Raw genomic sequence first — 57,671 nt, forward strand, 5'->3', positions numbered from 1 at the left:
CTTCTTCTAAGAGACGGACTCCGATATTTTCTGGATCAAAAGCCTCACCCCGGTCAAAGAAAATCTCTGTATCCGGCCCAGAAGGTCCTGCACCGATTTCCCAGAAATTATCCTCAATCGGAATCAAATGACTAGGCTCAACTCCCATAGCAATCCAGCGGTTGTAAGAGTCCTTGTCGTCTGGATAGTATGTCATGTAGAGCTTGTCTTTGGGGAAATCAAACCACTCAGGGCTAGTCAAAAGCTCGTAAGCCCACTCAATCGCTTCATCACGGAAATAATCACCGATAGAGAAGTTGCCCAGCATTTCAAACATAGTATGGTGGCGGGCAGTTTTTCCGACATTTTCAATATCATTGGTTCGAATGGCCTTTTGAGCATTGGTAATCCGAGGATTTTCCGGAATGATGGTTCCATCGAAGTATTTCTTGAGGGTTGCTACACCAGAGTTAATCCAGAGCAAGGTTGGATCGTTGACCGGCACCAAGCTGACAGATGGTTCTACTGCATGACCTTTAGTTGCCCAAAAATCCAGCCACATTTGACGAACCTGAGCACTTGACATTTGTTTCATTTCTTTTTCTCCTTAATTTTTTTCTAAAAATAATTGCATTATGACGACGAATTTTCCAGCATTTCAACATAATCAATAGCGACACAGAGGGAAATCACCAAATCTGAATAAGTCTCCTCATAGACACTCACCTGATAAGTAGAGGTTAGATGAAAGAGCTCCTTTGTAATCTCTGCAACGACTTGATTGCTGTCATCCAGCAGACGAAAGTTTAAATCCCAGATATTCCCTTCAACTCGAAGACCCAAATTATCAAATTTATATTTATCACGCAAAAAAGAGAATTTCTTACGGATATAAAAGCTATGCCCGCTGCTGAGTTTGATTTCAAACTGGGGCAGGAGGGTTATAAGGGTCTTGGTAATCTGACTGACGATTTGTCCTTGACTATCATAGATAGTAAAGGTCTTAGGAATCTGGAAGAAAGAGCCTTCCACTTGATAATCCACATTTCCTCGATCATCCTTGATATCAAAGCGTTCGCCGCCTAAGCGAAATTTCTGTTTGACAAGATAGGTTTTCATTATATTACCTCCACAGTCAACATAAAAGACAAGTTCCTTGTCCGAAGGGCGAAAAACCGCGGTACCACCTTCATTCAATGAACTTGTCATTCTCATTTCATATTCTATTTTTCAAGATGAGTAGCATGATTCTCCGTCTCAGATGGCTCGCAGCACCGCCAATTCTCTGAACTAAGAACTTGAAAAATCAATTCTCACCAGTCTTATTATACTTGCTTATTCTCTTTTCGTCAACCTTATTCTGCGGCTGAGGATGAAGCTTCTGTTGAACTGCTTTCAGCTGCTGAGCTAGACTCAGATGTCTTTGAGCTGCTGGCAGCACTTGATGAAGAAGTTGAAGAACCTGTCGTTTCGATATACTGAGCAAAGACAGATTGGAAAGCACTGTCCTTAACCTTGATGTTGGCATCTTTCAGCTCTTTCGCCACAACGCTTTGTATAAAGCTAGTATCTTTTTCTTTTTGCGCAATGATAATCTTTTTCAGCTTGTCTTTGTAGTCTTTCCAGTTAGAAGATTTCTCTGACTTCTTGACTAACTTAACAATATAGTAGCTTGCTGAGTACTGTGAATCTGGCACTGTCACAAGGTCTGAAACGCCATTTTCTTCCAAAGCAAAAGCAGCTTTTTTGACAGCATCTGGAACATCAGTAGAGCCAGAGTCAAACTTGATTTCTCCGCCTTTTTCCTTAGTGGCAGCATCGGTAGAGTTTTCCTTAGCGATTTGACTGAAGTCTGCTCCTTCTGCTTTAGCTTTTTCGAGAACTTCCTTACCTTTGTCTTCGCTGTCAACCTTGATGATTTGAGCCGTTACTTCTGGCGTGTAGTTTTCAAAGGCAGCCTTGTAGTTTTCGTCAGTCAGCTCTTTTTCAGCAGCCTTCTTAACGGCATGCTCTACCAGCATATTGGTGCGGATTTGCTCCTTGTAGGCATCTTCGGTCAATCCGTTTTGAGCCAAGACTTGGGCAAAAGCTGTACCGTAAGCAGTTTTAGACTTTTCGAAAGCATCCTTAACGTCCTTGTCTTTGACATCTTTGCCGTATTTTTCTTCAAAGATGTCTTTGATAGCCATCTGTAGCAAGACCTGCTGAGCTGCACCATTGTTTTTCACTTGATCGTAGAACTCATTGACAGTAATCGTGTTTCCTTTCATGGTCACGATGTCCTTGCCTTCTGAGTTAGAACATGCTGCTAATACAGCGACTGACAAGAGTGTCACAGCTCCTGCAAATATTTTTTTCTTCATTTTATATTGACTCCTTATTCTTAAAAGTTCATGTTTTCTATTGTAGCACAAATTTGAATTGATATCTTAAATTTTACTAAAAATTTTTGGAAATTAGGAAAAAATCATAGATGTCATTTTTTTCTAATCATAAGCAGCCCATCTCCTAACGGTAACAGACTCGCAGTCAAATCTGGATTGTCCAGAGTTGCGTCAAAAAGACTATGCAGTCCTCGGTAAATAGCCCGTTGGCCACGCTTAATGTCCTCAAAAGGCTTAGCAACATCTCCTCCTTGAAAGACATCATCAATGAGGACTAGGCCACCAGGATTAAGGCGCTTGAGGACTTGGGGCAGAAAGACTACATACTTGGACTTGGCAGAGTCCATAAAGACAAGGTCGTAAGAATCCTCCAGTGTCTCAAGTAAATCCACCGCATCGCCTTCCAGCAGGGTGATCTGCTGACGGCTGTCATACTTGGCAAAATTAGCCTTGGCAAGCTCAATCATCTCTGGATTGCGATCAATAGTCGTAATCTGGGCCTGAGGAGCATGTTCTGCCATCAAAAGGGCCGAAAATCCAATAGCCGTCCCGATTTCTAAAATCTTCTCAGGCTGCAGGCTTTCGACTAGCAGGCGGAAGTAAGCCACTGTCTCATGGGGAATCACGGGCACATTTTCAGCTCTGGCAAAATCCTCCAATTCCTTGAGGCCACCAGTGACCGGCTGGAGACGCTGTCTCATAAAGTCCACGACTTCTTCTTTGACCACTGGCCGGCGCATATTGGGATTAGAGTTTTGATTATAAGTCTCGACCATCTTATGCCAGTCCCAACTTTTCTACCAAGGCTTCGAATTCATCCAGACGACGCTCAAAGACAGCAAAGGCAGCATTTAGGTAGTCTTCCTTTTCCATATCCACACCTGCTTTTTTGATGACATTAAGTGGATAGTCAGAGTTCCCAGCTTTCAGATAGTCCAGATACTTGTCCTTGTCTTCCTGACTTCCATGGACAATCTTTTCAGCCAGGGCAGAAGCCGCTGAAAATCCTGTCGAATATTGGAAAACATAGTAATCATAGTAGAAATGCGGAATCCGAGCCCATTCGTACTGAATCTGTGGATTATCTTCTTTTTTCAGTCCATAGTATTTCTCGTTCAAGTCAGCATAGAGCTCATTGAGAAACTCGCTGGTCAAAACTTGACCTTCTTGGTCAGCCTCGTGGATAGCATGCTCAAACTCAGCAAACTGGGTTTGACGGAAGACCGTTCCTCGGAAGCCATCCAAGAAGTGATTGAGGATAGCAAAGCGGGTAGCATCATCTTCTACTTCTTCCAAGAGCTTCTCTGTCAGTATGTTTTCATTGGTCGTCGAAGCAATCTCAGCTAGGAAGATAGAGTAGTCTCCATAGACATAAGGCTGGGTCTCACGAGTATAGCTGGAGTGCATACTGTGGCCTGTCTCGTGCACTAAGGTAAAGAGATTGTCCAGCGTGTCCTGCCAGTTGAGCAACATAAAAGCATTGGTATCATAAGAACCGCCTGAGTATGCTCCTGAGCGTTTGCCTTGATTTTCATGAACATCAATCCAGCGCTCTGAAAAAGCTGTCTTCACTCGGCTCAAATAATCCTCACCCAGAATAGCCAAAACTTCCTCAGACTTAGCCAAGGCTTCCTCATAAGTGAACTTGTAGTCTGTCTCTGACAAAGGTGTGTACATATCATACATCTTCAAATCAGAAATGCCTAAAATCTTCGCTCGCAAAGCAATATAACGCTGCAAGAGAGGCAAATGCTTATTGACAGCTGAAACTAGGCTGTCATAAACACTTTCTGGAATAAAGTCAGCTGACAAGGCCGCTTCACGGGCAGATGAGAACTTGCGGACTTTCGCATTGTAGTTGTGAACCTTGACATTGGTCTGCAGAGTCTTAGCATAGGTATGCTGATACTGCTCGTAGACGCTGTAGAGAGCCTCGTAAGCTTCCTTGCGGACCTCTCGGTTCTTAGACTCGACCAGGGTGATATAGTTACCGTGGCTGAGCTGAACTTCATTTCCATCTTCATCATGCACCATCGGAAAGACAATATCCGCATTATCCAAGATAGCAAAGGTTTCGCCCGCTGCACCAAAAATTTCACCAGCACCGGCCAATAGCTCCTCTTCGCGCTGTGTCAGGATGTGGGCTTTCTTTTTCAAAAGCTTGTCAAAATAATGCTGATACAGCCGTAAACCTGGCTGCTCAGCCAAGAAAGCTTGGTATTGCTCTTCTGTAATCGCCATAAATTCTGGCTCATAGAAAGCAAAGCTTTGACCAAAGTCGCTGTAAAGAGTCATACCTTTAGCCTGATACTCTTGGTACTTAGCTACACGTGTATCCTGATCATTCTTCATGTGAGCATAAGAATAAAGCTTTTCAATACGACGCATCAAGTCCAACTGGATTTCAGTCGTTGTTAAGAGACTGTCCGCTGAATCCAGCAAATGTCCAGCCAGATCAGCTGCTTTCTTCACTTCTTCTGAAACCTGCGCCAACTCCGCTTCAAAGGCTTCATCTGTTGGGAAAATTGTACTCAAATCCCAAGTATATTTTTCTTCAATTTCATTTCTTTGTTTTGCCATAAAAAATCCTCCGACTCCCCTATTCTATCACAAATCAACGTAAAATCCTTGTATAAAAAGCCGGTGAATAAACAATTTGCAGATTTTTTTGCTGAAGATTGGCGTAATAATTCTCAAACTGCTGGTAATAGCCAGTCAAATCAGTAGTTATCTGACAGAAGGAGGCAGCTTGTATTGGGCGAACCTGTGGATAGAAATCCTCTGCAGTCTTAGTCAAGAGATTATCGCCATTCTGGTAGAGCTGGGCCTGCAGCCTCATCCATCTAGGCTGCTGGTAATAAAGCTGACGGCGGATATAATTGCAGATCTGCGGATCTTGCTGGGTCAGAAAGCTGTTCATCTCCTGCTTTTGAAAGGGCAAACGCAAAATATCCAAAAGCCGGCCGTGACCAAAGGGAAAGTTCTTGGTCTTGTGCTGGACCTTTCCATGCAGATCTTCGTGAATCAGGTATTTGAGACGTAAAACTCGCTTTTCTTGATCCAGCTCCCAGAGATGAAAGCCCATATTTTTACTAAAATAGAGAAAATCCTTTTGTAGACGGGTTAGAGAATCCTTGAGCCAAAGTTTTCTCCCCAAGAGCCAGAGAACCTGATAGCCATGCTGGCGGTAAGAAAGCGTCCGTTCCTGTAGCCGTTCTATACTTAGAGGACTGCACTGGACTTCTAGCGCCAGTTTTTTATCGACCAGCAAATCAGCAATCTGCTGCAGAGCAGGCAAAAAAGTCTCCACCTCAACTTCTTCTGTCTGTACAGCCCAGCGGAAAAGCTCCGCCTTGAGGTTGAGGTGCTCAGCGCTCTCATTTTCCCTGTAAAAGCTACACTGCTCTAGCGAAACATGCGCAAAATGCGGCTGCATAACCTTCCCTTTTTTAAAACGGACTGCCCCTGAACAAGCGGGGCAGACGAAATCAGCTCCCTTCTCAATCTTCTCCTCCAGAGCATTACACAAAAGCCCCTTATGATTTCGCGCCACAAACATATTCTAACCCCTCTAAAATTTCTCTCATTTACTAAAATATTCGCAAAAGAAAAGAGAAAGTATCTACACCATCAAAAAAACGATTCGGAGAACATCTCTCCGAATCGTTTTTCATTATCCAAATAATTGATTTCCTTTTCGTTCTGGCAATTTTAAAAAGAGGGCCAGCAGACAGACTAGGCAGACAACAGCTGCTAGAAAGAGGTTCATTCCTTCGTAACCCCAACTGTCCAGAAAATGGCCGGCCAGATTTTGAATGAGAATGGTTCCTAGACTGCGGGCTGTCTGGACCAGAGCAATGGCTGTAACTAGGTATTTTTCATCGACCAAGCTAGCTACGATTTTCAAGGTCACCATAATCAAAACCATGCCTGTCACGTGCTTGGAAAGGAGAGTCATCCCGATTTTCGAAATCAAACCTAGGTCTAAAGCATAGACGCTGTACTGGAGAAAGATGATTCCCAGACAGATATATAGAAGCTTTTTCATCGAAATCTTGTCCATAAAGAGATAGGAATAAAAGATAAAAGGCGCTTCAACCAGAACTGATAAGGCAACGACAGTCGAAGCCATATCCACCTCTAAGCCACTATGCTGTAGCATGGCAGGGATATAGGTATGACCAGTATTCCCCACCCCAGAGTAGAGGGCGACCAAAAGCAGGTAAAAGAGATAGGTTTTGTTGGTCAAGATCTTCCCCAGACCTGTCTGCTTGCGGGTATTCCTGCTTTCTAGGGCTGCTCGGTCGTGCTTGGGCTGGATTCCCAAAAGCCCTATGCTGCTGATAAGCATCATGCCAATAAAGACTGGGAAAATAGCTTGTGGTGCGACTCTTTGATAAATCAATCCTGCCAGCTGAGAGCCTAGTGCATAGCCAATGGTTCCCCAAATCCGAATCTTACCATAAGTATAAGGACTTTGAGCTGCCAGAACATCCATGACTGGATTGACCCCGTTAACCAGCATGAGGACCAGACTATACCAGACCAGTAACTGCCAAAGCTGAGTCGCTTTCATGAAAAATACAGCCCCAACCATCATAACTAGAAAGCTAAAAAGGAAGATCTTTTTAATCCCCAAAGCATCGCTGAGAATCCCAAACAGCGGCTGAGCCAACATGGAAGCAAAGAAGGAAGCTGACACTACCATAGATACTTGGGCATTAGAATAGCCTAAGTCCTGCATATAGACTGATATCAGAGTCGAAAAAAGAGAGTAGGCTAAGAAGAAAAAATTAAAGAGTAAAAAATGAGCTAGATAGCTGTTATGAAACTTTTTTTGCATGAAAATCTCCTTAAGACAGAAAGAAAACTCAGCAAAAGAACTGAGTTTTAGTTTGGAAAGTCATTCCGTTCGTATGTGACAGAGGACATTCCCTTTATTCAACATCTGTATTTCTACGACGTTCCTGCTTTGCAGCCTTGCGTTTTTGGCGACTGCGGTATTCAAAGTACAGAATGATTAGCAGGATGCCAACAGGCAGCATAATTAACATCTTATCGCTGAAGAACACACCATACCAAGGCTTGCTTTCCGACTTGCTGCCAGTCACATTTTCAATAGCCTGAGCAACTGGATTCTCAACTTTCTCGACTTTCATTTCATCAGAGATCTTGCTAGACAAGGTCTTCAAGCCATTTTCAGCCTTGAGAACATTGTTTTCAACCTTGACTTTAGGCTCGGTTCCCTTTTTAACAGTAGCGTAGAAATCCTCAGGCAGCTTATATTTCTGTCCATCAATCTCCTGCTCACCCTTGGATAAGAGTTTTTTGTACTCGTAGTCCGCATAAGCCTTCTCAATCAAAGCATTACCAAAAGGATGGCGGTAATACTCACCGTCTTGGTCAGACCAGTCACCGACTCCCATAATCACAGCAATCATGCGCTGATCTCCACGCTTAATGGTCGCGATATAGTTGAAAGCACCGTTAGGACTAGAGCCTGTCTTCATACCATCTACGCCCTTGAGTGCGTATTTAGCACCCGGCAGGGAGTAATTATAGGTTTCAAAGGTCTCCTCGTAAGGAGTTCCAGCTTTAACCGTAACCTTGGCTTTATTAGTATAGTTTAGAATCTCAGGATGGTGATTGACAAAATTGTAAGCCAGAATCGCCAAATCACGGGCTGTTGTCTGATTGCTAGCATAATTATCGTAGTTTTGAGGGTTATAATAGCCCTTAAAAGAAACCGCCGCTGCACCGCTGGCATTGAACCACTTGGTATTCGTCATGCCCAGCTCTTGAGCCTTGGCATTCATCCGATCCAAGAAAGCATCTGGATCATTGTCCGATAGATAATTGGCTAGCATAACGGTTGTCGCATTGGATGAAGGCACGATTGTCATGGTAATTAGCTCAGATACGGTATAGTCCACACCAGCGACAATTTTATTATTAGAAATTTCATAAATATTTGCAGTGGCTTGATCCTGAGGTGTGGCTGTAATGACCGTCTTTTCGCTGATTTTTCCTTCTTTAATCGCTTCAAAGACCAAGTAAAGCGTCATAAGCTTACTCATACTGGCTGGATCACGCACCTCATCAACATTATCCTCCCAGACAACATCACCTGTACTGCCGTCAATAACGAGAGAAGACTTGGGACGATTAATCGCCTGAACATTATCATGCGGATACATCTTTTTAGCCATATCCACCAATTCATCAGCCCTAGCAGCTAGTGGCGCTAAAGAGGTCAGGAACGCAATTCCCAATAACAAAAGCTTTTTCTTCACAGGATCCTCCAAAGAACAATTATACCTATCTAGTATATCATATTTTACGCAAAGTTAACCATAAATCTAAAAATCCTACCTAAAAAATAGATAGGAAATTAAGAGACTTTTATCTGGCAAAACCAGTTTTATAGCAATAGCATTAAAATCTTAGTGATTTAACAAGCTAAGCGCTTCCTTATCAGCGATAATCACAACATCTGGATGCTTCTGGAGAGCACTGCCAGGCAGCTCCTCCGTCACCTCACCCTCAACAGTCCCTGCTATAGCCTTGGCCTTAGCTGAACCGTAAGCAAAGAGAATGATGGACTTAGCATTGAGAATGTTGCCAATCCCCATGGAAATAGCCTGAGTCGGAACATCTTCCATCTTGTCGAAGAATCGAGCATTGGACTGAATGGTGGACGGTGTCAAATTCACTAAGTGAGTCTGGCTGTCAAAACTAGTTCCCGGCTCATTAAAGCCGATATGACCATTCGTACCGATTCCCAAAATCTGTAAATCAGCTGGATGCTCTGCAAGAAGCTGATTGTAACGCGCCACTTCTGCTTCTAAATCTTTCGCTGCGCCATTAGGCAGGAAGCTTTCTTTAAAAGGCTTTTGGTTAAAGAGGTGCTGATTCATGAAATAGCGATAAGACTGAGGATTGTCCTCCTGCAAACCAACATATTCATCCAGATTAACACTGAACATCTCTGAGAAATCAAGATCGCTCTCAACGATTTGCTTGTAAAATCCTTCTGGGCTGCTGCCTGTAGCTAATCCCAACGTTTTTGCCCCCTGAGCTAGCTTTTCTTTGAGCAGTTCGAGAGCCACTTTTCCACCTTCTACTTGGTTTTCCACTTGAATAATTTTCATTTTCTACCTCCACTTCTTTTCTTAATTTTATTATATGGTATAGACCAATTTTTGTCAAGAAAAAGTCTGCAAAATAGACATACTTTTTAGTCATGCTCGCTTCCTTTTGCAGCAAATCGTGTTATAATAGAGACATGTTTTTACTGATTGTTTTATTGATTTTATTTTTAGTCGGAGTCTTACTCTGCAGCTTGAGTTTCCTCATGAAAAAACAACCAGGCTGGCAGATTGTAAGTTTGATTTTGGGCGGCTTGCTTACAGCTAGTCCCTTTCTACTCGCTGCCTATCTACTCTGGCTGATGAAAACAATATAAGGAGATACGATGAATACCGCTGATTTTGATTTTGACTTGCCCGAAGAGCTGATTGCTCAGACACCTTTGGAGAAAAGGGATGCTTCCCGCTTGCTAGTGGTCGATAAAGAAACAGGAGTCTTCTCCGACCAGCACTTTGACCAGATTATTGATCAGCTCCAGCCCGGCGATGCCCTAGTGATGAATAATACGCGTGTCCTTCCTGCCCGCCTTTATGGTATCAAGCCTGAGACAGGAGGCCATGTCGAGCTGCTGCTACTTAAAAATACTCAGGGAGATGACTGGGAAGTGCTAGCTAAGCCAGCCAAGCGCCTCAGAGTAGGTGCTCAGATTTCCTTTGGTGATGGACGCCTAACTGCTACTGTGATAGAAGAGCTTGAGCACGGCGGCCGAATTGTGCGCTTTGGCTACGAAGGGATTTTCCTAGAAGTCTTGGAAAGTTTGGGAGAAATGCCGCTTCCGCCTTATATCCACGAAAAACTTGCAGACCGCGAACGCTACCAGACTGTCTATGCTAAAGAAAATGGCTCTGCTGCTGCGCCAACTGCCGGACTTCATTTCACAGAAGAGCTATTGGAGCAGATTGCTGCCAAGGGAGTCAAGCTGGTCTATCTCACCCTTCATGTCGGACTGGGAACTTTCCGACCGGTTTCTGTAGACAGCTTAGATGATCACGAGATGCACTCCGAATTTTACAGTCTGTCCGAGGAAGCTGCCCAGACACTCCGTCAGGTCAAGGCAAATGGCGGACATGTCATTGCAGTCGGAACAACATCTATCCGCACCTTGGAGACAATTGGTAGTAAATTTCAGGGTCAGATTGAGGCTGACTCTGGCTGGACCAATATTTTTATCAAGCCGGGATACGATTGGAAGATCGTTGATGCTTTTTCAACCAACTTCCACCTGCCCAAGTCAACTCTGGTTATGTTAGTCTCTGCCTTTGCCGGACGTTCCTTAACACTTGAAGCTTATGAGCATGCTATTGCTGAGCGCTATCGCTTCTTCAGCTTTGGTGATGCCATGTTTATCAAATAACTATAGGTGAAAATTTATGAATAAAATTGAAAGCAGACACCGTCTCATCCGCTCCTTAATCATGGAAAAGAAAATCCATACCCAGCAAGAACTTCAGGAGCATTTGGAAGCAAACGGCGTCATTGTAACCCAGTCCACTCTTTCACGAGATATGAAAGCACTCAATCTGGTCAAGGTCAGTGAGAACGATACTTCCTACTATATCATCAATAGCATCGCGCCATCCCGTTGGGAAAAACGCCTCCGCTTCTACATGGAGGATGCTTTGGTCATGCTGCGGCCAGTTCAAAATCAAGTCGTTATGAAAACTCTGCCTGGGTTGGCTCAATCTTTCGGTGCAATCTTAGATGCTCTAGAACTGCCTCAGATTGTTGCTACTGTCTGTGGTGATGACGTCTGTCTGATTATCTGCGAGGATGATCAAGGGGCCCTTGACTGCTTTGAGAAGCTCAAAGAATTCACCCCACCATTCTTCTTTAGTAAATAAAAGCTGAGACAACATTGCCTCAGCTTTTTCTATTTAAGATTTTTCCTCGATAAAACCCATTAGCAAATCAGCAAGCCATACTTGACCAGAGCAAGGCAGTACAAATAAGATTTGAAGAGGGTTTTAAAAAGTCAGCATTTAAGGTGTTGTAGCCAAACGATAAACAGCTTCCGCGTAAATATCCATTGCCCGATACAGATCATCTAAGCGCAATCGTTCATTGACCTGATGCTCTGTCTGATCAGCTCCCGGAAAGAGAGCGCCGAAAGCAACACAGTTAGGCATCGTACGAGCAAAGGTCGCTCCGCCAGAAGACATAGCTGGACTGTTGTCTCCTGTTTTCTCCTGATAAATTGCCATCAGGGTGCTGACCAGCTCACTGTCCAAAGGTACATAGAGCGGAGCCAGATAGTCAAACTCCTGATAGGTCAGCTCGTATTGACTGGCTATCTCTGCCAGCTTTTCAACCAACTTGTCCTTGTCTGCCAAGACCGGAATCCGCATGTCAATCCGAATCTCAGAGCGGTCAGAGGTTGAAGTCAGACCGGCAACATTAAAAGAAAGAAAGCCTGTCGGTTCATCAGACACAGGCCCAAAGAGATGGCTGCCTGTCGCATCTTCACCAACCGCCTGAGCCAGAAAGGCAAGAGCCGGATGCGAATCCAGGGACTGCAAGACCTTGGCTAGGCGAATAATAGCATTGACTCCTTGAGCGGCATCCTTAGCGTGCTTGGGCAAGCCGATAACCGTTACTTCTTCTGCCGTTCGCTCATATTCATAGCCTAAACCTTCCAAGCCAGCAACGACTGACTCCAGTAAGTCACCCGAATAGGAAGCCTTGTCAGGAACGACATTAAAAGCTTGACCAGCTTCGAGCTCTAAAGTATCAGAGCCTGGCCCTTCCAGCTTAAGCTGCAGAAGCCCCTTCTCAGCATAGGTCAAAGGGAAAGAAGAGTCTGGCGCAAAGCCAAGTGTAGCCTGCTCTTCTAGCTGGTTGTATCTACCCATACAACGCCAAAGTGTCTCCTCATCTGTACCAAAGATAAAGCGAACCCGCTTTTTAAATTCCACTCCACTGTCCAGCAATGCTTTTACAGCATAAAGAGCGGCCATGGAAGGTCCCTTGTCGTCCTGCACCCCACGACCAAAAATCCAGCCATCTTTGACAGTGGCTTCAAAAGGCGGCGTCTGCCAGTCCGACTCATCACCTGATGGAACAACATCCAAATGACAGAGAACGGCCAGGAGCTGAGCTCCATGACCGATTTCTGCATATCCGTAATAACCTTTAGGGTCGAGGTAGGTTGTAAAACCTAGCTCCCGACAGATTTCTAAAGTTTTTTCTAGGACATCCTGGATAGCTTGTCCAAAAGGTGTTCCATTTTGACCTTCATTCAGTACTGAAGGATAAGAAACGATTGTTTTCAAAGATTCAAGAAAATCTTCTTTAACTTCTTCCGTTATAAAATTTTTCATGGAATCACCTCAGCTTCTAGCTTATAGGAACGGTAAGAAAGTTCCTAGGAGTAAGAGACCAATACTGATCGCAATGATAGCTACAATCAGCTTGCCGATAAATTTCCACCAAGTTCCGATATTGATACGTCCGAGTGCCAAAGCCCCCATAACGATACCAGAAGTTGGAGCAACCAGGTTCAGCACACCTGAAGCAGACTGGTAAGCTGTGATGATCAAGCTTGCCTTGACATTGACAAATTCTCCCAAAGGAGCCATGATTCCCATAGTTGCACTGGCCAGACCAGATGATGATGGGATAAGGAAGGACATTGGCAGGTAGAAAATGTAGGTCAAGACGATAAATACTTGTGATGACAGACCGCTGAGTCCTTGTTTGCCCCAGTTGAGAATTGTGTCTGTAATCATACCGTCATTCATGATAACTTGAATACCACGAGCGATTGCTACAATCAGGGCTACGCTAAGCAGGTCAGCCGCACCGTTCATAAAGGCTGAGATAATCTTGTCTTCCTTGAGACCGTAAACAGCGCCAATCAAGATTCCCATGAAGGCAAAGAGCATAGCTCCTTCTGGGAAGTACCAAGTACCCAGCGCAGAAGTAGATGAACCAATAATCTTACCGAGTACTGGAAGACCTGTCAGCCAGGTATTGACATCCTTAAAGATTGTAATACCGAGATCTGTCCAAGGAATGAAACTCAATACCATAAGGACAAATGTCAAAATGAACAAAACTAAAACAATTCTTTGCTTTTTGCTCAGTGTTGACTCAACAGATGAAGAAGTTTCAACGTTGAAGTGTTTCAAGTCTTCTTCACGAGTACTGTAAACCAGTGACTTGGTCGGATCCTTTTGAATCTTATCTGCATAGCGATAAACAAACCAAGTACTGAGAGCTGTCATGACAAAAAAGAAGATAAGACGAAGGACAATCCCTTCACCAGTTCCAACACCAGCAGTCTCTGAAGCGATAACAGTTGCAAATGGATTTAGCGTAGAAGCCAAACATCCGATTTGCGAACCAAGCAGGATAATAGCCACCCCGGTCAGACTGTCAAAACCAACCGCCATCATCACCGGCACCAAAAGTGGATAGAAGGCCATGGTTTCCTCACCCATACCATAGGTAGTACCACCGAGGGCAAAGAGAGGCATCAAGACGACAATCAGCATCTTTTCGCGCCCCTTGTACTTCTTAACGATAGAGGCAATTCCCACATCCAAAGCGCCAGTTTCATTGACAACGCCAAGGAAACCACCGACCATGAGGATGAAGAAGGCAACATCTATCGCTGCACTCGTCTCCTTGATCAACGACCCTTCCTCTGGATGCGTACCCAGCATTGCACGAATCGGTGCCATCAGGACATCCCAAATCCCTTGTGGATTTTGTGGCTGAGGCTGATAAACACCTTTTACAAAAGCCCCTGCTGGGATAATCCAAGTCAGAACTGCCATAATGGCAATGATTATCAACAATACGGTGTAAGATGAAGGCATCTTAAACCCTTTTTTTGTTTTTTCACTCATTTGTATTCCCTCCTAAAAATTTTTTAACGAGGTTACGAACCTGCATTTCCCTGTATGAGCAAACAAGAAAACGCTTACTTTGTTTTTATTTTACCATATTAACATTGAAAAAGCCAGTATTTTTGAAAATAATCAAAGATTTTCAGGAAAAGACTTGCAGCAGCGACAGAGTTCAGCTGCTATCGACTTTCAATCAGTTCTATGCCTAGCCTTTTTCAATAATCGTACCGCTCTCAGACTCAATCAGAGCGCCCAGATTTTCCAGAGATGTGATAACTGCTTTGCCTTCTGGACGGCCATTGACAAAGGCGATAGCTGCTTCTACTTTTGGAAGCATGCTGCCTGGTGCAAATTGTTCTTGCTTGATGTATTCTTCCAACTGAGCAACATTCACATGTTCCAGTTTTGCTTGATCTGGTTTGTTGTAGTTAACAAAGACATAGTCCACACCAGTCAAGACGATGAAGAGGTCAGCATCAACCAACTCCGCTAAGCGTTGAGAAGCAAAGTCCTTATCAATAACAGCTTCAACACCAGTAAGATGGCCATTGTCTTCCTTGATGACAGGAATCCCACCGCCACCCGCAGCTACCACTACTTGACCTTGATTCAAAAGCGTACGGATCGTTTCAATTTCCTTGATATCCACTGGTTTTGGTGAAGCAACGACCTTACGCCAACCACGGCCAGCATCCTCTTTGAAAGTCGCTCCGCTCTTTTCAGCTTCCGCTTTTGCTTCTTCTTCTGAATAGAAAGGACCAATTGGCTTGCTGAGGTTGACAAAGGCTGAATCGTTCTTATCCACTACTACTTGCGTCACAACAGAAGCAACATTCTTTTCGATACCTTCATCCAAGAGAGCATTTTGTAAAGCATTTTGTAGCCAGAAGCCGATGCTGCCTTCTGTCATAGCCACAAGAGAGTCTAGTGGGAAAGCAGGATTCTTCTCAGAGTTTGCTGCCAACTGTTGCAGCAGCAAGTTCCCTACCTGCGGACCATTTCCATGGGTAATGATAAGATCATCCCCGTTTTTAATCAATTTTACCAAATGTTTAGCAGTTTCCACCAAGGCTTCCTGCTGTGCTTTCGCTGATGGGTCAGATGAAAGGATGGCATTTCCTCCCAAGGCTACAACGATTTTACGATTTGCCATTAAATTCTCCTTAAATGCGCTCTAATGAATGCGCTTCCAATTTATTTTAGTAGATTTTTTAATTTTCAATAAGAAAATGAGCTTTCCTTATCATATAAAAGAGGGCCGGACTAAAGCTATTAGTCGCAGCCCTCATAGCTGTTGGTAGACGGTTTCTTAGGTAAGATTATACTTTTGGAATGTAGAGGTTTCCAAGAGTTGCAGCCATAACCGCTTTGATTGTGTGCATACGGTTTTCTGCTTGGTCAAAATGACGAGCATATTTGCTGCGGAAGACTTCGTCTGTTACTTCCATTTCCTCTACACCGAATTTTTCAGCGACATCTTTACCGTAAACAGTATTTGTATCGTGGAATGCTGGTAAGCAGTGCAAGAAAATCAAGTTTTCATTATCAGCCTTCTTCACCAAATCCATGTTTACTTGGTAAGGTTTGAGGAGGGCAACGCGTTCTGCAAACTTGTCTTCTTCACCCATAGATACCCAAACGTCTGTGTAAAGAACATCAGCACCTTTAACTGCTTCGTCAGCATCTTCAGTGATGAGGATATGTGCGCCGCTTTCTTTCGCAAAGCCTTCTGCCAATTCAACGATTTCTTTTTCTGGGAAGAGTTCTTTTGGTGAGAAGATGTGAACGTTTACGCCAAGGATAGCTCCTGTCACCAGCAAGCTGTTGGCAACGTTGTTACGTCCATCACCACAGTATACCAATGTCAAGCCTTCCAGACGGCCAAAGTTTTCTTGAACAGTCAAGTAGTCAGCCAACATTTGAGTTGGGTGCCATTCGTCAGTCAGACCATTCCATACTGGAACACCTGAGAATTCTGCCAATTCTTCTACCATACGTTGGCTGAAGCCGCGGAATTCAATCCCGTCAAACATACGGCCCAAAACTTTCGCAGTATCTTCTGTAGATTCTTTCTTACCAAGCTGGATATCGTTAGCACCAAGGTATTCTGGATGTGCCCCTAGGTCAATGGCTGCTGTTGTAAAAGCTGCACGAGTACGAGTAGATGTTTTTTCAAACAAGAGAGCGATATTCTTGCCAGCAAGATAGTGGTGTTGAATATTGCGTTTTTTCAAATCTTTCAAGTGAGCTGAAAGACCGATAAGGTATTCTAACTCAGCACGGCTAAAGTCTTTTTCTGCTAAGAAGCTACGTCCTTGGAATACTGAATGTGTCATTCTATTATTTCCTCTTTCTTTTCTTTATGTATTGTTAGCACTTGTATGCTTAAATTTCTTCACGTTCAAATGGCATAGACATACAGCGTGGTCCACCACGACCGCGAACCAATTCACTTCCGCGGATCTTGATCAAACGCAAGCCGTATTCTTCCAAAATCTTGTTAGTAACTGTATTACGATCATACACCACTACCACACCAGGTGCAATAGTCAAGGTGTTAGAACCGTCATTCCATTGCTCACGCGCAGCAGCTACGATATTGCCACCGCCACAGCGAATCAGATGAACTTTTTCCACACCAAGGTTTTCAGCTAAGATTTCTGCTAAATCACCTTTTTCTTCAACAATCTTAAGTTTGTCATCAACATAAGTCACAGAGTAAACGCGAAGATCTCCTTCGATTTCTGGGTGAATCGTGAACTTGTCATAGTCAACCATAGTGAAGACAGTGTCTAAGTGCATGAACTTACGGTTGTTGGCAAATTCAAAAGCCAAAACTTTCTTGAAGCCTACATTTTTCTTGAAGATATTGACCAAGAGTTTTTCGATAGAAGCTGCGTCTGTACGTTGTGAAATACCAACCGCCAGCACATCTTTTGAAAGAACCAGTTCATCCCCACCTTCGATACGTGTATCTTCTTCACGGTTATATACAAGTTCAACATTTCCACCGTATACTGGGTGATATTTGAAGATGTATTTACCGTAGAGAGTTTCACGATTACGAGTATCTGCATACATGTGGTTGAGCGATACAGCATTACCAATTGTAGCAAATGGGTCACGTGTGAAGTAAAGGTTTGGCATTGGATCAATAGCGAATGGATAATCAGATTCTACCAAGTCCGTCAATCCTTTTGCTTCTTCAGGAATTTCTGGCAATTCAACTTTTTGAACCCCTGCCATCGTTTTTTCAACCAACTCTCGGTTATCTTTGATACCACGAAGCAGTTCGCGAATAGCCTTCTTGGTTTCACGGCCACGAATATTGGCTTCTTCCAGATATTCTTCGATGAATTGCTCACGGATTTCTGGAGAAGTCAGTGACTCAGCAGCCAGCTGCTCAAGATAGAGCACCTCAACTCCTTCATTACGAAGCGCTTGAGCAAAGTTATCATGTTCTTTTTGTGCATCTTCTAAGAAAGGAATATCGTCAAAAAGAAGACGTTCTAAGTAGTCCGGCTGCAAGTTTTCCAACTCCTTGCCAGGACGGTGCAACATAACTTTTTTCAGTTTTCCAATTTCTGAGAAAACACGAATTGGATGTGTAGACATCTACTATCCTCCTTTTTCTTTGCGGTTTAGGTTTTTCTAATCCCGTTTACATGTACTATTCTAGCATTTAATGCTACCGCTTTCAAGAAAAAAACCACATTACAAATGCCAAATCTTTTGCTTTTTTCTATTTTTATTTTTATAATATTCTTCTTTAAAGCGTTTTCTTTGAATATTTTACTCATTATATTATTTTTGTGAATATTTATTTTTTAAAACAAAATCAGTACACGGTTAATATTAGAATATTTTGAATTTATTTGACAAAAAAGAAGCCAATCAAAACCGATTAGCTTCCAGCAAGGTATTTCATAAAATACTCTTTCTCTTTAAAAGTTAATTTTTTATGTTGGTATTCAATCCGACCTTCATCCAAGAGCTTTTTCAGAACTTGATTGACCGTTTCCCGAGTCGTGGCTCCTAGTTTTGCCAACTCTTTCATACTGATAGGAAAGGGCAGGCTATCTTCCACTTTGCACAAATCCATGCAGAGCAGAGACAAGGACTGAACCACACGCTCGCTGGCACTGGCTGCTACGACATTGCGCAAACGAAGTTCCTGAAATTCCAGAATTTGCGACAGCCGCTTGGTAATAAACAAAAGCTGATCCACACTCTTCTTAGAATATTCTTCGAACAAATCAATAGGAATGGAGAAATATTCGACATTGGTGACAGCGCTGGCTGTGTAATGATAGCGCTCATCAAAAAACATACCTCCATAGGGGAAAACACTGTCTTTCTTGACATAATCCATATAAGAAAATGTGTCTGTCGAATCATACTGCTCAATCCGAACATAGCCTTGAGACAAGAGAAAAAGGCGCTCTCGTCGGTCTCCTGCAAAAAAGATAATTTGCCCTTTTGGAATCTTGCGATACTGAATCTCCACTGCTAATTTATCGAAAAGCTCCACTGGCAGATTGACAAAGGCAGGGTGCTGCCGGATAAATTGATAATGCTCCTTGGTAATCATGATAACCCTTTTATTTGATACTTGATACCATTATAGCATAAATTCGCTTACAAATAGAAAATGCTAGCTGTAAAAGTAAGAAATCCTAACAAAATAAAGAGGTATGCCCATTTTCTATTCATGGGATTTCTGTTAGCCTGTACTTTTTTGGGCAAGTAATTGCCTACTATTATGAAAACCAAAGCAACCATCATGGCTGCTATTTTACGGATATCAAATTCCTCATTTAAGCCCCCATAGATAGTCGCTATATAGAGTAAGACAAAGCTAAAGGGAAAGACCCAGCGAATAAGGTGCTTAAAAGTTCTATTCAAGATATCTTTGGCAATGGTTGTCCAATAGATCATGACTTCTAGCAGCATCATGACAATTGGAAAAGCCGAAACTACTAAAAACTTAGGTAAAAAGGAATCACCTTTTCCAGATAAGTCAAAGTGAATAGCTAGGTTTTCTGGTAACTTCTGATAGACCCAGATGGCATATAAAACTGGCAAGAGCATGACGCAAAGCGCCCAGCCTAATTCTTGAAAACTATTTTTTTTCATTTTCTTTTCCTCCTCCAAGAGATTGAAACCAGACAAGAATTTCTTCAAAAACAGTGACATCTAAACTGTAATATATAAAGTTCTTCTGCTTTTCTTCTATGAGCAGACCGGCTTTCTTTAGCTGAGAGAGGTGGTAGGATACCGTCGCAGGCGTCAGCTCAAAAGCTTGGGCAATTTCCCCTGCAGACTTCGGACCATGCTTGAGCATTTCCAGAATCCCCCTTCGAACTGGGTCAGCTAGAGCTTTAAGCGTTTGACTGATCCCCATGATTAGACCTTTCTTTCAGGTAAACTTTCAAAATTTTCTTGGTCAGAAAGACTAGTGCCACTACTTCTACTAAGAGCAGAGCCTCAACAGCCAGTGGCGGAAGAAAGCCTACCTGAGCCAGAGCAGGCGCTAAGTCAATCAGGGCGTGAAGTCCCAGAGCGGCTAAAAAATACACTGGAGCCTTCTCCTTGACCGCTTTCCAAACCCAGAAGGTCAGAAGGATTTGAATGAGAATAGCCAAGATCCGTTCAAAAGCCAAAAGATAGATGCTGCCAGCGTTCATGGAACGGACATTGTCAATAACTGCTTGAGGAATTTGAGCCAGCGTCTGAGCATTCCCCTGAGTTACTACTTGAGCTATAACCCAAAAGTTTAAGAGACTGACAATACCAACGAACAAAGCCTCAATAGCACCATGCCCCAAGCCATAGGCCACACCATCCCTAAAGGTCAGTGGACGCTTCTTTTGCAGCCAGTAAAAGATGACCCAGCGGGCTGTTTCTTCAAAAATAGCTGCCGCAGCAACAGCATAAATAACGTATAGCCAAGGATTTTCCGTCTGCAAAGCGATAGTTCCATCAGCCTGAGGCTGTAAAACGATACGATGCAAAATATTTTCCAGAACTTGACTCGATAAATAAAAACCGACTCCCCCTAAAAGAAAGACTAATAGAGAAATGTGCTTGGTCTTTTTAAAATAAACCAAAGGAACAAGGACTGTCCCTAAAATCAGCAGCATAGCAATCAAGATATGAATGGAAATCATCGTTTTTTCTCCTAAACTGTTTTGGTTTTTTTCTAAATAGATTATACATCTTTCCTTTCTTTCTGTCAAATCTATTTCGAGTTTTTTCTAAATAACTTCAATCTAAAAATCATCAAGCTCTACTGCAATAAAAAACGGCTCTATAATTTCTGTAGTGGGTAAAACCACTGTAGGAATGATGGAGCCTATTTGTTGTAGAAAAAAAGTCCCATAAGACCTATAATGAAAAGCGACAAAACCATCATTAGAAAGACTCTTATGGAACAGTTCAATTTTATCACAAACTTACTGGGAATAAAAGACCCTAACATCATAATCTTGGATGTTATAGATGCTGGAACTCATAAAGAAATCATCGCTTTGAACATCAAAAAGGAGAGGACTGATTTAGTCCTCTCCAGATTATAACTTCTCATCAACCCACTACAGTTGACAAAGAGTCAGAATGAGACTAAACAAAAGCGCACAATCTGTGCACTTTGTTTTCACTTAATTTACAAAAGAAAGAGTCCCACTAGTACGGCTGTCAATCCGACCAGGATAAAGAGGTAGGCTAGCCAACGCGGCGCTGGTTTTTCTTCCACCACCATTTTCTTAGGCATATAATTTCCAGAAATTAGAAACATTACCCCCGAAAAAATCGCTGCAATTTTATTAATGTTGAAGTGGGAATCAAGAGCATAGAACAGAATGGAAAGATAGACAGCAATATGGGTCAAAGGAACAATCCAAAGGACGAAGCGGGCAAAAGCGGGCTTGGTGATTTCTCGGTAAGCCGTTGCCCCATAAACAATCAGCTGTATCAAAGTCATAAAGATTGGCAGACCCCAGATAAAGAGAAATTTGGGTGCATACTCAAATGTCGGGCTAATCAGCGACACGAAATTGATCCTAATATTCTCTGGCAAACTAGGATAAATCCATAAGGCATAAGCAAGTGGCAGCCAAATAACCAAGAAAGTCAGCAGCAATTCCCTAAGGTTATTTCTCAGTTTCGTTTTCATTATTTTTCCCTCCTAGCGCGGCAATCCAGACCAAAATTTCCTCAAAAACCGTGGCATCTAAATGGTAGTAAATGTAATTTTTCTGCCGTTCTTCATAGATGAGCCCCGCTTTTTTCAACTGGGACAAATGGTAGGATACCGTCGCTCCCGTCAAATCGAAGACTTGAGCGATTTCACCAGCCGACTTAGGGCCTTTTTTTAATATTTCTAATATTTCCCGCCGAACTGGATCAGCTAGGGCTTTCATGGTTTCACTAATTCCCAATTTTGATACCTCTTAAAATTGATTTCTAGCTAAGGACAAACAAAGCAACTAGCTCTAGATAAGTCATGGCTCCTACAAATGTAAGCAAGGCGCTACTCAAACGGACAAGATTTTCTGCCAGCAATCCTCCTAAAACTATTTAGAGAACTTTCAAATTCTTTTCTCCATTATACTGTTTTTGAGGATAAAAGACAAGGAGGGCTTAGCTAAACACTTGCTTTTTCTTGGCTAGATAGGCGGTGAGAAGAGCAGCCAGCGCCATAACGATGACTGCTATCAGCCCGCCTGATAGAGGTTCGCTTGGCGTTCCTGCTAAGAAACTGTTGGCTTGACTGGTCAAAGTCGTCTGTAAGAAACTACCGTGCTGGAGATTATTGCCCGCCCCAATCACTCCAAAAACGCCTAGATAAATCATGTTATGAGCCGCATGCAGCGCTGTGACCAGCCAGAGATTGTCCGTCAGTGCAAAAAGGAGGGAAAGGAAAATCCCGGTCAGAAAGACATTGAGGATATAAAGGACGGACGTTCCACCTTTAAAAATGTGGATAACCGCAAAGAGCAGGGAGTTGAGCAGGACAGCCGGCAGCAAGCTCAGTTTGGTGCGGAGCTTGTTCATGACAAAGCCGCGGTAAATCATCTCTTCAGCCAGCGCCTGAAAGAAGAAATTGACCAGGAAAAAGAGCCAAATTCCTAGATTGAACTGCTTTTCGACTTGAATGTGGAGCTGTCCGCCGAGCAGATTGAAGCCCACTTCCAGAAGGACTAAGAAGAAACCCAGTGCTGTACCAAGCAGCAGATTGAACCCTAATTTTTCCTTCCAGAGACCGAAACTAGCAAGACTGCGCCGTTCCCAAAATTTAGCGACGAAGAGAATGAGGACTAAACTGCTGCCCAAAAAGACGGATAAAGAAACGAAGCCTATCAGTAAGCGATTGGCGTCCGTCATGCTCGGCAGCAAAAGCCATTGCGACAAAGCTCCGCTGATTAGGCTTCCCGCAGCAATCGCAAGAAAAGCCAGCGGCAGGCTCAGCCACCAATTTTTTGCCCCTGCTTCTTCTTGCAAGATTTCTAGACTAGAGCGATGTTGCATCTTTTGATAAGTGTGTGTCATTTTCGACCTCCTTGAAATGTTTTACAGCCTTATCCTAACAAAAGAAGCACACCAAATCTAGCTCTTTTTGGTAAGTGGTTAGATTTTCCAAGTAAGTGGTAGAAAAATCACTTCAAAAAGATTAGGAGTTTACCCGCTGGATTTCTCTCGCTTCACGCTTGGTCAGCCAAACGGCAATGACAAGAGCAATGAGAGCTCCAAAAAGTCCAGTTGGACTAGGACCAAGGAATTTAAACGTTTCTACCCCACTAACAGTGAAAACGGTAGTTATCATGGCAACGGCATCAATGACCCCATGTCCAAAGGCTGGCAGCCAAATGGTTTTGCTACGTACATAGTAAATATCAAGGATAATCCCAAAAGAAATAGCCATGATATAATAGGGAATTAAATTTAAGAAACGCTCACCCAGCGTCCCTGCTCCAATCATATTGACAGGAAAATGCCAAATAGCCCAGATGAGACCACCAATGATGCGTCCCTTAGTCCGTCCGTAGCGCTCTTTCAAATAAGGATAGAGAATACCCCGCCAGCCGACTTCCTCGCCCAAGCCAGAAAGACTGATGACTAGAGTTAAGACCGTTAAAATCATTAAAATTTGAAGGGCGACTTGTGGGTTCAGGGCAAAAGCCAAATGCTGCGGAAAGACAGCAAAATAGACAAGTGCGCCGCTAAGTATAATGATACAAATGGCTAACCAGCAGGCTAGGTAATCGCGCCATTTACTGGCGAGCTTCAATTTCCAGCCGATAGACTTGACAGGAGCTTTAGCCAAAAAAGCAGCCACCATAGGGGCGAACATTACCACACTTGCGGATAAAATGTTACCGACAAGTTTCTGATTGATCGCATAAAAGTAAGCTATGGCTAGCATACCTGGCCAAGCGAGCCCAAATGCCCAAGCTAGAAACCTTTTAATGGTTGAAGTTGAAATTGTGTTTTGCATATAAAATGCTCCTTTCTGTCATTTGTAAAATTATAAAGTCCACCATTGGTATAGCGACCAATAGAAAATATTAAAAGCGATGATAAAAGCGACGGAGCTAGTTGCTAGCGTGAGGTACTTATTCCCTTGCTTCAACCTCGCTTTGAAGAAGGGCAGATAGGGAAGAAAAGCACTAATCAGCAAGACCACAGCAAGCAAGGCAAACAGTTGGAAATGCCCCGTCAAACCAGCGAGATCGAAAGAATTTTTCGCGAGAATAATTGAGAAAAATGAGAACAAATTACGAAAAGCCCAAAGAATAAGGAAGCCAGTCAGATAATGCCAACTAGACCAGACAACCGAACCTGTTCCCTTGTTTTTCCTAGTGAGCAAACGATACAATTTTGCCAAAATACCGCTGAGATAGCAAAGGGCGACATACAGTGCGGCAAGCCCAGCGAGTAATAAACTACCATAATCTTTGATAACATCCAACAAGGGCAGCTTTGTCCTATCTGAAATAGGCAGGTTCAGAATATAGTGCCCTCCTCTTTCTCCTGCCGTCCAAAAACCAAAATAGTCTTTGATAGCCGCATTTTCAGAAGGGTTAGTTAGATAGCTAGTCGACTTGAAAACCCTAAATATAGATAGGGGACCTCCACTATAAATACGCGCTTCGCGGTAAAAACCAGCTTGAAAGTCCTTTTGAGCTGCCTTTGAGGCTTCTTTTTTCTTACCGTAAATGAGGTCAGGCATGCTAAGAGCGAAATGAAACTCATTTCTTTGATTGACTGTAACGACTGAGCCAATCCCTGACTTCAAATCAAGCAAGAGGCTGGTCGTAAAGCCTGGTGAGTTTCCCCCGTGCCCAAAAGTTCTGGTGTTTTCAAACTCCGTCACCCAAAGTCCGTGAGCATTGACGGGAATATCTGTACCCGGATAAGTATGGCTAGCGCTGTAAAAATTCTCCCAAGTCTCTGCCCTTTTAAAGAGCTTCTCCTTTTGCAGGAGGGCTTGGGCAAATTTCTTGATGTCGGCAAATGTTCCTGTTGCCCGCCCCGCTGGATATTCTCCAAGAACAAAGGGTTGGTCGCCTTTTAGTAAGTCTCCATTTGTATCATAAGTTTTCTCCTTCTCCCGCTGTTTTTGTACAAATACATTATCTGATAAATCAGGTTTGAGTGCGGTGTGTTTCATACCCAAGGGCTGGAAAATATGCTCGTGGACATAGTCGGCAAAGGATTGCCCGCTAATGCGCTCCACGATATAGCCCGCCAGCGCTGTTCCATAGTTTGAATAGGATGTCACCGTCCCCGGCTCATAAATCTGAGACGGAGTTTTTTTCATCAATGCTCCTAAATCCTTGTCGGAGCCTATATACAAAGGGTAGTCTTCAAAACCCGCTTGGTGGTTCATGAGGTCCAGCATGGTAATGGGCTTGTCGTATTTGAGATTTTTTAGGAGATTTTGGGGCAGATACTCCCTGATGTCCGTTTTCAGGTCAATCTTGCCCTCCTCCCAAAGCTGCATGACGCTGACCCAGACGGTGATTTTGGTGGTTGAACCCCACTCGAAGACCGACTTGTCATCCACCGCTAGCTTCTTTTCCTTGTCCGTATAGCCGAAGTTCTTTTGATAGAGAGTATTGCCGTCTTTGTCAAAGACCGTTGTTGCCAGTCCTGCGCTGGTTTTTTCGTGTTCTTGGTAGTAATTTTCAATCTTCTGACCGATTTGGTCGTAAGACGTGCCTGACGGCAATTTTTGCTGGTCGGCGTAAGCGTGGGCTGCTCCAAAAGCTAGCAAGCCACACGTTACCAGCGCCACAGTGCTTTTCAAAAATGATGATTTCATGATGATCTCCAATCATTATTTTCTATATTTCCTTCACTTAAAAAGGAAAAAGAAAGAGCAAACTGAGTAGACCGAGAAGGAGCCAGATCCAGCCAAAGATAAAGAATAAAAGCATTTTAACAAAAGTAAAAATATGAAACATGATTTTCTCCTTTCCTATCAGATTGCTATTTTAAAAGAGGAAGAGGCTGACCAGAAACAGGATTGAGCCAACTCCTCCGAAGATATAAGCTAAAACGCGTGGAGCCGGCTCTTGGTCTGCCACTATTTTTCTCGTGAGGAAGTAGCTGACAGCATTAAGGATGATTGCAGACATAATCCCATTGACCTTAAATACCGGAAAAGCCGGATTGAGCCCATAAAGAAGAACGCTGATATAAACTACGGCATTGATAAAGGGAACCAGCCAGTAAAGGAAATGGACAAATTGCTTGTCGATAATCTCTTTAATAGTCGTCGTGTAGCAAACAATCAGTTGAATTACACTCAAGAGAACTGGCAGAAACCAGATAAAGACTTGCTTGGGCATGCCTAGACCGCTATAGGGCAAATGCCCTCTGATTAGCTGAGATAGGTCTGCATAGATTGACAAAGCGTAGATAAGCGGTAGCCAAATAACGATTAGGCTTGCCACTAATTCTTTCCATTTTAATTTCATTTTCTTTCCTCCTTTTATAATTCCAGACAGTCATCAAAGCGGTCTAAGAGTGCCCTGCCTTGATTATGAGTAATAACGATAACAATGCGGTCCTTGATGGACAAGATATAGTCCATGACTTCCGCCGCCAAGCTCGGGTCAAGATTACTGGTCGGCTCATCAAAAATCAGCACATCATAATCCTTAACCAAGAAACGCGCCAAATCAATCCGCTGCTTTTCACCATAGGAAACTTCCTGCCGCTCCAAATCCAGCTTCTTGCTCAAGAAAGCCTCATTAAAATGCAGACTTTGGTACAAGAAAGTTTGGTCAGGTGCATTTATATCTCTGTATAGCGCGATATTGTCCGCCACACTTCCCTCGATAAAAAAGTCATTCTTTTGGATAAAGGCGATTTTCTGATAGAGACTGTCGCTTGCTAGCTGGCTGACCGCTTGACCATTGACCATGATTTGACCAGCGTAGTCCTTGCTATCAAAATAATTGAGCAAGAGCTTCATCAAGGTCGACTTGCCCCGACCAGACTCGCCGATAATAGCATAGTGCTTGTCCTTGGCAAACTGATAAGAAAAATCCTGAAAGAGAGCCTTGTCGCCCAACTCCAGACCGAGATGTTCAAAATCAATCCGATCAATCGTTTCGGTCAGATTTTGAGCGGGCTCCGCTTCTTTCTTAGCCAACTTAGCATCAAAATCATTCTCAATATCCTTGACCGTGCTCATGAGATTTTTGTTATTGATAAAAAGCTGCAAAGGAGTGAAGACAAAGTTCAAAAGCTGAACACTGGCAATCAAAGCCCCAATGGTCAGAGACCCTTGGCTGACAAACCAAATCCCCAGAGACATACAAAATATCTGAGACAGAAAGCTAAAGAACATCATCAGAGTCACAGCGCCCTCCTTAGCCGCATTATAGCTTTTTCTGGCTTGCTCAAAGTCGCTGTTGCTGCTAGACAGGTGCTCAACCACCCTTTTTTGGATTTGCAAAAGTTTGATTTGCTCAAAGCCTTCCAAAAAATTGGTGACTTGCTTCAAAAAGTAATTGCTTTTCTGAGTGAAATTCGCTGTCGCCTTGCGCATCAATATCCCTGGAATTTGTGACGCAGCCATGGTCAAAAAAGAAATGAGAATAAAGCCCAGAGCCATGCGCCATTCAATCCAAAAAATAGCCAGTGTACTGATAAAAACTGAAGAAAAGGCAGCCACAATATCACAGCGCGGGGTCAAGTAATTCTCTTGGTAAATATCCATATTCTTGGTCGTTGTGTTGAGATAGCTATTTTCCTGCTCGGAAGCCTTGTCATGCAAATTCTTGTCATAAAAAGAATGGAAAAGCCTCGTTTTGACTTCTTCCAAGACTTGCTTATTATGATTGTTCTTGAACCAAATAGCCAGCAAGCTGCAAAGAGACCAAGCACAAGTGCAAAAAAGGCAGATAAAGAATTGTCCAAGCAAGTTAGAATGAGCCTTCTGCGCACTGTCCACAACAACTCCCAGCTGCAAAGAAAACAAAGTGATAAAAATCGTTGCTCCAATGCTAAAGATAGTCGCACCCAGATAAGAAGCGCGGTATTTCCGTAAAATTTCTTTCAACATTTAATTTTTCCTTCCAATTTTCGTCTATTTTTGAAAACGGTCCAAGACGGGATTGCCCAGCAGACGGATAAAACCGTGAGCAAGCCTATAAGCAATAAAAGTAATCCTCTTTTCAACTTTTCTCCTTTATCTACCTATTTAGAAAATTTTCTAAATAACGAGTACGAAACGAAGCAATCTAATCCTTCTTAGGTATTTCGATTTGTTTCTAAATACTCTGGATTAAAAAATCTAGTCTAGAAAAACTAGATTGCCTATTTTGTATTTAAAAATGTTTTTGATTGGATATTTTTTGCAGGTCGTCCTTATTTTTATAGAGCACCCAGGAAAAAACAGCCAGCCAAATGGATAGACCCGTCACTAGACCTACTACGGTTAGTAGGATTGAGTTTCTTGCTTTCTTCATTTTTCCTCCTTTTTGAGTAGAGAAATTTAGAATTTTTTCTAAATAGCTTTTATAAAAAATTGCTCAGTGACTAATTAAACAGAGCAGAATAAAGTAATTAGAACATCTTCTAAATAGATTGTAACACTTCTCTTTCAAAAAAGCAAGAGGTATTTTGGTTTTTTTCTAAATAGCTATCAAAAAATCTAGCCTGTCTAGACTAGATTGCTCTTAGTTCATATTAACCCGATGCCATTCATTGATGACGTAGGCTAACTGACCAACTTGCTCAATTCCGACACCACTGATCTCATCACTGGCCTCGGTGCTACCACCTAAATAAGCCGTATAGAGAGCTATAATATAGGGCTTCTCTTCCATAACTAATGCATCCACATTGAGCGCCTCACGAACATATCCAGGCTTTTGATAGATGGTAATGTCACGCAGATAGCGCTTATAGTATTCACCTGGGAAGGATTCGCCTATATAATAAAGGATATCCTTGTACTTTTCCTGATTTTTAGACAAATACTCAAGGACTTGAATATAGTAATCCGTCGTGGTCTTATTATTCTCCCGGCTGATCGTCTTAATATCAGCCTTGGACTGACCGTAACGGCTAAACATGTCATAGGCCTTTTCCATTCCGCCTAGACGCTCTGCTAAAGCGTAGGCTGGCGTATTTTCAGAATAAACCAAGGAATATTCCTGCATGTCTGATATTCTCATAGCACCGTTGAAAGCACCGACATAGTTATCATGTTCGCCCCTATATTCATAGTTTGTATTAGTAATATCAAACCGCTCATCCATAGAAAGTTTGCCGGCAGCAACCTCATCTACTACCAGCATATTGAGAGGGAGCTTGTAGGTCGATCCCGCAGTCATAGGCTGGGTATCATTTATGGCAAAGGTCTTACCAGTCGTCAAATCCTTATAGGAAAATGCAACCTGGGAGGGTTCAATTCCCATTTCGGTCATATAAGCCTGAATGACCTGAGTCAAATCCAAATTTGCATAGTCAAATCGAAGTCCTAAAGCATCCATAGTCGGGCCGTCCGCCTCCATGACCTTCTGCTTCTCCTCTGGACTTTTTTCAACTGGCTTGGGCTTTTCTTCAACTGGTTTGGAATCAGGCTTGACTTTCTCCTCCTCCTGTTCTTGCTCGCCAGACTTTGCAAGTTGGGCAGCCTCTTGTGCTTTCTTTTCAATGGCCTTATTTCGTTGGGTTATAAAAAGGACGATGAAGCCCAGCAGACAAATACAAGAAAGGACAGCTACGATAATCGTTACAATTTTTTTACTCAAAACATTTCTCCTAGCATTTGTATTATAAAAAATTATGAGGAAAATAACAAGTGAAATCCAGAAAAAAGGTATTTTAAGCATTAAAAAAGGTAAATCTTTAATTGATTCACCTTTTTATATATTGAAACTGCCTGTTTATTTCGTAGCTGCGTAAAGTTGGTCAACCTTTTTCCAGTTAATAACTGAGAAGAAAGCCTGAATGTAGTTCGGACGAAGATTGCGGTATTTCACATAGTAAGCATGTTCCCAAACATCCAGTCCCAAGATTGGAGTTTTACCTTCTGAAATAGGAGTATCCTGATTTGCTGTTGAGGTCACTTCCAACTTGCCTTCTTTATTGACAACCAACCAAGCCCAGCCAGAACCAAAACGAGTTGTAGCCGCTGCAGTGAAAGCTGCTTTAAAGTCTTCAAATGATCCAAAAGTAGCTTCAATATCTGCTGCCAATTCTGCAGATGGTGATGTTTCTGCTGGTGTCATCAATTCCCAGAAAAGAGCGTGGTTAAGATGACCACCACCGTTGTTGATGACTGCCTGGCGGATATCAGCTGGAATAGACTCCACATCGGCCAATAATTTTTCCAAGTCTTCACCGATTTCAGGATGTTTTTCAAGCGCAGCATTAACATTCGTTACATAGGTATTGTGGTGCTTGTCATGATGCAGGTGCATTGTTTCTTCATCAATGTAAGGCTCCAAAGCATCGTAAGCGTAAGGAAGATCAGGTAAGATAATTGCCATTTGATAGACCTCTTTTTCTATATGATTATAAAAATGATAACGCAATCATTAGAATTTTTCAACTATTTTGCTTGTAGCTCACCCGTCGCAATCTTGAGTAGAGCCAAATCAAACAGGTAATCTTTATCATACAGCCCCGATTTAATTTGGTAATCTGTTTCGATTAGACAGGCCATAGTCTTTTTAAGAAAGGCTAAACTCAGTGAGCGAGCATCCTTTAAAGCAAATTTGACTTGATAAGGATTGACCTTGCGGCCTAGATAGTCGGACAAATCAGACACAATCTGACTTTCAGCTCTGCCATTTTCTGCTAAAACCTTAACCTGCGTAAAGATACGAAACTGCCCCAGCATAATAGCAATAAGCTTGATTTCATCCTCACCTTGAAGAGTCAAATCTCGTACCAAACTTCTTGCTTCATCAATCTTCTGTTGCAAAATCAGCTGGGTCAGGTCAAAAATATTGTCCTGAAGAGTCTTGGGAATAGCCTCGGCAATGTCTTCCAAATCAATCTGACCAGACTCTTTGTAACCTTTCAGAAAGGCTAAATTTTTACTAACTTCACTGAACTGAAAACCTGATTTCAGCAGCAACTGATCAAAAGCTGTCGGAGCAAATTGTAATCCTTCTGCCTGCGCTTCCTTGCTGAAATAAGCCCGTAGATCTGCTTCCTTGAGTTCTGCAGCTTCAAAAATTTTCCCATCCCGTTTCAGCAGTTTGACCAGACGGCGCTTGCTATCCAGTTTGCCTTCTGCAAAGATAACCAGACGAGTCGTATCCGCTGGATTTTCCAGATAATTTTCGAAAGATTTGAGTTCTTCATCAGTCAGATACCGCTTCTTGGCTGTTGTCAAATCAGCAAAATGGTCCAAAATTACGATTTTTTCATCCGCAAAAAAAGGCAGACTCACCAAGTCCAACTCCACGTCCTGATAGTTTGCTTCTTTCATATCGAAAATAGCAGTGTTCAAATCGCCCGGTTGAAACTGAATCTGGCGGAGAAACTGCTCTTTCAACAACTCAAACTGCCCCAAGTCATCCCCAGCCAAAATGGTCAAAGCAGGAAGATTGCTTGGCGTGATTTTTTTAATTTCCTCAATAGCTAACACAGAAAGTCTCCCCTGCTTTATATTTCTTGTCAATTTTTTTCATGTATTGATTGTAACAAAAAAGAGTCGGAAAGTCTGCTATTTTCTTTGCAAACAAAATCTAATTTTTAAGTATATCCGCTATATAAATAGAAACTGTTAGTGGCTTCATTTTTCTTTGTTCTAAAAAACTATCAATGTCCAGTTCTGTTCAAGATTTTCTGCGAGCGACAGAACAAAAAGAGCTGGAAAAATTCCAACTCTTTCTTTGTTTATTCTTGGTTTTCAGTTGCATCATCTACATTATTTTCAACTGGTGTAGCAGATTGCTCCTCTTGAATTGGTGAAACAAACGGATTGTCCTCAACAGGTGCTTGCGTTCCAAAATCCTCAGGTGTTGACTGCTCAGGTGTTTCAGCAGTAAATGGATTTTGAACTGGTTCTGCTTGCTCAACTGCTTGGCTTTGATCAGAAACAGGTTGTTGTGGCTGTTGACCAAACTGCTGTTCTTGGAAGCCACCTTGTTGTGGTTGTTGACCAAATGGTTGATTTTGGACAGGTTGCTGTGGCTGTTGAGCAAACTGTTGTCCTTGGAAACCACCTTGTTGTGGCTGTTGGCCAAATGGTTGATTTTGAACTGGTTGTTGTGGTTGTTGACCAAATTGCTGACCTTGGAAACCACCTTGCTGTGGCTGTTGACCAAATTGCTGACCTTGGAAACCACCTTGTTGCGGCTGTTGGCCAAACTGTTGATTTTGAACAGGTTGCTGTGGCTGTTGACCAAATTGCTGACCTTGGAAACCGCCTTGTTGTGATTGCTGACCAAACTGTTGGCCTTGGAAACCACCTTGCTGTGGTTGTTTTTCATAGTTCAAACCTTGATTGTAAGGCTGTTGGCCAAACTGTTGGCCTTGGAAGTTTTGCTGACCATATTGCTGACCGTTTGAATTTCCAACCATTTCAGGCTTAGATCCTTGACAAAGCAAAACAATCAAAGCAATACTACATGGAAGAGATACTATTCCTGCAATAATATTTAGAACTGGAATAAATGATAGTAAAAAAGGACCAACATACAAGAAAAGGAAAGCCCAATGATAACCAGCATCACGTAAACGACGGACAATGATAGCCAAATTAGGTACAAAAGTTGCCAGAGCATATAGAATTAAGATGAAAATAAAGATTACAGCGAATCCTGCTCCAGCCAAGATTGCTGATGGATCTGATTCATATCCATATGTTGAGTCTTGAACTGCGGCTGAAAGAATACTTCCAAAAGCAGATGCCCAAAAAATGATAAACAATGGTACGATGATAATCATGTGACACAAAAACGCCCACCAATAGTCTGACCGACTTGAACGGCCTGAAAAATCAGCATAGTGTGTCCAGAATTTTTTATATGCAGCAAACATAAAATTCTCCTCTATAATTTTTTTATACCCACTATCTTATCACAAATGCATAAATAAATCAATATGACTTCCTGACTGAAGCTAAATGGACATGAGAAAAAAGTATCAGTTGGCATCTTTAGCGCAGCTATCAACGAACTGTTTCAATCCTCCAGGAATTCCAACCAGTAAACCGAATGGCCCCCTGCTGGTCAGTTCGATAGATAGCTGTATTAAACTTCTCAAATCTTTGCAAAGTTTCCTGATGCGGATGTCGATAACGATTATTCTGGCCGGCTGATATCAAGGCAAGCTTCGGCTGAATTTGCTCTAAAAACTCTGGACTGGAAGATCCTTTGGAACCATGGTGTCCTGCTTTTAAGACATCTGCTGTCAGCTGAGGGAATCGCTGCAGCAGTTCAATTTCTCCCTGCCTTTCCAAATCACCTGTAAACAAAAATTTTGTCTGAAAGAACTCCCCGTAGAGTACAATCGAATCATCATTTCCACCGTCGCCTGTCCCACTAGGATAGAGAACCTGCAAAGCTGAGTCAAATACCGGAATCTCATCTCCCACTTCTACGACATGGACAGAACTTTCTATCTGCTCCAGTTTTTGAACAAAATCAGGCTGAGTCAGACTTCCTTTAGAAACATAGATTTCCTTGATAGAAAAATGCTTGGCCACCTCCAGCATATCACCCATGTGGTCGGTATCAGTATGAGTCAGGATCAATACATCCAGACTAGCAACACCACGGCTTTTGAGATAGGGGATTAAGGTCTTTTCTGCATTGGATGAAGTCTGTCGCTCCTGCCAAGCCTCCTTTTTTCCTATCTCAACTCGTCCTCCTACGTCAATCAAAATCGTCCTGCCCTGCCAGTCCCTGAGAAAAATGCTATCACCTTGACCAATATCCACTACTGTAATCTCATTTTGCAGCGGATGCTTTGTTAGGAATAATAAAAGAAGAGCAAGCAAACTAAAAGATAAAAGCCAGCTTTTCTTTCTCCGAAAGTCATAGATTAAAGCTAAAACCAAAAGCAGAGCGGCCAGTAACCAGAGGTTGGGTTTCCCAAAAATCAAAGGGCGCGGAGTAAAGTCAGCTACCCAACGAATCACACCTTCAAGTAACTCAAAGAAAAAATTGACCTGAGAGATTTTTATAAGTGGTGACAAAATAAAAATGAGGGTTAACCCCGGTAGCATCAGCAGGTCAAAGAGTAGTGAAAATAAAAAAGTTAAAATCACGGACCAAGGCTGAAATTCAGAAAAATAGTAGATTAGTATAGGCAAAATCCCCAATGAAATAGTCAGACTTTCCGCTAAAAGCTTACGAATCGGCGGCAACTTTTCAAAATCCATCATAGAAATCAAAAAGGCATAGGCGCAGGACAAGACACCGCCTGCTGTCAGAAGAAAATTGGGCATGAGGATAAAGAGAATCATCAGTGTCAGAGCAAAATTATCCATTCTGGTCAGTCCTTGCTGAGCCAATAGCTTTTGAACTAAGCTTCTAACGACAGAAACAGAAAAGCCTGTCAGTCCAGCGTAGATAAATGAAAAAGGCAGCTGCAATGCGTTTACTGTCTCCCTCTTCATCCCCAAACGTAGAAGAATTCTGCGAAAGCCATCCAAAAAGAAACCTACCTGCATACCAGACAAGGCAAACAAATGGATGATACCCAAGCTAGAATACAGGTCACTCATTTCCGCAAACTCCGTATCTAAGTCACCAAACAAGAGTCCTGTCATGTAATGGCTCATTGGACTAGGAAAATTATTTCGAATATAGACCAGCGCTTTTCTGCGCCAGATAGACAGCCAATCGAGTGGATTAAGGCTGGAAATTGGTCTTAGTGACTGAATCTTATTGATTTTTAAGGTACGGTAAATCCCCTGACTCTTTAAATAAGCCTGATAGTCAAAGCCCGAAAAATTTCGTTGCTGCTGGGCCTGTTCAAACTCTCCTTCAATAACAAGGGCGACCAAATCTGTCAGTTGCTGAAAAGTTTCCTTTTCATTGGCTGATTTGATCTTGTAGAAGACCTGATAAAGTTGATCGTTTGCTCGCCCTCGAAAAGATAGGGAATCTCCATTGACTTTGATCGTATCTGGCAAAACTTGAACCGAGCTAGCTGAAGGAGGTTCCTGCCTAAAGGCCTGCTCTGCTATTCCCCGACGAAGCAAGAAAAAGAAGACAAAAAGGGACAGGAATGCCAAAGCAGCTAGACTTTTCTTGAGAGAATAGCTGAAAAAGAGACGAAGTAGAAGGACACCCAACCCAAAATAAGCCAAGGAACTGCCACAATAGACTGCAAAATAGGCCCATACAAGGATGAAAGCCAGATAGATTGGGGCGATAGGTAGCTTTTTAATCCACTGTGACATATTCTTTCAGCTTTTCTAAGGTCTTATCTCCAATCCCTGACACCTTCTTCAGATCATCTACTGACTTGAAGCGGCCATTGCTTTCGCGGTAGGCGATGATGTCAGAAGCCCGCTTCTGTCCGATGCCTGAAATGGTCTGTAATTCAGCCTCTGTCGCCGTATTTAGATTGACCTTGTCCGACTTTCCACCACTGGCACCAGCAGAATCAGAAGCTCCTGCTTGATGCTGGCCACCCTGTGTGACATCGGCTCCTTCTTCACCAATCTTTGCCACATAGACTACTGCTTCATCCGTTAATTTTTGTGCCTGATTGATGGACTTAGCCTCGGCGTCTGCTGTCAATCCGCCAGCTTTTTGGATGGCTTCATGGACTCTCGCTCCTGCTCTCAGCTCATAGACACCAGGATTCTTAACTGCGCCTTTAATATCCACAGTGACTTGCTCACTCTCCTCTTCGGCCGCCTTGGCCTTAGAAAGAACTTTTTCACTCTCTTCATCAGCTGAGCTGGATGAGGAAGTTATTTCTTGACTCAAGGCGGCCACCTGATTTTGCGGTTGATGATTTCCTTTGATGAGGAAAAAACCACCTAGCACAGCGCCAACTACTGCCAGACCGACAAAGAGCTTGTATTCTTTCAGCTTTTCAATAATTTCTTCAAGCATATTTTTCTCCTTTGTCTTTTTATTCGTAAAAGATTCAAAAAAATAAAACAAGCCGAGAATATTTTCAGCTTGTCATATTTTAAAATCTTTATTTTGCAAGAAGTCGTATAGATAGAAAGGCCATTGACAAAAATAGAAGCTGCAATATCAGTCTGCTTTGCTTATCCTGTATATCCAAGCTTCTATCTTTTGAGCTCTGCTATGTAAAAAAGCCAGATTTGCTAAAAGAAAAGCCATCACAAGCACGCTTAGAATCAGAAGCAGCGGCCAAGAAACTGACTGCTGACATAGATAAAGGATGAAGACTAAGGTGAGTATAGGAAAAGTCGTCAAAGCTGTGAAGCCGCCCGGTACCCAGCGACGAAAGCGAAACACTTGCATGATATGGCCCAGCAGATGGAGGGTATGACAGAAGCCAATAGCCAAAGCCAGCTCGGGAATGCGAAATAGTATCGCGAGCAGCAAAAGGATAAAAGCCAGTAGAAATTCCTCTGCAATCATCAGAGCAATGCTTTCAGCAGAAAGATAACTTCCTCTCCCAGCAATGAACAACTCCTTTTGATAGCCTTGATGGTCTTGATTCTGAGAAATCCAAGGCCGAACCAGGATAATCTCATCAAACTCGTGCAGCATGAACAGTGATAAGGTTACAAAAGATAAAAAAGTAAGAGACATAGCATCCTCCTTATAAAACATACCTACATTATAACTCACTCACATACAAAAATCAGCTCCTAAGCAAGATTGCTCAGCAAGCTGATTAGTCTCTTATTTTCTGTGCTTATCCGGATCCCAGACAAAGCTAGCAAAAAAGCTGAAAATGATGGTCAAAATTCCAATCAAAATAGCAGGAATAAAGACAAAGGCACGTAAAATCCGTAAGAAGATATTGCCTTTCTTTTGTGTCTGGTAAGGGGCCACTTCAGCATCCAGACGATCAAACTCAGAATGAATACGGCGAGCCACTTCCTCAACTCCCTCATCATTCATCTTCTTAATGTCTGAAATATCAATTGGATTACCAAAATTCATATCCACGCGCTCCCCAGCTGCCAAGCCTTTAAGGCTCATGGGACCAGCATAGACTACTGGCATTATACGGACCTTAGCCATCTTAGCAATCACTGCCACTCCTCCCTTGACATCCGTAGAATGGCGGCTGCCGCTTGGGAACATAATCAGAGAACGATTGCTCTTTTTCAGCATATTAACAGGGTACTTGATAGCTGACGGACCAGGATTTTCCCGGTCGATAGGAAAAGCACCACACATGCGAATCCACCAGCCGAACACCCGATTTTCAAAGAGCTGTTTCTTGGCCATGAAAATGAACTGCTTGGGCTTGGTCGCAAAAGCCATGTAAACTGGATCCCACCATGTCCGGTGAGGGGCAACCAAGATATAATTTTCATCTTTTGAAGGAATCTTTTCTTTATTGTGGTAATGCGCATTGCCGTTCAAGGTCCACAGGATAAAAATCACTAAACCTCGCAAATAAGTATAAAACATAAACTCTCCTTATTTCAAACTGTGATTGTACTTGAAATTTATTACATCCTTTCCCATTATACCCTATACCCTTATAGTCTGCAATATTTTTCCAAACTTTGGCTGTAACAGCTGATTCTGATAGCCATTTCCATAAAAAAATGGTATCATTAATCTCATGAACAAGAAAGAATTAATTGGTTTAAACCAAACCCAAGTAGATGAAAAGATTTCGCAGGGCTTGACCAACGATTTTACAAGTGACACCAGCACTAGTAACTGGCAAATCGTTAAGCGGAATGTTTTCACCCTTTTTAATGCCCTTAACTTTGTTATTGCTCTAGCCTTGGTCTCTGTCCAAGCCTGGAGCAATCTGGTCTTCTTCGCTGTTATCAGCTTTAACGCCGTCACTGGTATTATTACGGAACTGCGAGCCAAACGCATGATTGACAAGCTCAATCTGGTCAGCCGAGAGCTGGTCACAGTCATCCGCGACGGCCAAGAAGTCAAGATTCAGCCAGAAGAAATTGTACTGGGTGATCTGATCAAGCTGTCAGCCGGCGAGCAAATTCCCAGTGACGCCCGTGTAGTAGAGGGTGTTGCCGAGGCCAATGAAGCCATGCTGACAGGGGAGAGTGACTTGGTTCTCAAGGAAGAAGGCGCCGAGCTGCTGTCTGGTAGCTTTCTGGCTAGTGGGCAGATCTATGCTGAGGTGCACCATGTCGGCGCAGATAACTATGCCAACAAGCTTATGACTGAGGCTAAAACCCTCAAGCCTATCAACTCGCGCATTCTTTACAATCTTGGGAAAATTTCCCGCTTTACCGGAAAAATCATCATTCCTTTCGGAATGGCTCTCTTCTTTGAAGCCCTGATGATAAAGGGCCTGCCTGTCAAGAACTCTGTCATTACCAGCTCGACAGCTCTTTTGGGTATGCTGCCTAAGGGAATCGCCCTGCTAACAGTCACGTCACTCCTGACAGCTGTCATCAAGCTAGGCATGCGCAAGGTCCTTGTTCAGGAAATGTATTCTGTTGAGACGCTGGCTCGGGTGGACACTCTCTGCCTGGACAAGACCGGTACAATTACTCAAGGTAAGATGACTGTTGAAGCCTTGCATAGCCTGTCAGATAAGTTTTCTGATGAGACCGTCGGTCAAATCTTAGCAGCCTACATCCAAACCAGCGAGGATAATAACCCAACAGCCCAGGCTATCCGCAAGGGATACGGCCACCTGGAGCACACCTATACTAGCGACAATGTTATTCCATTTTCTAGTGACCGAAAATGGGGCGCTATGCACTTATCCAGTGTCGGAACTATCTTTCTGGGGGCTCCCGAAATACTGCTGGACAGCAATCCTGCAGCGGTTGGAGAGGCTCAAAAACGCGGATCGCGGGTTTTGGTGCTGGCTCACAGCGACCAAGTGCTAGACAAACACAGCATCCGTCTGCCTGAAGATATGACTGCTCTGGCTGTTCTGGAAATCACCGACCCTATTCGTGAGGGAGCGGCTGAGACACTGGACTATCTGCGTTCTCAGGATGTTGATCTGAAAATCATCTCTGGTGACAATCCTGTGACCGTTTCCCATATTGCGAGCCAGGCTGGATTTGCCAACTACGACAGCTACATCGACTGCTCTAAAATCAGCGACCAAGAACTGGTTGAGCAAGCAGAAGAAACAGCCATCTTTGGCCGTGTTTCTCCCCATCAGAAGAAGCTGCTCATCCAGACTCTTAAAGCCGCTGGTCGGACAACAGCCATGACGGGAGATGGTGTTAATGATATCTTGGCCTTACGTGAAGCAGACTGTTCCATCGTCATGGCCGAGGGAGACCCCGCAACTCGGCAAATTGCCAACTTGGTCCTTCTTAACTCCGACTTTAACGATGTCCCTGAGATTCTTTTTGAAGGCCGCCGAGTTGTTAACAATATCGGCCGGATTGCTCCGATTTTCTTCATCAAGACCATCTATTCCTTTATCCTGGCTATCATCTGTATCGCCAGTATCCTGCTAGGAAAATCCGAATACCTCTTGATTTTCCCATTCATCCCGATTCAAATCACCTTGATTGACCAGTTTGTCGAAGGTTTCCCACCCTTTGTCCTCACCTTTGAGCGCAATATTAAGCCGGTTGAAAAGCACTTCCTCAAACGCTCCCTGCAGCTGGCTCTGCCAAGCTCCCTCATGATTGTCTTCAGCGTGCTATTTGTCCGCATCTGGGGCAGCAGCCATGGCTGGAGTGACATAGAAATGTCCACCCTGACCTACTACTTGCTAGGCAGCATCAGCTTCCTGTCCGTCATTAGGGCCTGTCTGCCACTCAACCTCTGGCGCAGCCTGCTCATTATCTTTTCTGTCTTTGGCTTCTATCTGTCAGCCTTTGTCCTGCAGCACCTTTTGGAAATTGCAACGCTGACAGCCGCAACTTTGCCAGTCTATCTGATTCTCATGGTCATTTTCGGACTTGTCTTTGTTGCCTGCACCATCAAGCAGAAATACAGATTTGATTAAGGGCTAGCTAAAATAGAATCAGCATTTAAGCTCATGGAAACATGTGAGAATCCTCGCATGTTTTTTTGATTGTGCAAAAACTTCCCATATCCCTTTGGAATCCTTGCTAAATCATGCTATAATTGACTTATGAACGAAGCAAAACTAAAAGACGGAGAACGAGTCAACCAGCTCTTTTCGACGGATGTCAAGATTATTCAAAATAGTGAGGTCTTCAGCTACTCGGTAGACAGCGTGCTGCTTTCCCGCTTTCCTAAGCTGCCTCAGAGGGGGTTGATTGTTGATCTCTGTGCTGGAAATGGTGCCGTCGGACTTTTTGCCAGCACTCGCACTAAGGCTCAGATTTTGGCCGTCGAGATCCAGGAACGCCTGGCAGACATGGCCGAGCGCTCCATTGAGCTCAATGACTTGACCCAGCAAATGCAAGTCATCCAGGATGATCTGAAAAATCTAGGACGCTATATCACTGGCAGCAAGGTTGATATGATTCTCTGCAATCCCCCATATTTCAAGGTTGACAAGCAATCCAATCTAAACGAAAGCCAGCACTACCTTTTAGCCCGCCATGAAATCTCAACCAATCTGGAAGAGATTTGCAAGATTGCCCAGCGAGTCCTCAAATCCAATGGTCGGTTGGCCATGGTTCATCGACCAGAACGCTTTTTAGATATTTTAGATACCATGCAAGCCCACAACCTGGCTCCCAAGCGCATCCAGTTTGTCTATCCAAAGCTGGGTAAAGAGGCCAATATGCTGCTTATCGAAGCTATTAAAGATGGTTCCCGCGACGGTCTAAAAATCCTGCCCCCTCTCTTTATTCACAATCAGGACGGCAGCTACACTCCGGAGATTCACGAGATTTACTATGGAAAATAAAGCATATATGTACGTGCTTGAATGCGGGGACGGCTCCCTCTATACCGGCTACACAACGAATGTCCAAGCCCGACTCAAAAAACATCAAGCTGGCAAAGGAGCCAAGTACACCCGTGCTCGCCTGCCAGTTACCTTACTTTACCAAGAAGAACACCCTAGCAAGCCGGCTGCCATGTCGGCTGAAGCACTCTTTAAGAAGAAAACTAGACGAGCCAAACTGGCTTACATCAAAGAAAGGACTCAAAATGCCTGAAATCCAGTTTAAAGGCGACTTTCATCATATCGAAATTTCCCCAGACAGCCAGCTCGATATCGGTCAAGATGTCATCTTCCAATCTTTTACCAGCCTCAATGTAGCAAGTGGCGCACAACTCAAGCTAGGAACCCGGGTTTTCTTTAACGACCATTGTACTGTCCGCTGTCAGCACTCTATCGAAATCGGCAAGGACACCATGTTTGGCGATGGGGTCCGCATTTTTGACCATAATCATCAGTATTCTAATTATCACATTGAGAAGATTGATTTTACTGTTGCGCCAGTCAAGATCGGAGCTAACTGCTGGATTGGGGCCAATACTGTGATTCTCAAAGGTGTGACCATTGGTGATAATGTCATCATTGGAGCCAACAGCTTGATTTTCCAAGATATTCCCAGCAACTCTATCGCCATGAGCAAGGAAGAGCTTATCATTAAGGAGCGTCCACAGGGCAATTTTCATGCCTTCACGCTGACAGCTTCTGATACCTTGGAACAATTGGCTTATTTAGCAGAAAATCTGCCAGACTTGGAATTTCATATTGCTGCTAAGACCAATATTTCTCCTTACTTAGCCAGCTTTAATGACTATCCCAATATCAACCTCTACACCAATATTCACCAGGATGACTTTATAGAAGATTTGCTTGATAGGGCGGATATTTACTTGGATATCAATCACTGGGGAGAGGTCGACCAAATTGTCCAAAGGGCTATCAGCAAGGGGAAGCCAGTTTTGGCTTTCAGCCAAACTGCCCACCAGCCTGAAGAAAATACTTTACTTTTTGAAGCGAACCAACCCCAGCAAATGGCTGATGAAATACGAAAATTAATGCAAGACAAGGCTAGGACATAAACATCCTAGCCTTTCTTTTGCAGTCGATATGCATTTTATTAATTTTATTCACCAGCAATGCCATTTGGAATGATAACTTCCTTGAGTAACTGCTCTTCTTCCTTGATACGGACATAGAGGGTGATACAGTAGAGCGGAAAGAGGATGAAAAGAGCAAAGTAAGCATGACTGAGCAGAGCCAAGCCCACCAATTCTGGTACAACATTCAGGAAATAATTAGGGTGTTTGACATTGCGAAAGAGCCAGTGGTCAACAAACTTATGATCCTTAACCAGCATAAGCTTGATGGTCCAAACTGGTCCCAAGAGCTTGGCAACAAGGTAGAGCATAAACATAGAAAAGAGCAACAAGACAGCTCCCAATAGACTCACCAAGTCAAAAGCTGGCTTTTTCAGCAGCAATTCCAAAAAGCAGACCGCATAAAAAAGCATGTGCAGGTACTTCATAATATTTGAGTTTTTCACCCCGTACTCCATGCCACCCTTGGCCAGAATATCCTGCTCATTCTGAGAGGATTTCCTCAAAAACACCAAACGAAAAAGCGACACAGCCACAAAAATCACTATATTGATTGTCATAAGACCTCCTAAAATTTAATAATACATTTTATTATATAAGGAATTCTGCAGCAAAGTCAAGACTATTGTTTACAAAAATCGACCAAGATATTAAAAAAGCTGCGACTAGAATTTCTAGACAAAATCCCAGTCACAACCTCTATAAAATATTTATTTGAAGCAAGTTTCTTTTACCGGTCAGACATCACAGAATTTCAACATAGGTGCTGTATTTTTCCTTGACTTTTGTAGCAATATTGTCGTCTGTCACAACAGCACTAAGGTTGTCCAGCCGGTAAAAAGAATAGAAAGAATAGCTATCAAACTTGCTGTTATCAGCTACAATATATTTGCTGATAGCATTGTTAAGGATAATCGCATCTCCGTTGCCTTCCTCTTCATTGCTGGTCGTAACATTATGACCGTCAATGCCATTCGCCCCAATAAAGGCCTTAGAAACCTTGATTTCTTTCAAAAGATTATTGGCAAACTGACCAACAAAGGTTTGAGTCTTAGCCCGATAGCGTCCGCCAATCAGAATTAAATCTAAATTGGCTCTTTCTTTTAACTTTTCAAAAATTGGCAGCGAATTGGTGACGATGCTGATATTTTTGCCATCCAAATAGTCTCCGATAAAATCCGTTGTGGTGCCTGACCCAATAAAGACTGTATCCCCGTCAGCAATCAAATCCGCACATTTACGGGCAATCTGCTTCTTCTCCTCAACATTCAGCATTTGCTTTTCTGAATGGGAAATCTCGTTGAGAGCATTTTTGACCTTCTTATGGGCTCCGCCATGAACTCGGGTCAGCATGCCCTGCTTCTCCAAGTCAATCAAATCTCGACGGATAGTCATATCCGTAACGCCCAGCATTTCTTTGAGGTTTTTCACAGCAACCACACCTGTTTGATCCAGTTCTTGCAGAATGATTCTATGTCTACTTTCTTTCATTTTACATTCTCCTTTTGCTCCTGAATTTCTTACAGACTCACCTTCACCTTATTATACAACAGTTCCAGCATATAAACAAAGATTTGTGAATTTTTTTATTTTAAATAGCTGATATGTTGAATTTTGATGTCGAAATTAGTTGAAATAGTTCAAATCCTGTTCTATAGCAAGAAGACCAAGAACTGTTCACAGCAGAAATAAGGGGGCTATAATTTACTTTGATAAACAGGACAAGTTAAATTAGCACGCTTAAGGAAACTACATTGACTCAGACTTATATTTTTACATGGCTGAGAATAAGAAGATTTATTGAACAAACAAACAAAAAAGAGAGAACTTGCATTCTCTCTCAACGCTAAAATTGTCGTCAACTCCAGTTAACACCTCGCTTTATTTATCACCCTTGTTACGGATAACAAAGCCGGTTTTCTTTTCGCTAGAAGTATTGCGTGGCTTCTTGTGGTCCTTGCGGTAGCGATTTTCTTTGTCAAAACGCTCGTCTTTGCGACCTTTCTTAAATTGATCGCGACGGCCACCTCGGTCACGGCGGTTGTCATTGCTGCGACGGTTGCTATTTCCGCCACGACTGCCCTTGCCTTTTCCGCCAAAGCCACCGCCAGACGGTTTAAATGGCAATGGTTTTTCACGGGCAATTTCTACTTCAGGAAGAGCATCTGGATCCTGCACCGTCAAGCTGAGGATATACATAGCCAGCTCTTCCGGACTGAATTCTGCTGCTAGCTTGCGGGCATCCTTGCCAAATTTCTCAAAGTTAGAACGGATGCTTTCATCCGCAAAATCGCGTTCAATCTTCTTAAGAGCAACTTTTTTCTTAGCTTGGAAAGCTTCCTCTGCAGTCGCTGGCTTGAGGCCTTTCATGCGCTTCTTGGTCAGATTTTCGATAATCTGCAGATAGCCCATTTCATTTGGCGCAACAAAAGTGATGGACTGACCTGACTTACCAGCTCGACCAGTTCGACCAATCCGGTGAACATAGCTTTCTGGATCCTGCGGAATATCATAGTTGTAGACATGTGTCACACCAGAAATGTCCAATCCACGCGCAGCCACATCTGTCGCCACCAAGACATCCAGGTTGCCGTTTTTAAAGTCGCGGAGGACGCGGAGGCGCTTGCCTTGATCCAAGTCACCATGGATACCCTCTGCTCGGAAACCACGGATTTTCAGACCGCGAGTCAGCTCATCGACCCGGCGCTTGGTCCGCCCAAAGACGATAGACAGCTCTGGCTGCTCCACATCCATCAGGCGGGTCATGGTATCAAATTTTTCATTTTCTTTGACACGGATATAATACTGGTCTACCAGCTCCGTTGTCAGCTCTTTAGCAGCAATCTTGACATGCTCAGGCTCCTTCATGAACTTGACACCGATACGCTTGATAGCATCCGGCATGGTCGCTGAAAAAAGCAAGGTCTGACGTTCTTCTGGCACACGGGAAATGATAGACTCAATGTCTTCCAAAAAGCCCATGTTAAGCATTTCGTCCGCTTCGTCCAAGATTAAGGTTTCAATCTGATTCAGCTTAAGAGCCTTGCGTTTGATCAAGTCCAAGAGACGACCAGGTGTTCCTACGACGATATGAGCACCAGACTTGAGAGCCTTGATTTGCTTTTCGATGCTGGAGCCACCGTAGACAGAACGCACCTTGACACCCTTGCTGCGGCCAAAACGGAAAAGCTCTTCCTGACTCTGCACAGCCAATTCACGGGTTGGAGCAATAATCAAAGCCTGCACAGCAGGATTATCTGTATCAATCTTCTCCAGAGTTGGGAAGCCAAAGGCCGCTGTCTTTCCTGTCCCTGTCTGGGCCTGACCAATGACATCCTTACCTGCCATAGCAAGTGGAATTGTCTGCTCTTGAATAGGGCTTGCTTCTACAAAGCCAGCTTTTTCAATCTCTGCTAGTAATTCAGTAGATAAATGTAATTCATTAAATTTCAATGTTCTTCTTCTTTCTAAAGGCGGTGCGAAGCCACCTTATAAGGCTTTTGATACTCAACTATCGAAACATAGCAAGTGCTTTTCCCTTGCTAAATCTCGATTTTCTGAGAGTATTCGCTCTTCTCTTCATAAATATGGTCTCTCAAGTCTAGGCACTAAAAAAGCGCCGACTCGGTCGCTAGTTCCCACTGAATAGAAAAACTGTATTTCTGCAACTAATCTAGTATACCACAAAAGTACCTAAAAAGATAGGACTTGCCTGTAAAATATTTTATTAGAGATTTCTTTTGTAAAAAATGAAAACTTGAAAATCATTTTCAAAAACATTATAATCTACAAAGAAGAAAGGAGACAGGTATGAATAAATTTTTACGAGTGATTTTCATTTTACTAATCTTAGCTATGCTGGGCGCAGCTACAATCCAGATTTTCCAGCCCCAGCTCTTGGGCAATGAGTCCATCTATGGTCTAGCTCCCTACTGGCAGCGGGAAATTGGTTTCTGGAATCTGGCTATTCTGCCTTTAGTCATTGCCACCAACATAAAGTATGATTGGTTCTATCTGCGTATGACCCTGATAGCACTGATTCTGGGCGGGCTGGGCTTTGGCACCAACCATCTGCTAGGCCATCTGGAAAAGGCGAATCAAGCCAATCTACTAGGCTGGATTGAAAATTATCTGCTCGTCTTCTGCTGGATCATCGGCTGGGGACTGGAATATCGAAAAAGACAAAAAAGTGATGAAGAGACCGTCTAGATTAGATAGGCAGTTTCCTCATCGCTTTTTTCTTCACTATGAGCACTTTTCTATATTAGCCAGCAGCTCCTCGGCAAATTGACCAGTGGTCAAGGCTGCTACTCCTTCCAGATGACTGGCAAAATCCCCTGTCACTTTTTGCTCAAAGAGAGCCTTCTCAATGGCCTTAGTCAGGAGATGAGAGACCTCCGGCCAACCAATGTAATCAAAGAGCATGGCCCCTGATAAGAGAAGTGAACAAGGATTAGCCTTATTTTGACCCGCTATATCTGGCGCCGTTCCGTGAGTAGCTTCAAAAATAGCATGACCAGTCTCGTAATTGATATTGGCTCCTGGCGCAATACCAATCCCGCCCACCTGAGCAGCCAAGGCATCGCTGGCATAGTCACCATTTAGATTGGTCAAGGCAACAACATCAAATTTCTCGGGATAGAGCAAAATCTGTTGCAGAAAATTATCCGCAATGACATCCTGGATGATTAGTTTTCCAGAAGCCAGCTCGTCCGCATACTCTCTTTGAGCTAGTTCATAGCCCCATTTCCGAAAACCACCCTCTGTAAATTTCTGGATATTGCCCTTGTGGACCAGTGTTACCCGCGTCAGGCCTTTGGCTAGCGCATAGTCAATAGCCGCCCGTATCAGCCGCTCACTGCCCTGCTTAGAGATAGGCTTGATCCCTATAGCAGAGCTTTCTGGGAAGCGAATCTTGTCAACCTGCATATCCTTCTGCAGGAAATCGATAACTTTTTGGACTTCAGCCGTTCCACTCTCCCACTCGATCCCTGCATAGATGTCTTCTGTATTTTCCCGAAAAATCGTGATATCTGTCTTCTCTGGGTGCTTGAGCGGACTGGGAACTCCCTTGAAATAACGAACCGGCCGCAGGCAAGCATAGAGATCCAACTCCTGTCTCAGCGCGACATTCAGCGAACGAATCCCTTCTCCGACTGGGGTTTCTAGTGGTCCCTTAATAGCCACTAGATGGCTCTTAATCGTTGTCAGTGTTTCATCCGGTAGCCAGTCACCCGTCAGGTCTGCCGCTTTTTTCCCAGCCAAAACTTCCTTCCAAACAACTTTTCTCTGGCCACCATAAGCCTTTTCCACTGCCTTATCAAAGACCAGCTGGGCATTTCGCCAGATATCAATCCCAATCCCATCACCTTGGATGTAAGGAATAATAGGAGCATCCGGTACCAGCAAGCGCCCATTCTCAAACAAAATCTTATCTGCCATTTTATCTCCTTCCAATAGGAAGATACTCCAAACCTTGAGCACCAATATAGTTAGAACGTGGCCGAATCAGCTTATTGTTCTTGCGCTGTTCCTGAATATGGGCAATCCAGCCAGCCACCCGACTCATGGCAAAAATCAGGGTATAGATACTGCTGTCAATGCCCAACACATGGTAAACCGTAGCCGAATAAAAATCGACATTCGGTATGAGGTGCTTGGTATGCTTCATATAGGCTTCAATTTCCACTGAAAGCTGGTACCAGACCTCATCCTTAGTTCCCTGCGTCAAGTCTTTGGCCATTTGTCGCAGGTATTTTTCACGCGGATCTTGAGTCTTGTAAACTCGATGGCCAAAGCCCATAATCTTCTCGTGAGAGGCCAACTTGCGGTCTAGGTAGGCCTGACAATCCCCTTCCTCTCTGATCTCTTTCAGCATATCAAAGACACATTCATTAGCACCGCCATGAAGCGAGCCCTTGAGCGCTCCAACAGCTGCTGTCACGCAGGAATAAATATCGGTCAAGGTTGAGGCGCAGACTCGAGCTGCAAAAGTTGATGCATTGAGTTCATGGTCGGCATGGAGCACCAAGGCGCAGTTAAAGGCTTTGACTTCAAGCTCACTAGCTTCTCGTCCTTTGAGCATATAGAGGAAATTAGCCGCAAAACCTAAATCCTCCCGCGGCTCTATCGGAGTCTGACCCAATCTCAGTCTGGCAAAAGCCGCAATAATGGTCGGCATCTTTGCCATAAGCTGGATGCTCTGCTCATAGGTTGCTTCTAGAGAAGCTTCCTCAGCATGGACATTATAAACACCCAGAAGACTGACCGTTGAGCGCAAGACACTCATGGGATGAAGATGCTTGCGGGACTGGATAAGGATGCACTGCTCCACCGCATCACTAATAGCATAATTAGCTCGCAGATCTTCCTCAAAATGCTTGAGCTCAATTTGAGTCGGCAAATGCAAATGCCAGAGCAGGTAAATCACCTCTTCAAAACTGGCATGGTGCTCTACCAATTCAGAAATATTGTAGCCTGCATAAGACAAAGAATCATCCACAATCTGGCTAATCCTGGTGTCACAGGCAATGGTATCTTTCAAACCGTCCGTCTGACTCATGCTCACACCTCCTCTAATTTCTTTCTAACGACCATGGGCAAAATCCCCCCATTTTCATAGTAACGAATATCCGCCTCTGCATCAAAACGTAGCCGAGCTTGAAAAGCTATTTCTTCAGCACCCTTCCTAGCCACCACGTCAACTAACTGGCCAACTTGTGGGTTCTGTGGCAGATTAATATCGAAAGTCTCCTTGCCTGTTAAGCCTAGACTATCCGCATTTTCACCCTCTAGATACTGTAGAGGAAGAATCCCCATCATGACCAGATTGGACCGGTGGATCCGCTCAAAACTCTCTGCCAGCACCACCTTGACACCCAAAAGATTAGCCCCCTTGGCTGCCCAATCACGGCTGGACCCCATACCATAGTCTTTGCCAGCTAGGACAATGGTGTCAATTTGCTCTTCTTTGTAACGCATGGCCGCTTCATAAATGGATAGCAACTCTCCTTTATAATCTGTGTAACCACCAATTTTCCCATCCGCCAATTCATTTTTAATCCGAATATTGGCAAAAGTCCCCCGCATCATGACCTCATGATTGCCCCGACGGCTGCCATAGGAATTAAACTCTTGGTAATCCACTCCATGCTCCATCAAATAGGAAGCTGCTGGGCTGTTTCTGGCAATATTTCCTGCTGGGGAGATATGGTCTGTCGTCACCGTATCCCCAAATTTTGCCAGCACTGCAAGATTTTTCAGTGGCTGAATGACTAAATCATCAGCTAAGCCATCAAAATAAGGTGGATTTTGGATATAGGTAGAAGCCTGATTCCACTGATAATTTTGAGAAGAGGCTGTCGGAATCTGATTCCATTTTTCATTGTCGTCAAACATATGAGCATATTCTTTTTCAAAAAGCTGGCGCGTCACATATTTTTGAACATAATCAGCAACCAAGTCGTGCTCCGGCATCAAATCCATCAAATAGACAGGCTGCCCCTTTTGATCATAACCCAACGGATCGCTGGTCAGATCGATATTGGTATTTCCAGCCAGAGCATAGGCAACCACCAAGGGCGGACTAGCTAGGAAATTGGCCTTGACCAATGGATTGATCCGACCTTCGAAATTGCGATTGCCTGAAAGAACAGCACTAGCCAGCAAGTCAGTATCCGTAATCGCCTGAGCCACTTCCGGTCGGAGATTGCCTGAATTTCCAATACAAGTAGTGCAGCCATAGCCAACAACATTGAAACCAAGCTGATCCAGATAAGTTTGCAGACCACTTTTCTTGAGATAACCTGTGACCACCTTGCTGCCCGGTGCTAAAGAAGTCTTGACAGTCTTTGAAACTCGTAAGCCTTTTTCTACTGCTTTCTTGGCTAAAAGTCCTGCCGCCATCAGGACATAGGGATTAGATGTATTGGTACAGCTAGTAATGGCAGCGATAGCCACATGACCCGTTTTAATCATCTCCTCATGGTCAGAAAATTGAACTACTGCAGACTTTTCCAGCTCGCTCTCATCTAGACCAAAGCCTCGGACCCCCGCTTCTCTTACTAGACTAGCTTGAAACTCCTCTTTAGCAGCTGTTAATTCAATTAGATCTTGGGGCCGCTTGGGTCCTGAGATGCTCGGCACAATGCCAGACAAATCAATTTCAACTACCTTGGTATAAATCGGCTCAACTCTTTCATCATAGAAGAGGTGATTTTTTTGAGCATAGAGACGGGTCAGCTCGATATGATCTTCTGATCGATTGGTCAGACGCATGTAATTGAGCGTTTCCTCATCTATCGGAAAATAACCACAGGTAGCTCCGTATTCCGGCGCCATATTAGCCACTGTTGCCCGGTCAGCCAGGCTTAGATTAGACAAACCAGGCCCAAAGAACTCGACAAATTTGCCAACAACATTTTCCTGCCGCAAGATTTGCGTGACCTTTAAAGCCAAATCTGTCGCAGTCGCAATCTTAGGCAGCTTGCCCAATAGACGAACACCAATCACCTCAGGAACTGGGAAATAAGAAGCCTCACCTAACATGGCAGCCTCAGCCTCAATCCCACCGACTCCCCAGCCCAGAACACCAATCCCATTGATCATGGTCGTATGACTGTCCGTCCCAAACATACTGTCCGGATAGAGTTGGCCATCCTTTTCAATGATGACATCACTGAGAAACTCGATATTGACCTGATGGATAATCCCCGTAGCAGGAGGAACTGCTCGATAATTATCAAATGATTTTTCTGCCCACTTGAGAAATTCGTAGCGCTCATTATTGCGGACAAACTCTTGGGTCATATTGGCCTCTAGAGCTGTATCACAGCCATAAAAGTCCACCTGAACACTGTGGTCAATGACTAAATCGACCGGAATCTCTGGATTAATCTGATTGGCCTGACCTCCCTGCCCGACAATAGCATCGCGCATACTAGCCAAATCCACCACGACAGGAACACCTGTAAAATCCTGGAGAATGACTCGACTAGGCTTAAAAGGAACTTCTCCACTTGGTGATTTAGCTTGATAATGTATCAAAGAGATAATGTTATCTTTTGTTACGTCAATACCATCTTCCTTACGGAGAACACTTTCTAATAATATTCGTATAGAATAAGGAAGTCCTTCTATATCCCCTCCTAGTAGAGCTGAGGCTTTTCCAAGGTCTGTATATTGGTATGATTTGCCTTTATAATTTAAATTGCTTAGGTATTCTGCCATATTTCTACCCCTCACTTATTTTAAATTGTTTTATATTATACTTTATTATGAAAATTTATGCAATAAAAATTATAATTTTTATGTTATATTTTCTAACACAAAATAACAGTTTTTTTAATATAGACCAACTGTACTAATCATTTTCTTTCCAAAGCAAAAAAACAAGCACCATCTCGGTGCTTGTTTTAGGGAAAATAATTTCAAATGCTTACTTCTTATTGGCCAGCCATTTAAGAAGCTTGGTCAGAAGTCCCCAGATGATTAGACTAATGACAACAATATAAATCCAGGCATTTTTATCATTAGATAATGGCAAAGGAACATTCATACCAAAGAAACCAGTGATAACTGCAAGTACTGCCAAAAGAACTGAAATAATAGTCAGGACAGTCAAATTGTCATTCAGATTGTTGTTCAAGATATTATTGTAGGATCCTGAGAGCTGACTGAGAACTTGAGCAATCAGATCAGTCATCGAAACGAGCTGACGAGCCTCAATCATGGCATCCTCAAACTGTTCAGTTTCTAAGTCGTCAAAACGGCGGTAAATACCATGGCTTTTGATATGCTCTAGAAGCATGCGGTTCTGCTTAGCCGCAGCAACTAAATAGACCATTGAGGTTTCCAAGTCTGACAGGGCAAACAAATGCTTTTTAGTAGTTGTCTGGCGCAGAAGAGTATTAATTTCGTCCTTACGCTTGTCCATCCGCTCAACGACTGGATAGTAAGAATTGGAGATCAACTCTAGACTAGCAAAGAGAAACTTATAGACCGATACTGGCTCATGATGCTCAGTATAGGCTTTCATCATATCAACAACATAGGCATTGTCCTGGTTGCTAATCGTAATGAGCCGTCTCTGTTGCACCACAAAGGTCATAGGAATCGTCTCATAATGTTCCTTATCTGTCGCTAGATCAAGGACATTGTAGATAAAGACAACCGTTCCATTCTCACGATTGTAGTCCATGTGAGCCCGCTCGTTCTTATCCAGCGCATACTCGATGGTCTCCTGATCAATTTCATAATCCTGATAAATCCTGGCATTCTTTTTAAAACTATCTGAGTCAATGTTGATCCAGACAGACTGATCTTTTAGCTTTCTTTCCAGAAACATGGAGCTCCTTTCTATGAGATAGAATGATTCTCTAATAAACTATCCCCCAACTTCCTAAACTGTTCTTGCAAGTAAATATGCAATATCGAAGCACAAAATCAAGCAAATTAACTAACTGCCTCGCCCGATGAGATTAGTCAGGCGGCTAGCAAGGCTCCAATAGAACTCGGCCTTAGTAACTTTAGTCTGTTATACAATCATAACAATCCCATTCACTACGACACGAAGAGGCGAAGAGGCGAAAACGATTATTTTTCGCCGATGAGTTACATCTTCTCTTCCAACTTAACATCCGGATACTTGTCCGCAAACCAGCGCAGGGCGAAGTCATTTTCAAAGAGGAAGACAGGCTGATCAAAGCGGTCTTTAGCTAGGATGTTACGGCTAGAAGACATACGCTCGTCTAAGTCATCTGGCGAAATCCAACGGACAGTCTTTTTGCCCATAGGATTCATGACCACTTCAGCGTTGTATTCATTTTCCATGCGGTGCTTGAAGACCTCAAACTGGAGCTGACCGACAGCACCCAGCATGTACTCGCCTGTCTGGTAGTTGGTATAAAGCTGGATGGCTCCCTCTTGCACCAGCTGTTCAATCCCCTTATGGAAGGATTTTTGCTTCATGACATTCTTGGCTGAAACCTTCATAAAGATTTCAGGAGTAAAGGTTGGCAGAGGCTCAAATTCAAACTTATTCTTACCTACAGTCAGGGTGTCGCCAACCTGATAAGTCCCCGTATCATAAACCCCTATAATATCACCAGCTACAGCATTGGTCACATTTTCCCGACTTTCGGCCATAAACTGGGTAACGTTAGACAGCTTGGCAGACTTGCCAGTGCGAGGCAAATTGACACTCATACCGCGCTCAAACTCGCCAGAAACGATACGAACAAAGGCGATGCGGTCGCGGTGGCGCGGATCCATATTGGCCTGAATTTTAAAGACAAAACCTGAAAAGTCTGGGCTGAGTGGCTCGACTACCTCACCGTCTGTCTTCTTGTGGCCATGCGGTTCCGGAGCAAACTTGAGGAAGGTTTCCAGGAAAGTCTGGACGCCAAAGTTGGTCAGGGCCGATCCGAAGAAAACAGGTGTCAGCTTGCCAGCCAAAATCGCTTCTTCCGAGAATTCATTCCCAGCTTCGCTCAAGAGCTCAATATCTTCCTTAACTTGCTCATAGAAAGGGTTAGAAGCAAACAGTTGGTCGCCTTCTGCCAGAGTTGCAAAGCGCTCCTCACCCTTATAAAGCTCCAGCCGCTCATTGTAGAGATCATAAAGACCCTCAAAGCTCTTCCCCATCCCAATCGGCCAATTCATCGGATAGCTGGCAATACCCAAAATCTCTTCCAGTTCTTCCAATAAGTCCAAGGGCTCGCGACCGTCACGGTCCAGCTTATTCATAAAAGTGAAGACTGGAATACCACGATGCTTAACAACCTCAAAGAGCTTCTTGGTCTGGGCCTCAATACCCTTAGCCGAGTCAATAACCATGACCGCAGCATCCACAGCCATCAAGGTCCTATAAGTATCTTCTGAGAAGTCCTCATGCCCTGGCGTATCCAGGATATTGACCCGCTTGCCATCGTAGTCAAACTGCATGACAGAGGAAGTCACTGAAATCCCCCGCTGCTTCTCAATATCCATCCAGTCAGACTTGGCAAAATTACCCGTCTTTTTCCCCTTGACTGTCCCAGCCTCACGAATCTCGCCTCCGAAGTAGAGCAACTGCTCCGTAATGGTCGTCTTCCCCGCGTCCGGGTGGGAGATAATGGCAAAGGTCCGGCGTTTCTTAATTTCTTCTTGTAAAGTCATCTTCTTCTCTTTCTTTTATTTAGGATAATGGTGAATCTTAGTATTTTTTTATTTTACATCGGAGTATTTCAATCCTTTCAACCTACCTATTATAGCGGATTTAGCGCTTTTTTTCAATTATCTAAAGAAGATAAAAATCGCCCTTTCGAGCGATTCTATTCTCCTATGTCAATGAAATTTCCTTTAAACCCTGACAATGGCGCAAATTGCAACGATTAAGTTCAAACCCAGTAAATGGAGCAGGCGCTTTTTCTGGTTTCCAGCTCTTCTTTCTCTTCAGCTGTCATTGAAAAATGGCTTTATTCCGTTTCAAGAGACAGAGGTTCAAGCCTTTTCCTCGTTGTACTCCAGCTGTTAAGAAAGACTAAAATTTGGGGCGTTTCATTCCGCGAACAAAAGCGTCTAGCTCGACCAGCTTAAAGAGTTGATAGACAAACCGTCCATTTGTTACTAGAAGCAAAGCAAGTCATAATTAAGCTTTCTAATTAAAAAAATCCTGCCACATTAACTTGACAGGACTTGTAAACTTGAGATGAATTAACTGCGGACCAGACTTAACTGCTTTTTCCACCGTTTCTTAAACAAGATATCAAAGAGGACCAGAGCCAGAGAAAGGATGACTGACACAAGGAGGTACTTTATCCATAGGGGGGCATCAGGGATGAAAGGCGGACTTTTTAGCAGACCGTAATTTCCTCCTGTCACTTGGTTAACACCGACTAGGAAAAGATTGAGCCCAAAGGTGTAGGCGACAATCATGTATTTCTTGAGCAAGGTCTTGTCGTAGTGATTCATCAGATAAATCAAGGAATTAACCAAAAGGGCATAGTGGCCAATTAAGAAAGAAATGCTGGTAATGTGCGGGAAATCATAGGGGTCAAAGACTGGGTAGCCCAAGGCAAAGACCGCTCCGCTGGCTCCTAAAAGAGCAAAATACTGCTTGCTGCGCCATTTGTCTGGCAGAAAGACCACCGCAAACATAGCCAGGCGGCAATGATAGAAGGGCAAACTATTGGAAAAGGGAATCCGAAAACCAAAATACCAGCTATAAAGCATCAGCAGTTGAGCAATCTGAATCCACTTAAAAGCCTTGACAAAACGCGGATTATCATGATATTTGAGCGAGCTCCAAATAGACAGCAAGACCAGAGCAATCATCACAGCATACCATAAAATCGAGATAGGCGGTGCCACCGTTTTTGCCGTAGTTAAAAAATCTTTCATAAATCCTCCATGAGATAATTAAGTTAGGGTGACTGTCTTGGTCTGCTCCACGCGCTTAAAAATTTCAGAAACCAAGCAGACTGCTGCACTTAAGACAATTGAGACAAGCAGATAATTGAGCAGGAGTCCGTGATTGCCGACAAGCGGCGGATCAGTGAGAAATCCATAAGAACCCTTTGTCAACATATTGATAACAAGCAAAAAAGCATTCATCAGAAAGGTCATCCACACCACTCGCTGCCAGCTCATAGAGAAAGTATGATAATATCTGAAAAGATAAATCAAACAATTTCCCAAGAGCGCTAGATGGCCGATGATAAAGGACAAAATAGTAATATGGGGAAAAGGGTAAGGATCGAAAATCGGATAAATAAAGGCTACAATCGAGCCAAAAGTCCCCAAAAGCGCAAAATAAAATTTATACACTGAGCGATTAGGCAGAAACATCAAGGCAAACATAGCCATTCTGCAATGATAAAAAGGCAGACTCTCAGACAGCGGGGCAGCAGCCAGCATATACCAAGAGTAGAGGCCTATCAGCTGGCAAGCTTGCATCCCGACAAATAGCCGCTGGTAAGGCTTCCGATTGTAGTAGCGATAGGAAAGCCAGATAATCGCAAAGACCAGCCCCAAAAGAACAAAATACCAAAGTCCCAGTTGAGGCGGTTCGGTTTTATAGGTTGTAAACATATCTCTTATTCCCATCTCCTAGGCTCCCATTCTAATATAAGTTTTGAACAAGGCTGAGTTTGCCTGTTGTTGCAATAATTTCTAGCTTTTTCAGACAAAAAGTATCCCAGAAACTTACTTAACTAATCCACATACTGTTCTCTGTCTCCTTGATAAATCTCCCAAAGGATTTCCAACTGTTCTTTTGTCGTCCGCTTAGAAGATAATTCTGGTAAAGATTGGATATCAAAGAAAGCTAACTCTTCTATTTCTGTATTAGGCTGAAAATCTCCATCCTCTATCTGACACTCGAAGACCAGTTTAGCATATTGCTTACTCTGAAATTGAAATTTATTGGTATCAAAAATTGCAAGCAGACGAGAAACTGAAACATTAAATCCCGTTTCTTCTTGGACTTCCTTGACGATATTTTCCTTAGGAGATAGGCCGACTTCACAAAAGCCGCCAGGTAAAGCCCAAGTTTTCTCATTTTTACCCTTGACCAAACAGACTTTTCCGTCTCGAACCAGTAAGGCGCGGACATCAATCAAGGGAGTGGCATAAAAATCCGTTGGGCGCAACAGCTCTGCCAATTCTTTCCCATCCAAATCTGACCAATCAGCCAGAAGGTGTCCCAAAAGCTGACGGAGTTCTAAGTAACGCTCTCGATCAAATTCATCACGACTAAATGCCAGTCCAGTCTCTGTAATAGAAAGGAGACGTTGAATGGTTTTTGCAGCTTCTTTAGTTTCCATCTTCCAAATCCTCTACCAGCTTAGCCAGATTCATGGAATTGCTGCCTTTGAGAAGAATTTGGTCGGTAGGAGTCAACTTCTCTCTGACAGCTTTAGTTAGTTGTTCAAACTGGTCTTTCTCGTCATTTTTGATAAAGTAAAGCACCTTGCCTGGCGGGTAAATCTCCTTGGCATAGTCATAGAGGGCTTCCATATCCTGTCCATAGAGGAAAAGGTCGGTCACAATTTCTGGATTGAGGCTGGTAATCATCGAGCCATGCATGGACTTAGAGTCCGCTCCCAGCTCTTTCATATCCGCCAGCACCGCCAATTTTCGTCCGCCTAGATTGGTCGGAATGGTCGAGAAAGTCTCAAGAATCAAGCGCATAGCTGTTGGATTGGCATTGTAGACATCCGATAAAATATCTGCGCCATTACCAGCTTTCTTCCACTCCGTTCGATTGCGGGTCAGCTCTAGCTCAGAAAAGGCTTGAGCAATAGCCGCCTCAGATATACCCTCCTGCAGAGCTGCATAGGCCGCAATCATGGCATTAGTTGCGTTGTACTTGCCAGTTACAGGCAGGTCAATCCTTTGCTCCAAAAAGTTGCATTCAAAGCTCAAGCTGTCCTTGCGCTCTTCCAGACGCGTCAGGAAGATATCCGCATCAGGACCAAAGCGAACCAGTTTACAGTCTGCTGGCAGAAATTCATTGACAATCTTATCCGCCGGAACGATCAAGAGACCATCTTTTCTCAAGCCATCTGCAATCTGCATCTTGCCTTGGGCAATCTCAGCTCGGCTGCCGAAAAATTCCAGATGGGCTTCTCCGACCAGAGTTACAATGCCGGTCTTAGGTTTGGCAAGTTCAGACAGGAGATGGATATCGCCCAAGTGGTCCTGCCCCATTTCTAAGACAAGTTTCTCTGTGTCCTCAGGCATGTGCAGTACTGTGTAAG

54 protein-coding genes (2 of these 54 only partly in view) are annotated in these 57,671 nt (G+C 43.4%); 8 read left to right on the top strand and 46 right to left on the bottom strand.

The window, feature by feature from the left end; translation table 11 throughout:
* From alaS to J1C81_RS08140, 9 genes are all read right to left on the bottom strand, one after another.
* Positions 1 to 574, bottom strand: partial view of an alanine--tRNA ligase gene (alaS, locus tag J1C81_RS08100; protein WP_002915608.1) — the 5' end (the start) only. 2,045 nt of this gene lie to the left of the window's left edge; only the first 574 of its 2,619 coding nucleotides appear in the window; the start codon lies at positions 572 to 574; its stop codon lies off the left edge, out of view.
* A 38-nt stretch (positions 575 to 612) separates the two neighbouring features.
* A complete protein-coding gene (locus J1C81_RS08105) occupies positions 613 to 1,194 on the bottom strand; it encodes an LURP-one-related/scramblase family protein (protein WP_002915610.1) in 582 nt (193 codons plus the stop codon).
* A gap of 140 nt (positions 1,195 to 1,334) precedes the next feature.
* Complete coding sequence (prsA, locus tag J1C81_RS08110) at positions 1,335 to 2,342, bottom strand: peptidylprolyl isomerase PrsA (RefSeq protein ID WP_002896039.1); 1,008 nt, start codon at positions 2,340 to 2,342, stop codon at positions 1,335 to 1,337.
* A 113-nt stretch (positions 2,343 to 2,455) separates the two neighbouring features.
* Positions 2,456 to 3,139 carry an O-methyltransferase gene (locus J1C81_RS08115; protein ID WP_002915612.1) on the bottom strand — a complete coding sequence of 228 codons (684 nt, stop codon included), beginning with the start codon at positions 3,137 to 3,139 and terminating at the stop codon, positions 2,456 to 2,458.
* A gap of 1 nt (position 3,140) precedes the next feature.
* Positions 3,141 to 4,943, bottom strand: coding sequence for an oligoendopeptidase F (gene pepF / locus J1C81_RS08120; protein WP_002915617.1), 1,803 nt, complete (start codon positions 4,941 to 4,943; stop codon positions 3,141 to 3,143).
* Between the two features lie 34 nt (positions 4,944 to 4,977).
* Positions 4,978 to 5,922 carry a competence protein CoiA gene (locus J1C81_RS08125; protein ID WP_002915618.1) on the bottom strand — a complete coding sequence of 315 codons (945 nt, stop codon included), beginning with the start codon at positions 5,920 to 5,922 and terminating at the stop codon, positions 4,978 to 4,980.
* A 114-nt stretch (positions 5,923 to 6,036) separates the two neighbouring features.
* Positions 6,037 to 7,206 carry an MFS transporter gene (locus J1C81_RS08130; protein WP_002915620.1) on the bottom strand — a complete coding sequence of 390 codons (1,170 nt, stop codon included), beginning with the start codon at positions 7,204 to 7,206 and terminating at the stop codon, positions 6,037 to 6,039.
* Positions 7,207 to 7,300: 94 nt separating this feature from the next.
* Positions 7,301 to 8,656 carry a DUF1958 domain-containing protein gene (locus J1C81_RS08135; protein ID WP_080555505.1) on the bottom strand — a complete coding sequence of 452 codons (1,356 nt, stop codon included), beginning with the start codon at positions 8,654 to 8,656 and terminating at the stop codon, positions 7,301 to 7,303.
* A gap of 150 nt (positions 8,657 to 8,806) precedes the next feature.
* Positions 8,807 to 9,514 carry a glucosamine-6-phosphate deaminase gene (locus tag J1C81_RS08140; RefSeq protein ID WP_002915622.1) on the bottom strand — a complete coding sequence of 236 codons (708 nt, stop codon included), beginning with the start codon at positions 9,512 to 9,514 and terminating at the stop codon, positions 8,807 to 8,809.
* Positions 9,515 to 9,648: 134 nt separating this feature from the next.
* Here J1C81_RS08140 and J1C81_RS08145 point away from each other — a divergent pair, with 134 nt between their 5' ends.
* From J1C81_RS08145 to J1C81_RS08155, 3 genes are read left to right on the top strand one after another with little or no spacing between them, the layout of a single operon-like run.
* Entirely contained in the window at positions 9,649 to 9,828 is a 180-nt protein-coding gene (locus J1C81_RS08145; protein WP_002897949.1) for a hypothetical protein, read from the top strand.
* Positions 9,829 to 9,837: 9 nt separating this feature from the next.
* Positions 9,838 to 10,866: a tRNA preQ1(34) S-adenosylmethionine ribosyltransferase-isomerase QueA gene (queA, locus tag J1C81_RS08150; RefSeq protein ID WP_002915625.1), complete on the top strand. Its 1,029-nt coding sequence runs from the start codon at positions 9,838 to 9,840 to the stop codon at positions 10,864 to 10,866.
* Positions 10,867 to 10,882: 16 nt separating this feature from the next.
* A complete protein-coding gene (locus tag J1C81_RS08155) occupies positions 10,883 to 11,353 on the top strand; it encodes an arginine repressor (protein WP_002896068.1) in 471 nt (156 codons plus the stop codon).
* Between the two features lie 138 nt (positions 11,354 to 11,491).
* Here the strand turns inward: J1C81_RS08155 and J1C81_RS08160 are convergent, their stop codons facing one another.
* The 25 genes from J1C81_RS08160 to J1C81_RS08280 all read right to left on the bottom strand — a co-directional run bounded on the left by J1C81_RS08160 (position 11,492) and on the right by J1C81_RS08280 (position 37,428).
* Positions 11,492 to 12,829 (bottom strand): dipeptidase, encoded by a 1,338-nt coding sequence (locus J1C81_RS08160; protein WP_002915628.1) that lies wholly within the window; start codon positions 12,827 to 12,829, stop codon positions 11,492 to 11,494.
* A gap of 21 nt (positions 12,830 to 12,850) precedes the next feature.
* Complete coding sequence (locus tag J1C81_RS08165) at positions 12,851 to 14,362, bottom strand: YfcC family protein (RefSeq protein ID WP_295345587.1); 1,512 nt, start codon at positions 14,360 to 14,362, stop codon at positions 12,851 to 12,853.
* Positions 14,363 to 14,567: 205 nt separating this feature from the next.
* Positions 14,568 to 15,515: a carbamate kinase gene (arcC, locus tag J1C81_RS08170; RefSeq protein WP_002915632.1), complete on the bottom strand. Its 948-nt coding sequence runs from the start codon at positions 15,513 to 15,515 to the stop codon at positions 14,568 to 14,570.
* 166 nt (positions 15,516 to 15,681) lie between these two features.
* A complete protein-coding gene (gene argF / locus J1C81_RS08175; protein WP_002897953.1) occupies positions 15,682 to 16,698 on the bottom strand; it encodes an ornithine carbamoyltransferase in 1,017 nt (338 codons plus the stop codon).
* Positions 16,699 to 16,747: 49 nt separating this feature from the next.
* Positions 16,748 to 17,977 carry an arginine deiminase gene (arcA, locus tag J1C81_RS08180; RefSeq protein ID WP_002912023.1) on the bottom strand — a complete coding sequence of 410 codons (1,230 nt, stop codon included), beginning with the start codon at positions 17,975 to 17,977 and terminating at the stop codon, positions 16,748 to 16,750.
* A 289-nt stretch (positions 17,978 to 18,266) separates the two neighbouring features.
* A complete protein-coding gene (locus J1C81_RS08185) occupies positions 18,267 to 18,953 on the bottom strand; it encodes a Crp/Fnr family transcriptional regulator (protein ID WP_002915635.1) in 687 nt (228 codons plus the stop codon).
* Between the two features lie 47 nt (positions 18,954 to 19,000).
* The gene (locus J1C81_RS08190) at positions 19,001 to 19,498 is read right to left on the bottom strand and encodes a DUF1648 domain-containing protein (protein WP_002915636.1); all 498 of its coding nucleotides are present in this window, start codon (positions 19,496 to 19,498) and stop codon (positions 19,001 to 19,003) included.
* On the bottom strand, positions 19,485 to 19,766 hold the full coding sequence (locus J1C81_RS08195; RefSeq protein WP_002915637.1) for an autorepressor SdpR family transcription factor: 282 nt from the start codon (positions 19,764 to 19,766) through the stop codon (positions 19,485 to 19,487). The genes J1C81_RS08190 and J1C81_RS08195 overlap by 14 nt, the downstream gene beginning before the upstream one ends.
* On the bottom strand, positions 19,744 to 20,532 hold the full coding sequence (locus tag J1C81_RS08200) for a YhfC family glutamic-type intramembrane protease (RefSeq protein ID WP_002915638.1): 789 nt from the start codon (positions 20,530 to 20,532) through the stop codon (positions 19,744 to 19,746). The genes J1C81_RS08195 and J1C81_RS08200 overlap by 23 nt, the downstream gene beginning before the upstream one ends.
* 494 nt (positions 20,533 to 21,026) lie before the next feature.
* Positions 21,027 to 21,536, bottom strand: coding sequence for a hypothetical protein (locus tag J1C81_RS08205; protein WP_002915640.1), 510 nt, complete (start codon positions 21,534 to 21,536; stop codon positions 21,027 to 21,029).
* Complete coding sequence (locus J1C81_RS08210) at positions 21,514 to 21,801, bottom strand: autorepressor SdpR family transcription factor (protein ID WP_002897962.1); 288 nt, start codon at positions 21,799 to 21,801, stop codon at positions 21,514 to 21,516. The genes J1C81_RS08205 and J1C81_RS08210 overlap by 23 nt, the downstream gene beginning before the upstream one ends.
* Positions 21,802 to 22,003: 202 nt before the next feature.
* Positions 22,004 to 22,912, bottom strand: a complete 909-nt coding sequence (locus tag J1C81_RS08215; protein WP_002915641.1) for a CPBP family intramembrane glutamic endopeptidase — start codon at positions 22,910 to 22,912, stop codon at positions 22,004 to 22,006.
* A gap of 121 nt (positions 22,913 to 23,033) precedes the next feature.
* Positions 23,034 to 23,858, bottom strand: coding sequence for a CPBP family intramembrane glutamic endopeptidase (locus J1C81_RS08220; protein WP_002915642.1), 825 nt, complete (start codon positions 23,856 to 23,858; stop codon positions 23,034 to 23,036).
* Positions 23,859 to 23,888: 30 nt separating this feature from the next.
* Positions 23,889 to 25,688 carry a serine hydrolase domain-containing protein gene (locus J1C81_RS08225; protein WP_002915643.1) on the bottom strand — a complete coding sequence of 600 codons (1,800 nt, stop codon included), beginning with the start codon at positions 25,686 to 25,688 and terminating at the stop codon, positions 23,889 to 23,891.
* 172 nt (positions 25,689 to 25,860) lie between these two features.
* Positions 25,861 to 26,346, bottom strand: coding sequence for a hypothetical protein (locus J1C81_RS08230; protein ID WP_002904097.1), 486 nt, complete (start codon positions 26,344 to 26,346; stop codon positions 25,861 to 25,863).
* A gap of 14 nt (positions 26,347 to 26,360) precedes the next feature.
* Complete coding sequence (locus J1C81_RS08235; RefSeq protein ID WP_002915644.1) at positions 26,361 to 27,941, bottom strand: ATP-binding cassette domain-containing protein; 1,581 nt, start codon at positions 27,939 to 27,941, stop codon at positions 26,361 to 26,363.
* Between the two features lie 265 nt (positions 27,942 to 28,206).
* Entirely contained in the window at positions 28,207 to 28,347 is a 141-nt protein-coding gene (locus tag J1C81_RS08240) for a hypothetical protein (RefSeq protein ID WP_002897970.1), read from the bottom strand.
* Positions 28,348 to 28,557: 210 nt separating this feature from the next.
* A complete protein-coding gene (locus tag J1C81_RS08245) occupies positions 28,558 to 29,637 on the bottom strand; it encodes a serine hydrolase (RefSeq protein ID WP_328284755.1) in 1,080 nt (359 codons plus the stop codon).
* A gap of 135 nt (positions 29,638 to 29,772) precedes the next feature.
* Complete coding sequence (sodA, locus tag J1C81_RS08250) at positions 29,773 to 30,378, bottom strand: superoxide dismutase SodA (protein ID WP_002915646.1); 606 nt, start codon at positions 30,376 to 30,378, stop codon at positions 29,773 to 29,775.
* A gap of 62 nt (positions 30,379 to 30,440) precedes the next feature.
* Positions 30,441 to 31,487, bottom strand: coding sequence for a DNA polymerase III subunit delta (gene holA / locus J1C81_RS08255; RefSeq protein WP_002915647.1), 1,047 nt, complete (start codon positions 31,485 to 31,487; stop codon positions 30,441 to 30,443).
* 251 nt (positions 31,488 to 31,738) lie between these two features.
* Entirely contained in the window at positions 31,739 to 32,884 is a 1,146-nt protein-coding gene (locus tag J1C81_RS08260; RefSeq protein WP_002915648.1) for a DUF805 domain-containing protein, read from the bottom strand.
* 130 nt (positions 32,885 to 33,014) lie between these two features.
* Positions 33,015 to 35,255, bottom strand: coding sequence for a DNA internalization-related competence protein ComEC/Rec2 (locus tag J1C81_RS08265; protein ID WP_002915649.1), 2,241 nt, complete (start codon positions 35,253 to 35,255; stop codon positions 33,015 to 33,017).
* A complete protein-coding gene (locus J1C81_RS08270) occupies positions 35,239 to 35,919 on the bottom strand; it encodes a helix-hairpin-helix domain-containing protein (protein WP_032909749.1) in 681 nt (226 codons plus the stop codon). Before J1C81_RS08270 ends, J1C81_RS08265 begins: the two co-directional genes overlap by 17 nt.
* Before the next feature lie 147 nt (positions 35,920 to 36,066).
* Complete coding sequence (locus tag J1C81_RS08275; RefSeq protein WP_002915651.1) at positions 36,067 to 36,615, bottom strand: HXXEE domain-containing protein; 549 nt, start codon at positions 36,613 to 36,615, stop codon at positions 36,067 to 36,069.
* A gap of 72 nt (positions 36,616 to 36,687) precedes the next feature.
* Positions 36,688 to 37,428, bottom strand: coding sequence for a lysophospholipid acyltransferase family protein (locus J1C81_RS08280; protein ID WP_002896089.1), 741 nt, complete (start codon positions 37,426 to 37,428; stop codon positions 36,688 to 36,690).
* A gap of 157 nt (positions 37,429 to 37,585) precedes the next feature.
* Here J1C81_RS08280 and J1C81_RS08285 point away from each other — a divergent pair, with 157 nt between their 5' ends.
* The 4 genes from J1C81_RS08285 (at position 37,586) to J1C81_RS08300 (ending at position 41,913) form a co-directional block, all read left to right on the top strand.
* Positions 37,586 to 39,925, top strand: a complete 2,340-nt coding sequence (locus tag J1C81_RS08285; protein ID WP_002915652.1) for a cation-translocating P-type ATPase — start codon at positions 37,586 to 37,588, stop codon at positions 39,923 to 39,925.
* Positions 39,926 to 40,054: 129 nt separating this feature from the next.
* A complete protein-coding gene (locus tag J1C81_RS08290; RefSeq protein ID WP_002915653.1) occupies positions 40,055 to 40,801 on the top strand; it encodes a tRNA1(Val) (adenine(37)-N6)-methyltransferase in 747 nt (248 codons plus the stop codon).
* Positions 40,791 to 41,054 (top strand): GIY-YIG nuclease family protein, encoded by a 264-nt coding sequence (locus J1C81_RS08295; protein WP_002915654.1) that lies wholly within the window; start codon positions 40,791 to 40,793, stop codon positions 41,052 to 41,054. Before J1C81_RS08290 ends, J1C81_RS08295 begins: the two co-directional genes overlap by 11 nt.
* Entirely contained in the window at positions 41,047 to 41,913 is an 867-nt protein-coding gene (locus J1C81_RS08300; protein WP_002915655.1) for a DapH/DapD/GlmU-related protein, read from the top strand. Before J1C81_RS08295 ends, J1C81_RS08300 begins: the two co-directional genes overlap by 8 nt.
* Positions 41,914 to 41,957: 44 nt before the next feature.
* Here J1C81_RS08300 and J1C81_RS08305 read toward each other — a convergent pair whose 3' ends face one another.
* From J1C81_RS08305 to J1C81_RS08315, 3 genes are all read right to left on the bottom strand, one after another.
* Positions 41,958 to 42,491 (bottom strand): isoprenylcysteine carboxyl methyltransferase family protein, encoded by a 534-nt coding sequence (locus tag J1C81_RS08305; RefSeq protein WP_002915656.1) that lies wholly within the window; start codon positions 42,489 to 42,491, stop codon positions 41,958 to 41,960.
* 184 nt (positions 42,492 to 42,675) lie between these two features.
* Positions 42,676 to 43,422, bottom strand: coding sequence for a DeoR/GlpR family DNA-binding transcription regulator (locus J1C81_RS08310; RefSeq protein WP_002915657.1), 747 nt, complete (start codon positions 43,420 to 43,422; stop codon positions 42,676 to 42,678).
* 390 nt (positions 43,423 to 43,812) lie between these two features.
* A complete protein-coding gene (locus tag J1C81_RS08315; protein WP_002915658.1) occupies positions 43,813 to 45,384 on the bottom strand; it encodes a DEAD/DEAH box helicase in 1,572 nt (523 codons plus the stop codon).
* 357 nt (positions 45,385 to 45,741) lie between these two features.
* Here J1C81_RS08315 and J1C81_RS08320 point away from each other — a divergent pair, with 357 nt between their 5' ends.
* Entirely contained in the window at positions 45,742 to 46,140 is a 399-nt protein-coding gene (locus tag J1C81_RS08320; RefSeq protein ID WP_002915660.1) for a hypothetical protein, read from the top strand.
* 36 nt (positions 46,141 to 46,176) lie between these two features.
* On the opposite strand, the gene icd is transcribed toward J1C81_RS08320, so the two are convergent.
* From icd to J1C81_RS08365, 9 genes are all read right to left on the bottom strand, one after another.
* A complete protein-coding gene (gene icd, locus J1C81_RS08325; RefSeq protein WP_002915661.1) occupies positions 46,177 to 47,388 on the bottom strand; it encodes an NADP-dependent isocitrate dehydrogenase in 1,212 nt (403 codons plus the stop codon).
* Complete coding sequence (locus J1C81_RS08330; RefSeq protein ID WP_002915662.1) at positions 47,375 to 48,493, bottom strand: citrate synthase; 1,119 nt, start codon at positions 48,491 to 48,493, stop codon at positions 47,375 to 47,377. Before J1C81_RS08330 ends, icd begins: the two co-directional genes overlap by 14 nt.
* A 2-nt stretch (positions 48,494 to 48,495) precedes the next feature.
* Positions 48,496 to 51,159 (bottom strand): aconitate hydratase AcnA, encoded by a 2,664-nt coding sequence (acnA, locus tag J1C81_RS08335; protein ID WP_002915663.1) that lies wholly within the window; start codon positions 51,157 to 51,159, stop codon positions 48,496 to 48,498.
* 208 nt (positions 51,160 to 51,367) lie between these two features.
* Positions 51,368 to 52,276 (bottom strand): magnesium transporter CorA family protein, encoded by a 909-nt coding sequence (locus J1C81_RS08340; protein WP_002915664.1) that lies wholly within the window; start codon positions 52,274 to 52,276, stop codon positions 51,368 to 51,370.
* A 266-nt stretch (positions 52,277 to 52,542) separates the two neighbouring features.
* Complete coding sequence (locus J1C81_RS08345) at positions 52,543 to 54,087, bottom strand: peptide chain release factor 3 (protein ID WP_002915665.1); 1,545 nt, start codon at positions 54,085 to 54,087, stop codon at positions 52,543 to 52,545.
* A gap of 537 nt (positions 54,088 to 54,624) precedes the next feature.
* On the bottom strand, positions 54,625 to 55,311 hold the full coding sequence (locus tag J1C81_RS08350; RefSeq protein WP_002915667.1) for a TIGR02206 family membrane protein: 687 nt from the start codon (positions 55,309 to 55,311) through the stop codon (positions 54,625 to 54,627).
* 18 nt (positions 55,312 to 55,329) lie between these two features.
* Positions 55,330 to 56,016 (bottom strand): TIGR02206 family membrane protein, encoded by a 687-nt coding sequence (locus J1C81_RS08355; RefSeq protein WP_002915669.1) that lies wholly within the window; start codon positions 56,014 to 56,016, stop codon positions 55,330 to 55,332.
* Positions 56,017 to 56,123: 107 nt separating this feature from the next.
* Positions 56,124 to 56,735 (bottom strand): NUDIX hydrolase N-terminal domain-containing protein, encoded by a 612-nt coding sequence (locus tag J1C81_RS08360; protein ID WP_002915670.1) that lies wholly within the window; start codon positions 56,733 to 56,735, stop codon positions 56,124 to 56,126.
* Positions 56,725 to 57,671 carry the 3' portion of a UDP-N-acetylmuramoyl-tripeptide--D-alanyl-D-alanine ligase gene (locus tag J1C81_RS08365; RefSeq protein WP_002915671.1) on the bottom strand. Its footprint extends 424 nt past the window's final position, so the window shows 947 of its 1,371 coding nt (coding positions 425-1,371); its start codon lies off the right edge, out of view; its stop codon occupies positions 56,725 to 56,727. Before J1C81_RS08365 ends, J1C81_RS08360 begins: the two co-directional genes overlap by 11 nt.

It is taken from the genome of Streptococcus sanguinis (assembly GCF_050225395.1).
Classification (GTDB): Bacteria; Bacillota; Bacilli; order Lactobacillales; family Streptococcaceae; genus Streptococcus.

What these genes read in the sequence shown, in the direction of transcription:
- J1C81_RS08105 (WP_002915610.1), bottom strand. Translation starts at nt 1,194, where the DNA reads ATGAGAATGACAAGTTCATTGAATGAAGGTGGTACCGCGGTTTTTCGC.
- prsA (WP_002896039.1), bottom strand. Translation starts at nt 2,342, where the DNA reads ATGAAGAAAAAAATATTTGCAGGAGCTGTGACACTCTTGTCAGTCGCT.
- J1C81_RS08115 (WP_002915612.1), bottom strand. Translation starts at nt 3,139, where the DNA reads ATGGTCGAGACTTATAATCAAAACTCTAATCCCAATATGCGCCGGCCA.
- pepF (WP_002915617.1), bottom strand. Translation starts at nt 4,943, where the DNA reads ATGGCAAAACAAAGAAATGAAATTGAAGAAAAATATACTTGGGATTTG.
- J1C81_RS08125 (WP_002915618.1), bottom strand. Translation starts at nt 5,922, where the DNA reads ATGTTTGTGGCGCGAAATCATAAGGGGCTTTTGTGTAATGCTCTGGAG.
- J1C81_RS08130 (WP_002915620.1), bottom strand. Translation starts at nt 7,206, where the DNA reads ATGCAAAAAAAGTTTCATAACAGCTATCTAGCTCATTTTTTACTCTTT.
- J1C81_RS08140 (WP_002915622.1), bottom strand. Translation starts at nt 9,514, where the DNA reads ATGAAAATTATTCAAGTGGAAAACCAAGTAGAAGGTGGAAAAGTGGCT.
- J1C81_RS08145 (WP_002897949.1), top strand. Translation starts at nt 9,649, where the DNA reads ATGTTTTTACTGATTGTTTTATTGATTTTATTTTTAGTCGGAGTCTTA.
- queA (WP_002915625.1), top strand. Translation starts at nt 9,838, where the DNA reads ATGAATACCGCTGATTTTGATTTTGACTTGCCCGAAGAGCTGATTGCT.
- J1C81_RS08155 (WP_002896068.1), top strand. Translation starts at nt 10,883, where the DNA reads ATGAATAAAATTGAAAGCAGACACCGTCTCATCCGCTCCTTAATCATG.
- J1C81_RS08160 (WP_002915628.1), bottom strand. Translation starts at nt 12,829, where the DNA reads ATGAAAAATTTTATAACGGAAGAAGTTAAAGAAGATTTTCTTGAATCT.
- J1C81_RS08165 (WP_295345587.1), bottom strand. Translation starts at nt 14,362, where the DNA reads ATGAGTGAAAAAACAAAAAAAGGGTTTAAGATGCCTTCATCTTACACC.
- arcC (WP_002915632.1), bottom strand. Translation starts at nt 15,515, where the DNA reads ATGGCAAATCGTAAAATCGTTGTAGCCTTGGGAGGAAATGCCATCCTT.
- argF (WP_002897953.1), bottom strand. Translation starts at nt 16,698, where the DNA reads ATGACACATTCAGTATTCCAAGGACGTAGCTTCTTAGCAGAAAAAGAC.
- arcA (WP_002912023.1), bottom strand. Translation starts at nt 17,977, where the DNA reads ATGTCTACACATCCAATTCGTGTTTTCTCAGAAATTGGAAAACTGAAA.
- J1C81_RS08185 (WP_002915635.1), bottom strand. Translation starts at nt 18,953, where the DNA reads ATGATTACCAAGGAGCATTATCAATTTATCCGGCAGCACCCTGCCTTT.
- J1C81_RS08190 (WP_002915636.1), bottom strand. Translation starts at nt 19,498, where the DNA reads ATGAAAAAAAATAGTTTTCAAGAATTAGGCTGGGCGCTTTGCGTCATG.
- J1C81_RS08195 (WP_002915637.1), bottom strand. Translation starts at nt 19,766, where the DNA reads ATGGGGATCAGTCAAACGCTTAAAGCTCTAGCTGACCCAGTTCGAAGG.
- J1C81_RS08200 (WP_002915638.1), bottom strand. Translation starts at nt 20,532, where the DNA reads ATGATTTCCATTCATATCTTGATTGCTATGCTGCTGATTTTAGGGACA.
- J1C81_RS08205 (WP_002915640.1), bottom strand. Translation starts at nt 21,536, where the DNA reads ATGAAAACGAAACTGAGAAATAACCTTAGGGAATTGCTGCTGACTTTC.
- J1C81_RS08215 (WP_002915641.1), bottom strand. Translation starts at nt 22,912, where the DNA reads ATGACACACACTTATCAAAAGATGCAACATCGCTCTAGTCTAGAAATC.
- J1C81_RS08220 (WP_002915642.1), bottom strand. Translation starts at nt 23,858, where the DNA reads ATGCAAAACACAATTTCAACTTCAACCATTAAAAGGTTTCTAGCTTGG.
- J1C81_RS08225 (WP_002915643.1), bottom strand. Translation starts at nt 25,688, where the DNA reads ATGAAATCATCATTTTTGAAAAGCACTGTGGCGCTGGTAACGTGTGGC.
- J1C81_RS08230 (WP_002904097.1), bottom strand. Translation starts at nt 26,346, where the DNA reads ATGAAATTAAAATGGAAAGAATTAGTGGCAAGCCTAATCGTTATTTGG.
- J1C81_RS08235 (WP_002915644.1), bottom strand. Translation starts at nt 27,941, where the DNA reads ATGTTGAAAGAAATTTTACGGAAATACCGCGCTTCTTATCTGGGTGCG.
- J1C81_RS08240 (WP_002897970.1), bottom strand. Translation starts at nt 28,347, where the DNA reads ATGAAGAAAGCAAGAAACTCAATCCTACTAACCGTAGTAGGTCTAGTG.
- sodA (WP_002915646.1), bottom strand. Translation starts at nt 30,378, where the DNA reads ATGGCAATTATCTTACCTGATCTTCCTTACGCTTACGATGCTTTGGAG.
- J1C81_RS08260 (WP_002915648.1), bottom strand. Translation starts at nt 32,884, where the DNA reads ATGTTTGCTGCATATAAAAAATTCTGGACACACTATGCTGATTTTTCA.
- J1C81_RS08265 (WP_002915649.1), bottom strand. Translation starts at nt 35,255, where the DNA reads ATGTCACAGTGGATTAAAAAGCTACCTATCGCCCCAATCTATCTGGCT.
- J1C81_RS08270 (WP_032909749.1), bottom strand. Translation starts at nt 35,919, where the DNA reads ATGCTTGAAGAAATTATTGAAAAGCTGAAAGAATACAAGCTCTTTGTC.
- J1C81_RS08275 (WP_002915651.1), bottom strand. Translation starts at nt 36,615, where the DNA reads ATGTTTTATAAGGAGGATGCTATGTCTCTTACTTTTTTATCTTTTGTA.
- J1C81_RS08280 (WP_002896089.1), bottom strand. Translation starts at nt 37,428, where the DNA reads ATGTTTTATACTTATTTGCGAGGTTTAGTGATTTTTATCCTGTGGACC.
- J1C81_RS08285 (WP_002915652.1), top strand. Translation starts at nt 37,586, where the DNA reads ATGAACAAGAAAGAATTAATTGGTTTAAACCAAACCCAAGTAGATGAA.
- J1C81_RS08290 (WP_002915653.1), top strand. Translation starts at nt 40,055, where the DNA reads ATGAACGAAGCAAAACTAAAAGACGGAGAACGAGTCAACCAGCTCTTT.
- J1C81_RS08295 (WP_002915654.1), top strand. Translation starts at nt 40,791, where the DNA reads ATGGAAAATAAAGCATATATGTACGTGCTTGAATGCGGGGACGGCTCC.
- J1C81_RS08300 (WP_002915655.1), top strand. Translation starts at nt 41,047, where the DNA reads ATGCCTGAAATCCAGTTTAAAGGCGACTTTCATCATATCGAAATTTCC.
- J1C81_RS08305 (WP_002915656.1), bottom strand. Translation starts at nt 42,491, where the DNA reads ATGACAATCAATATAGTGATTTTTGTGGCTGTGTCGCTTTTTCGTTTG.
- J1C81_RS08310 (WP_002915657.1), bottom strand. Translation starts at nt 43,422, where the DNA reads ATGAAAGAAAGTAGACATAGAATCATTCTGCAAGAACTGGATCAAACA.
- J1C81_RS08320 (WP_002915660.1), top strand. Translation starts at nt 45,742, where the DNA reads ATGAATAAATTTTTACGAGTGATTTTCATTTTACTAATCTTAGCTATG.
- J1C81_RS08330 (WP_002915662.1), bottom strand. Translation starts at nt 48,493, where the DNA reads ATGAGTCAGACGGACGGTTTGAAAGATACCATTGCCTGTGACACCAGG.
- acnA (WP_002915663.1), bottom strand. Translation starts at nt 51,159, where the DNA reads ATGGCAGAATACCTAAGCAATTTAAATTATAAAGGCAAATCATACCAA.
- J1C81_RS08340 (WP_002915664.1), bottom strand. Translation starts at nt 52,276, where the DNA reads ATGTTTCTGGAAAGAAAGCTAAAAGATCAGTCTGTCTGGATCAACATT.
- J1C81_RS08345 (WP_002915665.1), bottom strand. Translation starts at nt 54,087, where the DNA reads ATGACTTTACAAGAAGAAATTAAGAAACGCCGGACCTTTGCCATTATC.
- J1C81_RS08350 (WP_002915667.1), bottom strand. Translation starts at nt 55,311, where the DNA reads ATGAAAGATTTTTTAACTACGGCAAAAACGGTGGCACCGCCTATCTCG.
- J1C81_RS08355 (WP_002915669.1), bottom strand. Translation starts at nt 56,016, where the DNA reads ATGGGAATAAGAGATATGTTTACAACCTATAAAACCGAACCGCCTCAA.
- J1C81_RS08360 (WP_002915670.1), bottom strand. Translation starts at nt 56,735, where the DNA reads ATGGAAACTAAAGAAGCTGCAAAAACCATTCAACGTCTCCTTTCTATT.